Below are 57,671 nucleotides of genomic sequence, written 5' to 3'. Positions count from 1 at the left end.
TTTCAAAGGTGAATACAAATTTGCCGATGCCGAGAATGCTGCCAAAAGTACCATGACCTCTATTATGGGTAGGTACGCTACTTATTCAGGAAAAGTATTGACTTGGGAAGAAGCCTTAAATGGCAAAGTGGACCTTTTCCCTGAAAAATTAGCTTGGGATACTTCGCCTAAAGTATTGCCAAATGAAGATGGCTACTATCCTCATGCGATTCCAGGAAAGACCCAGGTGATTTAATGAAAAAAAATTATCAGGTAGTAAAAGCCCTTGATTGGAAAAACAATTTCATACTTGACATAAAAAATTGATCTACACATGAAATGTCCATGAGGAAAAATCTCACACAACTTGTCCCGTCCGCCGCGGCGGATCGGGAGGGGGATGATTACCCTGGGCATTCCATCTGACCTTTGAAAAACAAATTATAAACAGATGAAAAGACGAGGATTTATAAAAAAGCTGTGTTTAGGAGGAACAGTCATGAGTGTTTCAGGGGCATTAAGCTTTCCAGCTTACTCCGAGAGACTTGAAGAAGAGCCTTTCAAAATGGATTTTGCCCCGCATTTTGGGATGTTTAAGAATTCAGCCCCTGGAGGTTTAGCCGATGAACTGAAGTTTATGGCGGATCAGGGATTTCGCTCCTTGGAAGACAACGGGATGCTAGGTCGATCCATCGATGATCAGAACCTAATTGCCAAGACCATGGAACAATTAAATATGAGAATGGGAGTATTTGTTGTGGATGGTGGAGATAATTGGAAAACATCCCTGACGACTGGCAAGCAAGAGTTTCTGGACAACTTTCTGAATACTTGCAAAAAATCCGTTGAGGTTGCAAAAAGAGTCAATGCCAAGTGGATGACTGTTGTGCCAGGCTTTTATGAAAGACGAATGCCAATCGGAATCCAAACAGCCAACGTGATAGAAGCTTTAAAGCGAGGAGCGGAAATATTCGAACTCCATGGTTTGACTATGGTTTTGGAGCCCCTAAGTGACACCCCAGAGCTTTTCTTAAGAAATGCAGATCAAACTTATATGATATGTAAAGCGGTGGGCAGTCCTTCCTGTAAGATACTTTATGATATCTATCACATGCAGCGAAACGAGGGAAACCTTATTGCCACCATGCAAAATACCTGGGATGAGATTGCCTATATTCAAATCGGAGATAATCCAGGCAGAAAGGAACCAGGAACAGGCGAAATACATTATGGTAATGTTTTTAAATTCATTCATGAAAAAGGATTCGACGGAATTCTAGGAATGGAGCACGGCAATGCCATGCCAGGAAAGGATGGAGAGTTGGCATTGATTGATGCTTATCGAAAAGTAGATGTTCAATAAATAAAAATGATTCAAAAAAAATTGTTGGCGCTTGCCTTAGGGCTAGCGCTTTTTTCCTGTCAAAAAGTAAGTCACGAAGTAGTACCAGAAAAACCTCAAGGTTGGGAGATCTATTCCACACCCAAGGAGAGCTCATTGAGAGGTCTTTCACCCGTTACAGGTGATATTGTATGGGTTAGTGGAAGCCGGGGAACTTGGATGCGCACATTAGATGGTGGCAAAACCTGGGATTCAGGTACCATAGCCGGATTAGATACCGTAGATTTTAGATCTATTTATGGTTTTGATGCAGAAAAAGCAGTAGCAGTATCAGCTGGTCAGCCTGCTGTCATTTATAAAACCCTGGATGGAGGAAAAACTTGGGTGTTAAAGCATCAAGCCTCTGAGAAGGCCTTTTTAGACGGGATAACATTTGCTACTGAAGAGCGAGGCTATGTCTTCGGAGATCCAGAAGACGGGCGATGGACAATTTTGGAAACCGTAGATCAGGGAGAAAGCTGGAGATTGATAGATTCCCTACCCCAAGCAGCTGAGGGAGAGGCAGGATTTGCTGCCAGTGCATCTTCTTTGATCGCTGAAGGTGATCACCTATACTTAGGCAGTGGCGGAAAAGAGGCCAACCTTTACGTCTCAAAAGATCGGGGAAATTCATGGGAAAAATTTAAAAGCCCATTACAACAAGGTGAATCTTCTCAAGGTATTTTTGCTTTGACCTCGACAGGTAAAGGAGAAATTATTGTCACAGGTGGTGATTATCTTCATGAAAATCAAAATGAAGGTAACTTAGGGATTTTTCTACCAGAAGATAAAAAATGGATCAATTCGGAAACTAGTGTTTTTGGATATAGATCGGGAATTTCTTTTTTCCCGAGATTTCAGTGGGTAGTGGCTGTAGGTCCTAATGGTACTGATTTTTCCAAAGATGGAGGTTTAAATTGGGAGAAAATTAGCTCAGAAAATGAGGGCTTTCACGCTGTGAAAATGAGTCAGTCAGAAGGTACCCTATGGGCATCTGGTGCACAAGGAAAAGTAGGAAAATTGACATTTTGAAAACAAACAGGTGAATTTTTTAACCTATTTGGAGAAAATGCACGTATCCTATTAAATATTAGTAAAGAATTAAAGGATATTTATGAGTAAAGACAGACTCTGTATTATCTTTGATTGAAAATTTTTATCTTATCCAACTAATCCCAGTAAATAGAATCAATATGTTTGAAATTATTCCTTCAATATGGCTTATCAATGGCAAGTGCGTTCGTCTAAAAAGAGGCGATTTCGCTACTGAAGAGGTAATTTCCAATAACCCTCTTGCTATAGCGCAGGAGTTTGAGTCTATCGGACTTAAAAGACTTCATCTCGTAGACTTGGATGGAGCCAGAAGAGGCGAGCCTAAAAACTATCACATTCTGGAAGCAATCACAGGCTATACGGACCTGAAAGTTGACTTTACAGGAGGGGTTACCACTGATGGAGACGTGATTAAATGTTTCGAATTTGGAGCAAAATCAGTTACTATTTCCTCAGCAGCCGCGAATTACCCAGAGCGGTTTGCACAATTTATCCTTTCCTATGGCAGGGAAAAAATCAATCTTGCTGCTGATACTAATCCAGTAGATAATAAAATTAAAATCCGTGGTTGGTTGAAAAAGACCAGTATTGATTTATTTGATCATATTGAGTTTTTCTATGATAGAGGACTGAAGTATCTTAAATGCTCTGACGTTTCCAGGGATGGAGTGATGGAAGGGCCAAACTTGGAACTATACCAAAGAATTATTGATCGATTCCCTACAATTCACCTTGCAGCTAGTGGTGGTATTAGAGGAATCGATGATTTTAAAAAAATGAGAGATATCGGAGTCAGGTCCGCTGTTTTTGGAAGAGCCTACTATGAAGGTAAAATCACCTTAAAAGACCTGGAAAACTTTATACAAGAAGCATAAAAAAAGAGGCCAAAAAGCCTCTTTCTTTGCTATTAAGAAAACACAAATTAATCTGCTTTGAATTTGTCCACTACATAAAGAAAAATGTTGAACGATAATGTTGACGGTAGTGGCTCAACTTTTTTACCCTCTGGATTCAAAACAACTTCTCTTCTGATAGGAGTTGAAGGAATTGGAAGAGGGTTTGAATTGGACTTAGATGGACTAAGCACTTTCGGAATTATCACTTCTTGAACATTTTGTTCGTCAAAAAGTGGTTTTTCCAAGATTTTAGCCGATTCTGGTTCAATTTTATCACGATCATTCTGAGCGAAAGATTCTTCTGCCATCAGGCACATTCCCAAAACAGCCCCCGTGAAGAATCCGATTTTTTTAAAAGGAAATGGTGAATAATTGAACATTTGTAGAATTGGATTACCAGTGTTTAACTCTTAGGTTTGTAAAAGGTTTCTAAAAATAATAAAAATTTTTTTATGCAAACGATTGATTACAAAGATTTCGAAAAAATAGATTTTCGGGTTGGGACAATTATCCAAGTCGAAAATTTTGAAAAAGCCCGCAACCCTTCCTATAAAATTTGGATTGACTTTGGAGAAGATATTGGAATAAAAAAGTCATCTGCTCAGGTAACTCACCTGTATTCTCATGAAGATTTGATGGGAAGACAAGTAGTTTGTGTAGTAAATTTCAAGCCTCGCCAAATTGCAGACTTCATGTCAGAAGTCTTGATCACCGGATTTTCAAATTCAGATAACGCAATTGTCTTAACCTCGGTGGAAAGACCTGTTCCCAATGGATCAAAACTTCATTAATAAATCAGCCATGATCAAAAAACTCAGCCTTATCCTACTTTTGCTTCAAAGCACTTTAATTAATGGGTTTTCCCAAGACAGTCTTTCTGTAAATCGAAGCCCTCAGGCTTTTGCAACAATTCACAGCGGTACTTTTAACGGGAAGCAGATTTCTTACAAAGCCTTGGTCAAAGAAACATTTTTAACCAACAAAAAAGGGGAGGTCACCGCATCGATGTGGAGCACCTCTTATTTAAAAGAGAACTCGGATCATAAAAAAAGACCTGTCACCTTTATTTTCAATGGCGGCCCTGGATCTGCCTCTATTTGGTTACACATGGGATTTTTTGGCCCCAAAGTAGTCAAGGTAGACTCGGAAGCGAATCAAGATGATGGAGCTGCTCCTTTTAAATTTGTCGACAATAAACAAGCATTGCTTGATATCACAGATTTGGTATTTATAGATCCAATCGGTACAGGATTCAGTAAAGTGATGGGTAAGGGAAAAAATGAAGATTATTGGGGCTTAGTAGAAGATGCCGAATCAATATCCCAATTCATCAGACTTTGGCTTAAAGAACATAAAAGATGGCAAGCCCCTAAGTTCATAGCAGGTGAAAGCTTTGGCACAACCCGGGCTGCTAAGGTTGCGGAGGTGCTGGAAGAAGGAGGTCAACATGTAGCCCTTAATGGCATTATTCTGATTTCTCAGGCCTTAGATTATCAAGGCTCCTCTTCTTGGCAGGATAATCTGGTTTCAAATTTTACATACCTCCCTTCGATGGCACTCACTGCTCGCTACCATGGAAAAGCAGGAAAGGGTAAATCTATTGAGGAATTTGCACAGGAAGCTAGAACATTTGCTTATGAGCAATATTTACCCTCCTTATTTAAAGGTGAGCTTCAATCTGCATCGGAAAAGGAGGAAATAGCAGAGAGGCTATCCTATTTCACTGGTCTGGAAAAAGATTATATCCTTCGCTCGGATAATCAAATCTTGATGCACCGATTCAAAAAAGAATTATTGAGACGGGAAGGAAAAGCCATCGGAACTTTAGATGGAAGATTTGCGGCAGTAGAGACTGATCAAGTTGCGGAAGGCCCGGTGTTAGGGGATCCCAGCGATTACATGACCGAAGCAGCCTATTCTGCAGTTTTCAACCAGTATCTATTAGACGATTTGCAAGTAAAGCTAGATCAGCCTTATCTGAGTTCAAATAGTACGATTGGCTCATCATGGAGATGGAGGCCAGTACCTGACGGAGCTTACTGGGAGCCAAGCTATGTCAGTACTGCCAGATCACTGAGCGAGGTGATGCACAGAAATACTGCTCTCAAGGTAATGGTCGCAAATGGATATTATGATTTAATTACTCCATTCTTTGATGCAGAATATACTTTTGCTAGACATAATTTCCCCCAGGAGAGAATTCAAATGAAGTATTACGAGGCTGGACACATGATGTATAATCGTCAAGAAGATTTTGATGCCCTCGCAAGGGATATCAGAGCTTTTTTGGAAAAGCTGATTCCTTAACCTCTACTCTTGCTCCTTCAATAAGGGAAGGAGCTCTTCTAGATATTCTCGATTATTTGCTAATCTAGGCACTTTGTTTTGGCCTCCTAATTTCCCTTTTTTTCCCAGCCAGCTTTCAAAAAGGCCTTCTTGGGCAAAATGGATCAATGGCTGGGTTAATGCCAAGTCTTTATACCTTTTGGCATCATAATCAGAGTTAATCTCTCTCAAATGTTGATCTAAAAGCTTTTTAAACTCCTCCCCGTCTTTGGGTGGAGTTTTAAATTCAATGATCCACTCATGTGCACCTTTAGACCCGCTACTTTCAAAATAAACAGGTGCTGCAGTAAAATTTAAAATTGTTGCCTGAGTTTTTTCTGCTGCAAAGGCTATGGCATTTTCTGCATTTTCCACAATCACTTCTTCCCCAAAAGCATTGATAAAATGCTTGGTTCGACCGGATATTTTGAATCGATAAGGATAGGTAGAGGTAAATCGAATGGTATCACCGATTTTATATCTCCATAATCCGCCATTGGTTGTGATGACAACTGCGTAGTTTTTACCAACCTCCACATCGCCTAATGGAATTAAGGTTGGATTTTCGCTACTCCATTCTTCCATCGGAATAAACTCATAGAAAATCCCATAATCCAAAAGCAACAATAACTCGTCTGAATCAGGCCTATCCTGTAATCCAAAAAATCCCTCCGAAGCATTGTAGGTTTCCATGTACCTCATTTTCTCTGAAGGAATCAATTCTTTAAAAAGAGATCGATATGGGCCGAATGCCACCGCACCGTGGAAAAAAACTTCTAAGTTTGGCCAAACTTCTAAAATATTTTTAGCCTTCTTTAGCTCCATAATCCGCTTCAGAAGAACAATAGTCCAAGTAGGAACTCCTGCTATTGAAACCACATTTTCATCCATGGTTTCTCTGGCCATTTTCTCGATTTTTTCCTCCCACTCACTCATGAGTGCTGTTTCAAGGGATGGTGTCCTGACAAACTGAGCCCAAATAGGAAGGTTTTGCATAATGACAGCCGAAATATCTCCAGCTTTAGCGGTTCCATTAGGATTAAGTGGATTTTTCTCGAGCGTTCCTCCAATAGATAAACTTTTGCCTGAAAAGAGTTTGGAGTCAGGAAAATTGTTGACATAGATAGAAACCATGTCTTTTCCCCCCTTATAATGACATTCCTCTAAACTCTCTTCCGAAACAGGGATATATTTGCTTCTACTAGAGGTAGTGCCGGAGGACTTGGAAAACCATTCTATTTCTGAATTCCAGAGCACATACTGCTCCCCTTTCATGATTTTATCGATATAGGGTTTGATCCCATCATAATCGAGTACAGGTACATTTTTCGCAAAATCCTGATAAGTTCGAATGCTTAAAAAATTAAACTCTTTCCCGAATTTGGTTCGCTTACCTGCTTCTATCAGATCTAAAAAAATCTCGTGCTGAACTTCAAGTGGATTTTCTTTAAAATTTTCAATTTGACCTAATCGATTTTTGAAAATCCAGGTCATGAAGCTATTCAGTACTTCCATTATTGGTTAAAAATTTTCCGTTTTAATTCAAATTGACTTCCCAAATATACCTTTCTAACCTGCTCATCGGCAGCCAATTCCTCAGCTGTTCCGGCTTTCAAAAGCCTCCCTTCAAACATCAAATAAGCTCGATCTGTGATAGATAGCGTTTCATTAACATTGTGATCCGTGATCAAAATACCAATATTTTTGGTTTTCAGCTTAGCTACTATGGTTTGAATTTCTTCAACTGCAATAGGGTCCACTCCGGCGAAGGGCTCATCCAACAAAACAAACTTCGGATCCACTGCCAGAGCTCTGGCTATTTCAGTTCTTCTTCGCTCACCACCTGAGAGGACCATTCCCAAGTTTTTTCTGACATGGGTCAAGCTAAATTCTTCCAATAAACTTTCAACTTTTTCCCTTTGCTGCTGCTTGGGCATTTTGGTCATTTCCAAAACCGCCATGATATTTTCCTCTACAGATAGTTTTCTGAAAACTGAAGCCTCCTGAGCCAGATAACCAATCCCCAATTGGGCTCGCTTATACATGGGAAGGCTGGTGATATTGTCATTTTCTAAAAATATCTTTCCCTCGTTGGGCTGAATCAAACCAACAATCATGTAAAAAGAGGTCGTCTTTCCAGCTCCGTTTGGACCTAAAAGCCCAACAATTTCTCCCTGTTCTACTTCTACGGAAATGTCATTCACGACTCTTCTTCCCTTGTAGATTTTCACCAAATGTTCAGCCCTTAGTTTCATCTCTTAATAATTGTCTATAATAATCAAATGGAACCTTCAGATGATGTACTTATCACTCTAATTTTTGAGGTTTTGATCATGCTCGGTTTTATAAGATTACAATTTATTTTTTGAGGAATCTCTTAATTCACACTGCTCTTTTTATTTAGGATATTGTATCAAATTTAAGCTAGCTGAGTTCTCAATCAAATTTGATATCCTTCACATAAAGCTGCAAGCTACTCTTATCTCTGAAAAAATTCTCTCTCAACTCGGCAACTATATCAAACCGCATTCTTCCCCTAAGCATATTTACTGTGGTTAAATCCGGATCTTTTGCTCGGTCAGCCATTCCAAAACCCAAACAAACGGGAGTCGTGAGTTGGCCATCTTGGACAATTTTAAAGCGAAGGTGTTTGTCTTTTAGAACCGCCACATCTTCTGCATATACATTGGATATTCTAAATACTGGCTCGGTGTTTCCGGGGCCAAAAGGAGCCATTTGCTTTAGAATATTATGAAATTTATAATTGATCTGATCGAGTAAAAGCTCATCGTCTACTTCAATTACGGGCTTGCGATGAACCTCTTCAATCCGGCTCTTGACTACCTGCTCGAACTTCGCCTGAAAAGCTGGTACATTATCCACAGAAAGGGTCAATCCCGCCGCATATTTATGTCCCCCAAATTGATCCAATAAATCCGAGCATTCAGCGATAGCTTCATAAATATCAAAATCCACCACCGAACGTGCGCTTCCTGTAGCTTTGGCATTGGATTCGGTCAGGATAATGGTTGGCCGATAATATTTTTCAATGCAACGACTCGCTACAATCCCGATAACTCCTTTGTGCCAATCTTCCTTGAAAAGAACTGTTGAATTCCACTCCGCCTGTTCTTCTCTTTCGGCGATCATTTCAAAGGCTTCCCGAGTAATATTTTCATCAAAATTCCTTCTAGTTGCATTGACCTCATCCACTACTTTAGCTCGCTCAATTGCCTCCTCCAAATCAGTAGAGATTAGCAATTCTACTGAAGCTTTGGCATGTTCTAATCTTCCAGAAGCATTGATTCTTGGTCCGATTTTAAAGACTATATCCGAGATCCCTATTTCCTTTTCGATTTTGCTTCGCAAAATCAAAGCTTTCAGTCCAGCCCTTGGGGTATTATTAATTCTATCTAGGCCGTAATAGGCAAGAATTCTATTTTCTCCCGTAATAGGCACAATGTCCGCTGCTATACTTACTACCAAAAGATCCAAGTAAGCATACAGGTTAGACTCATCCATTCCCCTGCTTTTTGCAATGGCTTGAATCAGTTTAAAGCCAACGCCACAGCCACTGAGCTCTTTATATGGATAATTGCAGTCCTCTCTTTTTGCATCAAGAACAGCAATAGCTTTAGGTAGCTCCTCGCCCGGAGTATGATGATCGCAAATGATAAAGTCCACATCGAGCTGGGAAGCTAAATTGACCTTGTCTATGGCCTTGATCCCGCAATCCAAGGCAATTACCAAAGCAAAGTCATTCTCGGCGGCATAGCGGACTCCTCTTTCACTGATACCATAGCCCTCTTTGTATCTATCCGGAATGTAAAAATCCACCAAAGGATAAAAGCCTTTCAAAAAGCTGTAAACCAAAGCCACTGCCGTAGTCCCGTCCACATCGTAATCCCCATACACCAGAATCTTTTCCTGATTGGCAATCGCTTTTTCAATTCGGGTAACTGCCTGATGCATATCCTGCATCAAAAATGGATCATGCAGCTGGCTCAAGCTGGGGCGGAAGTAATCTTTTGCCTGATCAAAAGACTCCACCCCTCTATTGATCAGCATATTTGATAAAATGGGATTGACATTAATCTCTTTCCCCAGTTTTTCAATTGTGCTTTGTGAGGCTTTGGGTTTTTGTTTCCAGACGTACTCCATGTGACTAAATTACAAAAGTATTTAAGATGAAAATCTCTTCAAATTGAATAGATCGTAGCATTTCAAGCCCTTGAAAACCGAAATAGTTCAGTCCTGAGCTTTTTTTAGTTTTTTGTACTCAAACCAAAAATACGCGGGAAAGATCAGGGATTTCAGTTTCCATTCATTCTTCTCAGTAATCGTCAGACTTTTATCTGAATGCACAGTTCGGTACATTTTTCCTGCAAGCAGACAATGACCAATCAGTGCCAAAAAAATCAACGCATAAATGAGTAATTCTTGCATATCAACTATTCCTCAATACTAAAGCTGCCCATTGATTTCGCTCGGACTGCTTTTCCAGTTTTAACCCCAAGGGACTTGCTATCTCCATCAGGTCATCCACATCCGGAGTGTAAAATCCACTCAAAAACAAAAAGCCATCGGGCTTTAATAAGCCGGCATATATAGGAATCTCATTCAGCAACACGTTCTTATTGATATTGGCCAATACGATATCAAATAGACCTGAAGGATTTACATCTCTGATAGTTCCCAAACCCATTTGAATATCCATCCCGTTCAGGGCGAAATTCTCATTGCCATTGTCCAAACACCAATCATCGATATCAAATGCCTGAACTTCCTTTGCTCCCAACAAATGCGCCATGATGGCTAATATGCCTGTTCCGGAACCCACGTCCAAGACTCTTTTCCCCTGATGATCTACCTCGCCCTGAAGTTTCAGCATTTGGTAAGTAGTGGCATGATGACCTGTACCAAAAGACATTTTGGGATTGATCACTATCTCATGTTGAAATCCTGCTTGGGATGGGTGAAAAGAGGCCCTGACATAAACTAGGTCTCCTACCGATATGGGATCATAGTTTTTTTCCCATTCTTCGTTCCAGTTGACTTTTGCAACTTTCCCTTCTTTCACCGAAATGCTCGCCGCATCTTGGTATTGGGACAATACACCTTCAAAACTTTCCCTGTCAAAAGAATCCGATGGGGCATATACATCAATTCCTTCCTCTGTCTCGAGGAAGGAATCAAAACCTATTTCGGATAATTCAGCTATGAGGATTTCCCGGAATTCTTCCCGGCAACTGATTTTAAACTCCAGGTAATCCATAGAATCAATAAGATTTTACGATTTCGATAAAGTCTCTTGACTTCAATGAAGCCCCGCCAATCAAGCCTCCGTCCACATCTGGCTTGGAAAGTAAATCAGCGGCATTTCCGGCATTCATACTACCTCCATAAAGGATTGAGATTTCTGCAGCTACATCTTTGCCATATTTGGAACCTAAATGTCTTCTCAAAGCAAAATGCATTTCCTGAGCTTGGTCAGAGGTTGCGGTTTTACCTGTTCCGATCGCCCAAATTGGCTCATAAGCAATTACTACTTTTTTGATCTCATCTGCGCTCAAATCAAAAAGAGAGTCTGTCAGCTGAAACTTAACATTAGGCTCGTGAGTACCGGCTTCTCTGATTTCTAAAGATTCGCCACAGCAGAAAATTGGAGTCAGTCCATGCTCTAAAGCCTGTTTTACTTTTACAGAGAGCAGCTCATTGTTTTCTTTAAAATATTCTCTTCGCTCCGAATGTCCAATAATGACATATTGCGCGCCGAAGGAAGCCAAAATTTTTGCAGAAACTTCACCAGTAAATGCACCTGATTCTTTGTCCGAACAGTTTTGTGCTCCCAAATAAACTCCCGGGGTATCCCCAATCAGTTTTTTTACTGGAAAAAGGTGAGGAAAGGGTGGATTCAGCACTATGTGTACATCCTGGATATTTTCGTCCTTGAACATGTTTATGATCTCAGAGGTCAATTTTTGGCCTTCATCAAAAGTCATATTCATTTTCCAGTTACCGGCTATTATCTTTTTGCGCATGATAGAATTAAAATTTTATTAGGTTTGGGATATTCAAATCGTCATAATCTCGAATAAAATTAAGGAAAATGTCCGGTTGGGGAAAAAATAACCTGAATCAGTCTGGAAAAAAGTCCTGGACTTTTACTGAAGCCCAGGAAAAGCTTTCCACCTACTGTGCATATCAGGAGCGCTGTTCTTGGGAAGTTCGAAGGAAATTGTTTGAGAAAGGAATCACAGACGAAAGGGCAGAAGAGCTTATTAGCTATTTGGTCAAGGAAAATTTTTTAGACGAGGAGCGTTTTGCTAGAGCCTTTTGCAGAGGGAAGTTCAGATTGAAGCGATGGGGAAAGAACAGGATCAAAATGGAATTGAAAATGCGTCAGATTCCTGAAGAATTAATCAGAAAAGGCCTTTTGGAAATTGACCCGGAAGAATATTACGATACTTTATTGACAGAAACAGAAAAAAAATGGGCCAAAACGAATGAGTCCGATCCATATAAAAAGCGGTACAAGGTCATTGGTTATCTGATGCAAAAAGGATTTGAGCAAGATCTGATTCAAGAAGCCTTGGAAAGTCTTAAGTGAGAAATCTCAATCAGTTCAAAATCTTTTCTGCCTAATTGAATTTTGATCAATCACAGTCAAAGCAACTTCAAATGAAATATTTTTAGAGTTCACCACTTTTTCCAATAGCCTTCCAGTAAATTCAGGATTTTCTGGTTTCTGACGTATAAAGATCACACCAACCTTAGGCCTAAAGCCATATTTAAAGATCAATTCTCCATAATCACTATCATGGGTAAGAATTGTCCGGTATTGTTCATTTGAGATTTTTATTACTTCTTCATCACTTATCCCTGAAAAATCCAAGCCAACAGAAATTATATCCCAGCCCTTACTTAGAAGGTATTTCACACTGGCTTGAGGAATAATTTCATTAGCTAAAAACTTCATTTACCACTTTCAGCAGCTTCTGAGAAAAGAAACCCATCCTTCATCATTTCCTGAATGTAGGCAAAAACTGCACGAATTGAATTGGGCGTTAATCTTGGGTAATTCTCCAATAAGTCCTTCTCAGACCATCCAGAAGCCAAAAGATCTAAAATATGCTCAATAGAAATCCTGGTTCCTTTGATGGTAGGTTTTCCTAACAAAACACGATTATCAAATGTGATGTGTTCTCTCCAGTTCATACTTCAATTTACGATAAATTTAAATTATTGGCTATTTTATAAAACCAATCATAATTTTCGCTGAAAGAAGGGATAAAGGAATTCCTCCTCCAGGATGAACAGAGCCTCCACAGAAATACAAATTTTTGATAAAGGATGAATAATTTGCATGCCGGAGAAAAGCAGCAAACTTATTATTGGAGCTGTTTCCATAAAGTGCTCCTTGGGCACTGGAAGTTTTGGATTCAATGGTTCTTGGATCCAAAATCTCTTCTACCTCAATCAATGATTCTATATCAGTTTGAAGCACCCTATTCACTTTGGAAATGATATTTTTCTTGGCCACTTGAATCAATTGATCCCAATCTTGCCCTTGATTATTCGGCACATTGATCATGGTAAACCAGTTCATACTACCTTCAGGGGCATCATCGGGTTTACAGACTGAGGTAATGTTGATATAGACAGTCGGATCCTGGTATATACTGCCCTTTTCAAAAATATGCTCGAACTCAGCTTTATAGTTTTCAGAAAATAAGATATTGTGTAGCCCTAGTTGCTTAAACTGCTTCTTGATTCCCCAATAAAAAATCAAGGCAGAGCTGGACTTGGGCTGATTCAATAGCTTTTTGGGTTGCTTTTGCTTTTTCAAAAGGCTCTTATAGGCATTTACCATGTCCATATTATTGATCACTAGATCAGCCTTTTTTTCCTTCCCAGAAACGATTATTCCCACTGCCTTGCCTTTATCAACCAGGATCTCATCCACTTTTGAATTGAAGTGAAATTGTACACCCATAGACTTCGCGAGTTTGAAAATACTCTGGGTGATGTCGTGCATCCCTTTTTTTGGAAAATATGCTCCCCGATTGAATTCTAAGTGTGGAATAATATTTAAGGTCGCAGGAGTCTGATAAGGATCTGAACCATTGTAAGTAGCGTATCGATTGAAAAGCTGAACCATTTTTGGGTTTTCGAATAAGGCCTCATTGGCCTGATTCATAGTTGAAAAAATACCCAGCTGACCCATTTTTAAATAAGATTTGAGCGCTTGAGCATTGGTCCAGGTACTGAATTGATGCAAAGACCTATGCATAAAAAGAGGAGACAAATTCTCATAGATGAAGGCTGAGTTTTTTAAAGCCTTTCTCACATGAGAAGCAGGTTCTCCTAATTTCGTCTCCACTTCCTCCGCAAATTGATTGATATCCGCGAATGCTTTGATTTGCTTGCCATCTTCCCAGAAATAATGGCAGGCTATATCCAGCTTTTGGTATTCAAAGTGGTCCTTGGGGTCCTTTCCCGCAAGCCTAAACAGTTCTTCAACTTGCTCAGGAAGAGTAAAAAGAGATGGCCCTGCATCAAAACGGTAAGCGCCTAATTGAATTTCTGAAAGTTTTCCTCCAGGGTATGAGTTCGCCTCAAAGACTTCCACTTCGAAGCCTTTCGCTGCCAAACGCACAGATGAAGCCAGTCCCGCTATTCCAGAACCTATGATGATTGCTTTTTTAGACATAACCTTAATCAAAAAGCAAACTACAAAAATCAACTTGGAGTTATAATCATTTCAAAAACTCTTTCAAAAAAGCACTTTCATGAGCTTAAAAATTGAGTATGATTTCAGAAAAATATAAACTACAAATAACTGATAATCATAAACTTTTTTAATGATTTAAAATACAATCAATTCATTTTTTATGTATTTTTATTCATACTCCTTCCTGTTATGAAAAGCTTTAAAACGTTTCCCAATAGAAGCTGCATCTTCATAGATAATATTGAAATCGTATTTCAATAAATCCACGATTTCTTGTGCTTTTTCAGGTAACCATCCAATTCGCCTTACTTTGATCATCCAGAAGCTATTTTCTAGGAAATAAAAGATTTTATATCACAAGCTGGCAAAAATCTCTTTTTCGAGTCAAGTCTTGACGGAACTTACCTGTGCGTGGGTATTCTCACTGAAGAATTAAAAAAATTAGAAAGCAGTAAAGTTTCTACAAAACGGAATTCAAATCCTGCCTCCCAACACTTGCCATAATTTCTACTGTCCCGTTTTCAATTCGAAAATAAATGCTATCGGACCCACAAACACAACGTCGGTATCCTTCTTTAATAAAATCTACAGGTTCTAACGAATAAGGCCTTTGGCAATAATTTCGAAATACTGAAAAAACGAATTAAAATACTTGTCTGCCTGAGCCATTCCAAATCGCTGAACTCCGAAATGGTGTATTCGAATCAAGTCCATCTTAGCTGCTTGACTCAAGCGATATTCAGCCATTTAACAAATTCTTTGATTGAGCTAAAATTTCTTCCTTGCTTTCAGAAGTAAATCCGCTGGATTCAGCTTTTTCAAGTTTTTCTCGGATCCAGTCGACTTCTATTTGCTTCTTTCTCGCCTGTCTTATCAAATCATTCACCAATTCACTTTTGCTAGAATACTCCTCTTTATCCACTTGGGACTTGAGCCATTCATCATTTGGTTTGGTTAGTGTAATACTTTGTCTGGTCATTTTAATTTCATTTGATGTAAATATACACCAAAAATGAATCACAAGGTATTCTGGATTGAGAATACTTTAAATGGGTTTTAGAAAAAAGGCAGCAGAAAAGATAAAACTGCGTTAGGCTTAGTACTTATTTATTAAGCATAAAAAAGCCTTGAAAAATTTAATCTCAAGGCTTTTTTCATCAATCATCGGGCATCAAGCACCCAATATTATATCTTCTCAAATATCCTCCTGAAGCTAGTTGCCTCGGCGATTCTTCCATGAAGTTCTGAGATCGTTAAACGCTCGTTTAGAATTATATCCAGATGGCCACATTATAAAAAAACTTAAAACGTGTTGGTTTCCTTTAACTTGTCACGCCACTCGCAATTTATTCAAACCGCCTATGTAAAATGAAGTATTGCTAAAAACTAATATTTGGACTTAGACTATTTTTTTTTTTTTTCTTGTTTAAAAATAAATAGTTATGAGAAATTCAAACTTTCACTCAGTTGTTTTCAAGAGAGGCTTCACTATTTTGATGATTTTATTTTCTGCATGTTTGGTAGGACTTTTAGGTTCATCATCATTTCAAATTGGCGCCCAGACGTTAGGTGGTGTTGAGGCATGTCCTGGAGGATCATGTAACTACACTTATTATGCTCAAGGTAAACCCTACAATTCATGTGAAGCTTGTTGTCCTGCAGGTAAATCTCCAAACTGTTCCTCATTCGGATGTGTTTGCAACTCAGATTAAAAAGAATATGAACAAACTAAAAAATCAACTAAAAATTTTAAGCCTAGTTATAACTGCAATTATTTTAAGCATTCTTCCAATAGGAAAAGCTTCAAGTCAAGGATTTGCAGGTGAAGCATCATGCGATGGAAATTATTGTTCGTATTATGAATATACTTATGGCAATAACATATCTATGGTTTGCGAGGCATGCTGCCCCAAATGGAAAACAGCAAGATGTAATGGTTTAGGAGGTTGCGGATGTTATTCAAATTAAATGAAGAACTATGAAATTTTTAAGCCATTTTCTTTTTATCTTAGTTTGTTTAGGTTTGTCATCTTGCACTCAAAGTGAAAAACAAGTTGAGGTAGAAAAATTAAAAACTATTCAAGTAAGCCCTACTGAGGCTAAAAACGAAATCAATCTTTCGCAGTTTGTAGATTCCATTTCATATGTTAAGCTAGAAACAAATGAGAAGTCATTTCTTGGGCAAATCACTGAAATAAAAATTAAAGACAACTTTATTTATGTTGCAGACCGTTCACAACAGTCTATTTTTATTTTCAATTTAAAAGGTGAATTCTTTAAAAAGTTATCCAATCAGGGAGATGGGCCAGACAGGTATAGACAATTAGGTCCTTTTTTCGTTGATGAATCAGAAAAAAGTCTTGAGATAATTGATTTTGCTTCCGATAATACAAGAATTATTTCTTACTCTCTCCCTGACCTTGAGTTCATAAAATCGGAACCTATCAAAATAGCATTGGCTAATTCAGTCAGAAGGAAGAACGGAATATATTACTTCGCCACACAGCAAATAGAAAATACTGTAAATGACTCCCCAACTAACGGGGATATTATTGCAGTGGACAAAAAAGGAACGAAGAAAGTTTTGTTTGATAAAAATATACCTCCTGGAAATTCAGGCTTTTCTCCCTTTACAGAAAGTTTTGCATACACAGGAAATGATACTTTGTTGATTTCATTGATGTATCAGGATACCATTTATCGATTGCAAAATAAAGAGGCTTTTCCTTATTTGAGATTGGATTTTGGAGATTTTAAATTAGATCCTAATATCAGAAATTTAAGTATTCAAGAACAATTGCAAATTCTTCAAAATGAATCAGAAGGGAAAGTAACATTTCCAGTTTTGAATGCTAGCACTCCTAATTTACTCGCTTTCTCATATTATTTTAAAGAGAAAAATTTCAACCACACTATTCAATACCTTGATTTTAAGAAGGAGAAAACTACAATCCACACTAGGAAAATCATAAATGATTTAACTGATTTTCCAAAAGAAATTTTTATCAGTTCATACTACTCTGGGATTAGACATGAAGTGGTATACAAAGACCATTTAGTCGACATTATTCTTCCTGCATTTTCATTGGACGATGAAAAAGAAATCAAAACAAAAAGCTTGGGAAAAATAAAAATTGAGGATAACCCCATCATTGTTTTGATGAGAATTAAAGATCGATAGAAGACACTTCTTATAACAATTTAATTATTTGAAAAAATTCATTCTATCAATAATATCTAGTTACAGGTTTAGCTTCAATTTTATAGGTTTTATCCTCTTAAAAATCTAGTCAGATTGTTAGTATAAAATTTGACTAAACATAAAAGCCTTGAAAAATTTAATCTCAAGGCTTTTTTCATCAATCATCGGGCATCAAGCACTCAACATTATATCTTCTCAAATATTCTTCTAAAACTCGTAGCTTCGGCGATTCTACCATGAAGTTCTGAGATCGTTACACGCTCCTGTTCAGTGGTATCTCGATGACGGATAGTAACTGTATTATCCTCTAAAGTCTGATGATCAACTGCAATACAGAAAGGTGTACCAATTAAGTCCTGCCTTGCATAACGTTTCCCGATGGAAGCAGCGTCTTCATAGATAATATTGAAATCGTATTTCAATAAATCCACGATTTCTTGTGCTTTTTCAGGCAAGCCATCCTTTTTGGTCAAAGGTAAAATCGCTGCTTTCACAGGAGCAATGGCAGGATGGAACTTCAAATAGGTTCTGCTTTTCTCCTCAGACTTCTCTTCTGTATACGCATTGCACAAAGTCAACAAGAATAAGCGATCTGCCCCAATCGAAGTTTCTATGACATAAGGAATGTAATTTTGATTGACTTCAGGATCAAAATATTGCTGCTTCTTCTTGGAGAATTCTTGATGGGATTTCAAATCAAAATCAGTTCTGGAATGTATCCCTTCCACTTCTTTGAACCCAAAAGGGAATTCATATTCTATATCCATGGCCGCATTAGCATAATGCGCCAATTTCTCATGGTCATGCTTTCTGAGCTTTTCCGCAGGAGTACCCAAGGCCAGGTGCCAGTTCATTCGAGTTTCTGACCACTGCTTATACCAATCCAATTCGGTACCAGGGCGAACGAAAAATTGCATTTCCATCTGCTCAAACTCACGCATTCGGAAAATAAACTGACGTGCTACAATCTCATTTCGGAAAGCCTTTCCTATCTGTGCAATCCCGAAAGGAACCTTCATCCTTGCAGTCTTCTGAACATTCAAGAAATTCACGAAAATCCCCTGAGCTGTTTCCGGACGCAGGTAAATGGTAGAAGCATCTTCAGCCACAGAACCCACTTGCGTAGAAAACATTAAGTTGAACTGACGTACATCCGTCCAGTTGGTAGTACCACTAATAGGACAAGTTATACCCGTATTCACGATCAAGTCACGCACACCGGCCAAGTCCTCTGCTTCCAGCAAGCGAGCTAGAGCAGCTGTGAGTTGCCTCGCTTCTTCAACTTTTCCCTCATTCTCCATTTTAGCAGCATGCTCCTCTACCAAGACATCCGCACGGTATCTTTTTTTGCTGTCCTTATTATCAATCATGGGATCATTGAAGGAATCCACGTGACCGGAGGCTTTCCAAGTGGTAGGATGCATAAAAATGGCCGCATCAATACCCACTATATTCTCATGCACTCGCGTCATAGTTTCCCACCAGAGGCGCTTGAGATTATTCTTCAATTCCACTCCGTAAGCCCCGTAATCATAGACAGCTTGCAAGCCATCGTAGATTTCAGAACTAGGGTATACAAAACCATACTCTTTAGCATGGGAAATAATATCTTTCAATTGGGCGTTTTCCGCCGGTGTCGCTGTCTTTGCCATAGGGCGCAAAATTAAGGAAACAAATTAATTTCAGCTATTAAATGAGTAATATGAATCTCTTTCAGCATGAAGAACCGTGATCTCTTTCAGGTTAGAAGAGAATACTTCGGTAGTTTAGTTTTAAGTAAAAGAATTGAAGATGGGAGACCGAAGACCCAGCCTCGGCTGGCAAGCGAAGCCTCCGGATTTCAATCCTTCATGCTACAATTAAGGCGTGTTTTTAATTTCTAGAATAAACAAATCCATCTTAACCAAAAAAGGCTATAACCTCTGAGATTATAGCCTAATTTTCTTTTTCAAATTCTACCTGATGGTATACTTGAACCCTACTCCGCCACGAAGGTAGCTTCCGTACTCTCCGTAGAAAACAGGGGCGGCTTCAATCACGAAACCAAACTTTTTATCATTGAATGGTTTCAAAAACACCCCAAAAGGAATAGCTAGATAAGTGTCATCATAATATCTGTCTCTTCTGGGGTGGTAGTGGTCAAAAAGCCCCAAAGCGGCGCCAACGTACACATTGACATCTGATTTTCTGACAAAATTATACCCTCCCATCAATTCCAAACCGGTTCTTCTCCCCAAACCGAGGCGAGCTTCCCCAAATAACTCCTTGTCTGTGTCCGTGCCAACTGTGATAAAATTTCGTGAGTTTTGGATATTTATCCCGACACTTACCTGTGCTTTAGCCATGGATATCATGCCAAAAAAGAATAGGCATAGTACTGTTATTTTTTTCATAGTAAATAAATGTTGGTATATACTGAACCTTGGGCAAACTCCAAGCCAATTACAAAGTTTGAAGCTTGCCGTAAAAATTTCAATCGACAACTGAAAGCATCAAATTGGAATATTTACTTTTTACAACTGGTTTTCATATGGCTACCTAGGTCCATAGTAGTTTTTTAGTTGAAATACAACCAGAGTTTTTCATAATACGTTTTTTCACCCAAGAATTTAACTCTATCCTATCATGAAAAAACTATTTCTATTCTTTTCCTTATTTTTCAGCTACTTCAATACAATTGCCCAAACAGAAAAAGGTTCTGTTTTTTTAAGCGGGCAACTCAATATCTCTAGTCAGACAATAGAAAATAACAATGCTACATTAAAATCAAATAATTTCTCTTTTAGACCTTCTACAGGTCTCTTTATTTCCGATAACTGGCTACTAGGAGTTCAAACAAACCTGAGTTCCTCCAGGATCAAGGATTCTTTTAACTCAGGTAGAGAAATACAAAGCCAATCTAATCGAGTTCTGATCGGACCATTTGTCAGAAGATATTTTCCAATTGAAGAAAAATTGGCATTCTTCGGAGGGCTGAATGCAGCTTATGGAAACTCAAGGTCAAAGAGAGATCAAAATACAGCAGGTGTCTTAGAGTTATTTTCTAAAGGCAGAAATTTCTTTACTCATATCGATGTTGGTCTTACTTATTTTCCAAAAAAATGGTTGGGAATTGAATTATCTGCTCAACCCTTATCCTATGTCTATCAAATAGAAGAGAGCGTACAGAATAATTCCTCTACTAACTCTAATATCTTTAGCTTCGATTTAAATACAAGTTCTATTTTCTTGGGAATTAACTTTTTTTTAAATAAAAAATAAAGAAGAATTAAGGCTTTAATCCAGCTCTAAATCAATCTTGGATACCAATCAACTCATTATGAAAAAAGTTCTTTTTCTTTTCATTATTAGCTTATTTACCTTTCAAACTTTAAGCTTTGCTCAATTTGATAAAGGTAAATTTTTGGTAATTGGATCTCTTGATTTGACAAATGAAAAATTGAGGTATGATAACAATCAGATTGCAGGTTCAAACTCGACTATAATTTATCCAATTTTCGTAAGAGAAACTTCATTTGAAATAAATCCAACGCTAGGGTATTTTGTGTCGGATCTTTGGGCCATTGGACTTTCTGGAGGAATAGGTTTTGGCAAGGGATTGATCAAATACTCTCCGTCTTCAGTAGTCGAAGAATCAGTTGGGAAAACAAATACAGCTAGTCTCGGAGTCTTCATGAGAAAATACTGGGTTTGGACTGATAAATTTTCCTTGTTTGCCGAATTAAGTGCAAAACATAATTGGGGTTCTACCAGGCAAAAAATTAATAATAGTAGTTCGCAAGAAGCTAACATTTTACCCCATACTTATACTGCTCAGACTGGCCTTGGAGTTAACTATCAAATATTTCCTAAGCTAGGAGTAGAGCTTAATATTCCAATATTATCCTTTTCTAGTGTTCTCAATGGTTATAATTATGGGATGGACCCCAAGTCCAAATCATGGAATTTTGCTTTCGCAGATAACATAAGGCTTGGGTTCAACCTTCTATTTTGAAACAAAAATCCCAAGCCTAACGACTTGGGATTTTCAGATTTCTCACTTTAGCTTTCTGACTTATTTCTTACTTTCAGCCACAGCATGATGCGCTGCTCTCGCCGCAAAGGCCATGTAAGTCAATGATGGATTTTGTGTGGATGTTGAAGTCATAGAGGCTCCATCTGTCACATAGACATTGGGAACTGCATGCAGCTGATGATGGGCATTGAGAAGGGAGGTTTTGGGGTCTTTACCCATTCTTACACCACCCATTTCATGGATGTCCAAGCCTGGAGCCCTATGGTCATCCCTAGTGCGGATATTAGTTACCCCGGCTTTCTCAAACATCTCCGTCATTTGCTCCAGATAATCTTTGACCATTTTTTCATCGTTATCATCGTATTCCACTGAGATTTTCAACTGGGGCATGCCCCACTCATCCTTCAGATTCGGGTCCAAAGCCACATAGTTGCTTTCTTTAGGAATGGTCTCACCCATCATATGGGATCCTACATACCATGGGCCATATTGGTCTGGATTGAGAAGACTGTTTTTCAAATCCATTCCCAAACCTTCTGTATTGGGGCGTACTCCACGTCCGGCAGAAAAGCCTGCTGCATATCCCCGCAAAAAGTCTGTTTCCTGCTTATAGACATTCCTAAACCTTGGAAAATAGCCACTAGTAGGTCTTCCTCCTGTGGTAGTATACTCCTCCAAGCCTTCGAATTCCCCAGACACTCCTGCTCTATAGTTGTGGAAAGCTACATATTTGCCCAAGAGTCCATTGTCATTACCCAAACCATTTGGGAATCGGCTGGAAGTGGAATTCATCAGGATCAAATTGGAATTCAGTGCTGCGGCATTTAGGAAAATCACATCCGCGTAGAATTCTTCCATTTCTTTGGTCAGTCGGTCAATAATTCGAACCCCACTTGCTTTCCCCTTTTCTTCATCATAAATGATAGAATGAACCACAGCGTCTGGTCTTAAAGTCAGGTTTCCTGTTTTCAAAGCCCAAGGAATCGTGGATGAATTGGAGCTGAAATACCCTCCAAATGGGCAGCCACGTTGACAGAGATTCCTGTTTTGACACAGAGCTCTTCCCTGCTGCGCAAAGAAATCTGCATTTCCATGAATATGCGCACAACGGGCGGAAATCATATGTCGATCTCCTCCATAATGCTTTTTGAGTTGCTCCTGAAAATATTTCTCCATCACATTCAACTCATAGCCTGGCAAAAATTCCCCATCAGGCAAGGTATCCAGTCCATCTCTATTTCCAGAAACCCCGGCAAACTTTTCCACATGGCTATACCATGGCGCTAGATCCTTATAGCGAATTGGCCAGTCCACCGCAAAACCATCCCTTGCAGGACCTTCAAAATCAAAATCTGACCAGCGCTGCACTTGCCTAGCCCAAAGCAATGATTTCCCTCCCACCTGATAGCCACGAATCCAATCAAAAGGCTTTTCCTGTACATAAGGGTGCTCCGTGTCCTTTACGAAAAAATGCATGGCGTCTTCCCGGAATGCATAACATCTGCTGACCACGGGATTTTCTTTTTTGATATCCTCAGGAACCTGCCCCCTATGCTCAAATTCATATGGAAGCATGTTGGTAGTGGGGTAATCCTTGATATGCTCCACATTTCTACCACGCTCCAGCATCAAAGTCTTCACGCCTAAATCACATAGTTCCTTAGCAGCCCAGCCTCCACTGATACCCGAGCCGATTACAATGGCTTGATAGGTTCTTTCCTGCTTGCTTTTAATATTCAGATTAGCCATTGATTCTTGGTTTTTGAAAATCAGAAATTAGCACGGCTCCATTGTACTCTCCGGGAATCAGAGAATAAGGGATGATTTCTGTTTGAATGTATTCGGATGCCATGTACCCTTGTATGGTCAGGCGCTTGGTTGTATTGAGAAAATACTGAATATCTTGTTTCACTTTTCCTTCCTCGGTGTCGTCGCCCTCTAGCATCAAGCCTTCTTTGACCTTGGCTTCTTTTTCTTTGGGAGAAAGTTGATCAAATTCCTTTCCTGTAAATTCAGGAAACGCTCTTAATCCTTTCATAAATCTGGACTGAGACTCTTCCTCCATACAATCATTGACCATGACTAAAATGAAATCGGGAACAGCCAATTCAAGTGCTCCTTTGATTTCACCTGCCGGAATTATAGTATTGGAAATGGCACCTAGAAGTTCTTTTTCAGAACTCTTCACTTTCAGTTTTTGATAGGCGGCCAAGATATCGTCACTACTGAAATCACAGGAAGGGATCAAAGCCAGCCCGCCTGAAATCAGCGCAATATGCCGCAAAGCATGACGTCTATTCATAGGTTTAAATTTTGGGTTTTATGCTAATCGAAGCAGAAAGTAGGGAATTTTCATCCAATATCCCAGATAAGATAGGATACTGGAATTCCTTTTTGATCAGCGGGTTAAAATGCCCAACTCCGCAAGAGTCGCAGCCTTACCATCTGCCGTTTTCAAGGCTTTTAGTTGAATATACCTGGCGTTAACTGGATTGAACCTTTTGAGCTGTTCAACTGGACTATTGACGACATTGGAAAATTCTCCGGAGCTGACTTCTTTCCAATTTTTCCCATCAGCACTGATTGAAAAAGAAAAGTTGGTAATATGACCGCTGGGATATCTGGCCTGCATTGGCAAATAACTGAAGCCTTTAATTGCTTTTACCTCTCCCAAATCCACGCTGAATACATTTTGATCCAAGGTCACAAATGTTGAAGCCTTTTCATCAATTCCTTCTTCCTGATCCGCCTTCCACAAAGCCTTTGAGGGGCCCAGATTTTCTGTTAACACTTCGCTTGATTCTTCTGTTGTCGGATCATAAGACCGAACTGTTAGCGTAATTGCATTTTCTACCAGAAAAGGTTGATTATAGGTAGTACTCGGTTCCGAACCATCCACAGAATACAATAAATCGAGCCCTTGATCTGGTGAAATCAGGGTGACCATTCCTGACTTTTCTCGTTGGATTTTGGGAGCTTCCAACAATTTGGGAGCATGATAAATCTTAACTTCGGATATCACCGGGATATCTTTTCCATCAGTAAATCGCACTCGGATTTTCTCGGCTGTTTGGTCTTCAAAACGAAGTATGCGCTTATAGCCCACTGTAGTTCCATCCGCTATAATTTCCCAAACTCCATTCACTTCCTTTTCTAACACAAAAGATTTTACGCGCTGTCCCAATGGCGTATATTCCTGAATCAGGAGACGGTTGAATGTAGTTTCATCATTAAATTCCAGCTCTAAATCTGCCTGAATCTGCCCATCTGGAACAGTCCAATAGGTGGAATAATCTCCATCAGCAGCCAAACTAGCTTCGAAGCCATCTCCCCGTTCTGCACTTCCAGTGACGCTAGCCCCTAAAGCCAAATTTCTTTTAAAATCTTCCCGGATTTTTTCAGCAAATCGCAAAATAGCCTCCTCGTCATTTTCGTGTATCAAACCCCTTCTATCCACAGGAAAATTGATTAATAGAGAAGAGTTTCGGCCAATGCTTTTGTAATAAATCTCCATCAGTTCCGGCAAGGTTTTGACCTTATGATCCTCATAGGCATGATAGTACCAACCCGGCCGAATGCTGACATCTGATTCTGCAGGAACCCATTGCGTTCCATTTTCTTGTCCAGCTGCCCATTTTTCGGAATACTCCGGCATCCCTGCATATACCGAATCACGGTAGAGATTTGACCAAGTAGTTTCGTAAGCAAAGCCATGCTCATTTCCAACCCATCGAATATCAGGACCGGCATCACTAAAAAGCACCGCATTGGGTTGAAGTTTTCTAACCAACTCATGTGTATTTTCCCAGTCATAATAGGTCAATTTATCTACCTTCCGGGTTTCATTGGCGCCTCCATACCAACCATCCCCACCATTGGCACCATCAAACCACACCTCAAAAATATCCCCATAATTCCTCAATAGTTCGGTGAGCTGATTGCGCATATAGGTGATGTACTCAGGTTTTCCATAATCTGGGTGATTTCTATCCCAAGGGGAATAATAAATCCCTACTTCCAAACCATATTCCCGACAGGCATCCACAAATTCCTGAATCAAATCTCCTTTCCCTTCACGCCAGGGACTATTTTTAACTGAATGCTCTGTGTAAGCGGATGGCCAAAGGCAAAATCCATCGTGATGTTTAGCCGTAATAATAAGGCCCTTCATCCCTGCCTTTTTTGCTATTCTTGCCCATTGTCGGGCGTCCAACTCGGTCGGATTAAACTGCTCAGGAGACTCGTCACCAAACCCCCATTCCCTGTCCGAAAAAGTATTCATATTGAAATGAATAAATCCATAATACCCCATTTCTTGCCAGACGATTTGCCGTTCATCGGGAATAGGATAGACGGGTTCCGGAGGGGATACTTTTTGCTGGCAAAAGCTAAAAATCAGCAAGAAAGCAATAGGAAGTAGATTTCTCATAAAGGCTATTTAATATGGAATACTACATATTTTTTAAAGAAAAGGAAAGAAGGAACTTAAAGGCTGCCCTTTCGTAAATCTTTCTCTATCAATGTCACGGGTAAAATCATCAACCCACTGATGCACAGTAAAAGTTACAAAATGAACTGCCCCCTGATCCAGAATTTGATATGAAATGCCCATGAGGAAAAATCTCACACAACTTGTCCCGTCCGCCGCGGCGGATCGGGAGGGTATGATTATCCTGGGCATTCCATCTGACCACTGAAAAACAAATTATAAACAGATGAAAAAGCCATAACAAAAATTAAATCTTTCGGATTGAAAATTCTTTTCACCATGTTCCTCGGAATTTGCAATTCCGAGGCAGTTTTGTAGGATTTATAATCCGCTTTTTTACTATCCAAACACCTCTAATTCTAGTTTACCTTTTCTAATACCGTAAAAATCTGCGGCACTACTCCAAAGGTATTCCTCCTCTTTTTCTACAAACCCAGCTCTTACAGGATTTAAATGGATATAATTTGATTTTTGAGCAAAAAATTCTCTAGAATAAATTTCCTCACCATGATATCCTTCCTCCCAAAACCAAATTCTATTCTCTATACTAAGCATTTTACTGAGCCATTCCCGCCTGCTTTCAAGGGGATTTTCTTTGATTAGAGAAAAAAGACTTTTAGCAGTAAACTTTTTAAAATCCCTTATGATATCACTTAGATTTTCTTCTTTGGCTCTTAAAATCAAGTGGCAATGATTTGTCATCAAAACCCAGCTAAAAATTTCTAATCCTTTATAAATTTGACAATACCTTAAACTCTCCACGATTTTTTCTCTATAGATATCACGGGTAAATACATCAACCCACTGATGCACAGTAAAAGTTACAAAATGAACTGCCCCCTGATCCTGAATTTGATATGAAAAAGCCATAACAAAAATTAAATCTTTCGGATTAAAAATCCTACGATAGGACTTCGGAATTACAAATTCCGAAGAACCGAAGAGCCGAAGATTTTTGAGAGCATTGAAAAACAAAATCTGATTACTTGGCTTATTCTCAGTGGACTTTATACAAAACCCTGAACCAATCTGTCTTAATACTTGTATTTTCGAATATGAAAATTCTTTTCACCCTACTTATCGCCCTTAGCGCCAGTTTCTCGATAGCCCAAACTCAATTTACTATTCAGGATGCAGATACTCAGAAACCCTTAGAGAAGGTACTCATTAGAGTAAACGATAAGAGCTTTTTTTCTGATCAAGAAGGAAAAGTCCAGATTCCTTTCTCTGAGCCAATATCCGCCATATTTTTCTTAGAAGGCTATGAAACCATCCAAGGAAATTTTGAGCCTGGATCTTATATTCTACGCCTCAAATCTTTGTCCTATTCTTTGTCGGATTTTACTGTTACGGCTTTTGAAACAGAAAGACCGCTTTTGAAACAGTCAGCTGCAATCAGTTTGGTAGGGGAACAGGACTTTAGCCGCTTTAATGAGACCTCCATTGTCAATTCCTTTAATACCAAACCGGGAGTCCGAATTGAAGAACGTGCACTTGCTTCATACAGGGTGTCGATTCGGGGAAGTTCTCTCAGAGCTCCTTTTGGTGTTCGAAATGTTAAAATCTATTGGAATGACGTTCCTTTCACGGCCCCTGACGGAACTACCGCTTTGAATTTGTTAGACCTCAGTAATATCCGAACCGCAGAAGTGATCAAAGGTCCTTCCGGAAGTATTTACGGTGCGGGAAACGGAGGAGTAATCAACCTTAAAAGCCCTGCTGATCCCAAAGGAGGATTGGTTTCAGCAGAATATGGCGGAGGATCTTTTGGATTAAATAGAAGCAGGATTGCGATTTCTCAACAAGTGGGAAAGGGAGGCTTTGAAGCTTCCTTGGTGAAGCAAAAACTAGATGGGTATAGAGAACACTCTGCTATGGACCGAACCGTTTTTCAGCTGGGAGGATTTATGCCTGTTTCCCAAAAGCAGGAGCTAAGAACTCAATTATTGGTTTCTGATTTGGATTATCAAATCCCCGGGGCATTAAATGCACAGCAACTAGCCGAGGACCCTAGACAAGCAAGACCGGGTTCTGTCAACCAAAATAGCTCTATTGCCCAGAAGTCAGTGTTTGCCTCATTGGGTCATTTATATAGATTTTCTGAAAAGGCCCAGAATAATACTACCCTTTATCTCACTACTAACGATTTTGAAAATCCCTTTATTCTGGATTATAAAAAAGAGCTGGGCTTCGGATATGGAGGTAGGTCGAGGTTTACCTTTGACTGGAACTTGGCAGGAAAGCCATTCAGAATAATAGCTGGTGGAGAATATCAAACAGCTTTGACAGATGCCCAGAATTTTGGAAACAGAAATGGCCTAGCTGATACAGTGCGCTTTGCGGACAAACTCAAGGCCACCCAAGGCTTTCTATTCCAGCAAGCCGAGTGGGAGCCTACAGAAAAAATCTTGCTGACTCTCGGTCTTAGCCAAAATTTTTCCTCTTTCGAAATAGACAGACAAATCAATGCTTCCGGTGGACCGACGGGCTTACAAACCCGGACTTTTGACCCTATTTTGATACCCAGAATAGCAGCCAACTATTCTCTCAACACCTATTCCTCCATTTTTGGTAGTATCAGCAGTGGATTTTCTCCTCCAACTATAGACGAGGTAAGGACTAATGAAGGCAGCTTGAATTTAGATTTGGAAGCTGAAAGAGGAGTCAATTATGAGTTGGGATATAGAATGGGCAAAAATCGCCTGAATGTAGATGTGACAGCCTTTTATTTCAGGCTCAATGAAACTATCACAACTTTCACCAATGAACAGGGTGTAGTACTTTTCAGAAATTCCGGCTCGACTGACCAAAAAGGAATTGAAGCAGCTATCGATTATGTATTTATTCAACAAGCAGTGGGCTTTATTAGAAACTTTAAAGCAGGAACAGCCTTCACTGGTCATTACTTTCAGTTCAAAGATTATGAGCAAAGAGGAAATGACTTTTCAGGAAATGACCTGACAGGAGTTGCACCAAATAATCTGGTCAGCAAATTGGATTTTCGGTTTGCAGGAGGCTTTTACTTGAATTTTACCCATCAGTTTACTGACGAAATCCCACTCAATGACGCTAATACCGTTTATCAAGATGCCTACAACTTGGTCAATACAAGGTTGGGAATTATTCAAAATTTGGGAAAAAGAACCGTGATTGAATTGTATGCCGGGGTAGATAATCTTTTGAATGAAAGTTACTCTTTGGGAAATGACCTCAATCCTTTTGGAGGAAGATTCTACCAACCCGCTCCCACAAGAAATTATTACGGTGGACTTAAAGCCTCTTTCCGTTATTAGGAGTCAGGAACTGTAATTTTCAAGCCACCTTCGGTCAATATTGCAGGGAATACTTCCAAATCTCGGCAGTATCCTGCTTTTACCTGTCCGGTCTTCAAATCAAATCTGTATTGGTGTAAGGGGCAGATAATCTCACCCTGACCATTAATATTCGCCTGAAGCAGGGAGGCTCCTCTATGAGGACAAGAGTTTTCAAAAGCATAAAACTCTTGGCCTAGGCGCATAACACCAAGAATTTTTTCACCCAAAGCAACCCTCTTTATGACTCGCTCCGGAAAAAGTGACAGCACCTGATCTTGAGAGTTTCCTACTGTATAGTCCTTCATAGAAATTGTTTATGCCTAAAATGGCTCCTTTTTACCAATCAAAAAGTAAAGATTGGTTTTTATTGAATTGTTTTGGAATTTAAGTGAAAGAACTAATCAAATTTAGAAGTATAACGTATGTTTTAAAGCTGAAATACAGCTCTAAACAGTTTGGCTAAAATTATAAACCCTATGAAAAAGTTTCTCTTTTTACCCCTGCTTATGCTTTTCGGAATGGGCTATGCTCAATCTATTGAAGGAGCTTGGAAAATGACCCATCAAAATGGTCAGCCTGTTGAAGATGTAGAATACATCAAAATTTATCAGGACGATTACTTTGCCTTTGGTGCCAAGAAAATTTCAGATAATCATTTTCTAGGTGCCGGGGGAGGGCCTTTTGAGCTAAATGGCGGCAGTTATGTAGAAATTCTGGATTTTTTTACACTAGATCCATTTCAAGTCGGAACAGTCAATAAGTATAAACTGGATTGGGTGGATGGAAAAATTGTGATCAGTTCAGAAATCAATGGAAACATGTTGGTTGAAATCTGGGAACGAGTGTCCGATTCGGAAGATGATCTCACCGGAAACTGGGTAATCACAGGAAGAAAAAGAGGAGAAGAAATCTCCAGAAATACTCCTGGAGCTAGAAGAACCATCAAAATACTCTCTGGCGGCAGATTTCAGTGGGTCGCATTTAATTCAGAAACAAAGGAATTCTCTGGTTCCGGAGGCGGAACATATACAGCCAAAGACGGGAAATACACTGAAAATATTACGTTTTTTTCCAGAGATGACTCCAGGGTTGGAGCAAGCCTAAGCTTCGATTATGAAATGATCGATGGAGAGTGGCATCACAGTGGACTTAGTTCTACCGGCAGTCCAATCTATGAAATTTGGACTCCCTATGCGATCGGATATCCAGGACCAAAGATGTAAAGTCTGAAATATTAATTCTGAAAGCTGAAAATCCATCAACCTGAAATAAATACCTTTTTTCAGGTTATTCAGCTTTGGTTTCCCTTAATTGTTAAGCCAAAGGAATTAGTTTTTTGATTAGCTAATTTTTAATCTTATGCATGAAAATGAGATAACTTTTATCGTCAGGGGTGCGATTTTTAAACCCGCATTATGCATTAGAATCTGTAGTGAGAGATCAAACAGCAATAAAATCAAGCATTTGGCGAATGAAGCATAGCAACGCTACGGTGATTGAGCTAAATGCAGCAAAGCGATTGATTTTGAAGCGGTTTGGACTCGTAATAAGAAGTCTAATGCATATTTCGGGTTAAAGTCTACAATACTCTGGGACCAGGTCTACTAGAATCCAGCTATGAGGCTGCTTTGGGGTATGAGTTGGTGAAGTCCGGATTAAATGTGGAGCATCAAGTGGGGCTTCCGATGGTATATGAAGAACTCAAGCTGGAAGTTGGATACCGAATTGATTTACTAGTCGAAAAAAAAGTAATTGTAGAAATAAAACCCCTGGAAAACCTTCATGAAGTTCACCATAAACAAATCCTTACTTACTTGAGGCTCTCAGGTATTAAAGTGGGCCTATTGGTTAATTTTAATACACTTCAAATTGATAAAGAGATTCATAGGAAAATCAATGGCAATCTTTAATTATTTCCCACAGATTTTCTCAGATTTCTGACACAGATGCCCACTGATCCTATTCTTAAACTTTGTTTTAATCTGCGTGAATCTGTGATTTTTTCTGTGGTAATCTGTGGGAAAAAAATCAAAGTTGAAAACTAGTCTTGGTATAATATAGGAGGCTAATCATGATTCAAATAGGAATTTAAGTAGTTAAGCCTGAAGCCGATTTCAATGGTCCGTAATTCGCCCTTCGTAAATCAAAAATAAAAAAGGAGCCTTTCAGCTCCTTTTTCTATTATACTTCTACAGGGTAAAGCTCTTTAAGTTTGCCAATTGTGTAATCTACTTCTTCTATATTATTAAATCTGCTGAAAGAAAATCTCACAGAATCTCTTTCCGGATTATGATTCAAAGCTCTTAGCACGTGGGATCCAACAGTTGCTCCAGAACTGCAAGCAGAACCTCCCGAAGCAGAGATTCCTTCCAAATCCAAATTGAACAACAACATCCCCGCATTTGCCTCTGAAGGAGGAAGACTTACATTCAAAACTGTATACAAGGAGTTTTCCAAATCAGCAGACATTCCATTGAATTCTACTCCCGGAATTTCGGCTTTGAGCTTTTCTACAAAATGCTTCTTCAGCGCTTTGATATGAGACTCATGCCCTGCCATATCTTCATATGCAATTTCAAGCGCCTTAGCTATCCCGATGATTCCGATGACATTTTCAGTTCCCCCTCTCATATTCCGCTCCTGAGCTCCACCATGAATAAAAGGGTGGATTTTTTTATCCTTCCTTACATATAAAAACCCGGAACCTTTAGGTCCATGAAATTTATGCCCGCCAGCTACTAAGGCATCGATTGGCAGACTCTTCAAATCGTGCACATAATGACCCATGGTCTGTACGGTATCAGAATGGAAAAATGCACCGTACTCTCTCGCCAAAGAGCCAATTTTATTCAAATCATTCAAATTGCCAATTTCATTATTGGCATGCATCAATGAAATTAGACTATTTGGATTGGCTTTGAGCAAGGCTTCCAACTGATCCAAATCAAGCTCACCTCGCTCATTGACATCCAATTTGCTGAGTTGTATATGCCCTTTTTGCTCACAAACTTCCAAAGTATGAAGTACCGCATGGTGCTCTACAGGAGAAGTGATAGCATGCTTGATCCCATGAGTTTCGATCCCACAAACCAAAGCCGTATTGTCCGCCTCGGTGCCCCCAGAGGTAAAGAATATTTCTGCTGGTGTGGTATTTAGCAATTCCGCTACCTTCTTTCTTGATTTCTCAATTGCGGAACGAACTTCCCTTCCATGGCTATGAACCGAGGAGGGGTTTCCGTAATGGTTTTTCATAAAAGGAAGCATGGCTTCGATCACGCGATCGTCCATTGCTGTGGTGGCGGCATTGTCGAAATAAACCTTCATCTCTTTAGGGTTGGGTGGGTATTATCAAATCAAAGAAGCACTTACTACCTCTTTTATATCTTGCATAATTTTCTTGGCTAAATGCTCAGCAGTAGCCTCAGAGTCAGATTCAGAGTAGATTCTAATGATGGGCTCCGTGTTGGATTTTCTCAAGTGAACCCATTCTTTATCAAACTCGATTTTTACTCCGTCTATATCATTGATCGGCTGCTTTTTGTACTTGTCCTTGATTTCTGTGAGGATTTTATCCACATCGATTTCAGGAGTCAGCTCAATCTTATTTTTCGAAATATAATAATTCGGGTAAGATGCTCTTAATCTGGAAATTGTTTTTCCGAATTTGGCCAAGTGAGTAAGGAACAAACCTATACCTACTAAAGCATCTCTTCCATAGTGAGAAGTTGGATAAATTATGCCTCCATTTCCCTCTCCACCAATGACCGCTTCAGACTCTTTCATCTGATTTACCACGTTGACTTCTCCTACCGCAGCAGCAGTATAAGTACCGCCTCTTTTTTCAGTCACATCCCGCAAAGCACGGGTAGAGGAAAGATTAGAAACAGTATTACCCGGTGTTTTGGAAAGAACATAATCAGCCACTGCCACTAAGGTGTATTCTTCTCCAAATGGCGATCCGTCCTCATTGATGAAAGCAAGTCTATCCACGTCTGGATCGACTACAATTCCCAAATCAAAACTTCCTTTTTCGAGTTTTTGGGAGATATCCCGAAGGTTTTCTGGCAAAGGTTCTGGATTATGTGGGAAATGGCCGTCAGGAGTGCAATACATTTCTTCGATGGTCTCAACACCTAAAGCACGTAATAATTTTGGAACTGCGATCCCACCAGTGGAATTAACTGCATCCACCACGATCTTGAAATTTCTGGCTTTAATCGCCTCCACATCCACTAATTCCAAGTCCAAAACATGCTGGATATGTCGATCAATGTAATCATCGATTTGGGTGTAAGCTCCTAATTTTTTGACTTCAGCAAATGAAAAATCCTCATTTTCTGCTTTTTCAAGGATATCTATCCCTTCAGCATCTGAAATAAACTCTCCTTTCGAGTTCAACAGTTTCAATGCATTCCACTGAATTGGATTATGACTAGCTGTCAGGATAATCCCTCCACCTGCTTTTTCCAAAGGAACAGCAAACTCTACTGTGGGAGTTGTGCTCAAGCCCAGATCTATGACATGGATTCCCAATCCTTGTAGGGTTGCAGATACCAATCTGGAAATCATATCTCCAGAAAGTCTTGCATCTCGGCCAATGACTACCTTGGCATTTCCGGTTTTTTCCAAAACCCAAGCACCATAGGCTGAAGTAAACTTGACCACATCAATGGGAGTAAGACCCTCTCCTGCTTTTCCTCCGATAGTACCTCTGATACCAGAGATTGATTTAATTAATGACACGTACAGAAATTGGTTTAGTACAACTTAAAAAAGCCCTGCGTTGGCAGGGGCAATAATTTATTTGAATTTAGCGAGAACTTTATCTACTTCATTGTCAGGATTTCCGCAACTGCTGTTGGCGTCTACGGTTTTTCCGCAATAAGAACAGGTTTCTCCATCCTTGTTCAGATAGGGGTTTTGAGAGGCACAAGTGCCTTTAAATTCTCCGTTTTTAAGGAATATGAGCCTTACAGACATCAAAACGAAGAATAATGCCACGAAGCCCAGTGTTATTAATACAGTTGTCATAACGGATAAATTTGCGCAAATTTAAAGCTTTACTTCGAAAACGACCACAAATCAAACTTAGTTTCCCAAATCATGTCGAATTTGAGTACTCGGGCTGAGCAACTTGCAGCCTTCGACCGACTATTAACCATCATGGATGAGCTTAGGGATCAGTGTCCATGGGATAAAAAACAGACCACAGAAAGCCTGAGGCATTTGACTATTGAGGAGACTTTCGAGCTTTCCGATGCGATATTAGAAGGTAATTCTGAAGAAATCAAAAAAGAATTAGGTGACTTACTGTTACATATTGTTTTTTATGCCAAGATCGGTTCTGAGGAAGGGAACTTCGATATCGCTTCTTTGACTCATTCGCTTTGCGAAAAATTGATTAGGAGGCATCCTCACATCTATGGAGATACCCAAGCAAATGATGCGGATACAGTCAGTCAGAACTGGGAAAAAATCAAACTTCAGGAAAAAGGAAATAAATCTGTCCTAGGGGGAGTTCCTAAATCATTACCTGCACTGATCAAAGCTATGAGAATCCAGGAAAAAGCAAGAGGCGTGGGCTTTGACTGGGAAGAAAAACATCAGGTTTGGGAAAAGGTGGAGGAGGAAATGCAGGAATTTAAGGAGGAATTCAATGCAGCGGCTGAAGAAGAAATAGACAAGGAAAAAGCTACTGCTGAGTTTGGAGATTTGTTGTTTTCATTAATCAATTATGCGCGCTTCATTGACATCAATCCTGAAGAGGCACTGGAACGAACTAATTTAAAATTTATCAAGCGCTTTCAGTATTTGGAAAATGCGGCTAAAGAATCTGGTAAAAACCTTTCTGAAATGACCTTGGCAGAAATGGATGTGTATTGGAATGAAGCTAAGGGGAAAGGGTAGGTTAGAAAGCTAAAATCAGAAAGCTGAAAAAGGCAAGGTTTGATCTATCGTAAAAGAAAAATAAAAAGTTTGGTCGTCACTGCGAGCGAAGCTTGCGGAGCGCGGCAGTCTCATAATCTCTCGCCGAGACGCAACGACGCAGCGGTTTAGGTCTCCCGCGAAGAAAAGAAGTTGCAAAGTTCTTTATAAGCTATGCTTTCTATCATTCCTCTGTGGTTTAAAAAAATAGTTTCTTGAGACGTAAAGGCGAAGCAATTTTTTATTTTCCCTCAATAGTCTTTGAGTTTTTCTGTGAAGCCTCTACGTCCCTCGAAAATCAAAATTGAAAAATCTCAGATCTTAAAATTACTTCCGCGCCAACTCCCGAAAAACCTCCAAGTACTGCTCCGTCACATAATCCCAATTATATTTTTGAATAAGGCCATCCTTTGCTGTTTTTCGAAGAGATTCCATTTTTTCTGACTCTGATTCTGCCTTGGCTACTATTCGTCTAACTGATTCAGCATTCTTTTCAAAATACCAACCATGCTTGCCATTCTGAAGCATTTCCTGATTGAAAGGAGTATTGAGAGCTAGAATCGCACAACCATATCCCAAAGCTTTTAGCATAGCAGGATTAGTGCCGCCAAACTCATGCCCATGAAAGTATCCAAAGCAATGAGAGTACAAAGCCGCTAATTCATTGGGGTCGGTCACATAGCCTGTAAATAGCAAGCGAGGATCCTGAATGTTTTTCAGTTGAGTGGCCCATTCATCCGAAAAGGGCACATCTCCTACAATCACCAATTTTTTGGAGGAATCGGATTTCAAAAAACCTTCGATAATCAAATCAGCATTATTGTCAGGTACCAACCTCCCTACAATCAAGAAATAGGTCCTTGATTCCAGTTTCCATTTTTCCAAATAGCTTTGAGAAACACTTTCTTTTGGATTGGCTCCATAGGCAATGACTTTGGAGTCTTTATTGAAAAGCTCCAGATACACCCTTCTCATTTCATCTGAGTCATTGATGATTTGATCATAAAATCGTGTGGCCATTTTTGAAGCCCAATAAAAATACTTGGAGCCAAAGCCTTTCCATTTGGGTCTCAACCATTCCAGTCCATCCACATTAATCGCAGTGGGTTTCCTGAAAACCTTGGAAATTATTCCAAAAGGACCGTTTCCGGAGTTTACTACCAAGATCACATCCACGTCCGAAAAACAGGCGTGAAGCATGGAAAAAAAAGTATGAGTCAACTGAGTAAGACTTTTGGACTCAATGGCAGGGGTGTAAATGCATTCTATACCATTCACAAACCGGGGCCTTTTTGGAAATAGTGCACGGTGATTATACACCCGCACATGCACTCCTTTTTTTACCAAGCGCTCTCCGAGTTCCTTAATCATGGTATCATACCCACCGTATACATAGGGGTATCCTTTGGCACCCATGATGGCAACTTTCAATTTCTGTTCAGATGCTGCCATATGTGCTTTTTAATTTTCTCTTCGAATGATTCCAAGCTGAACTCTTCTAAAACCCGAACTCGGCCTGCTTTACCCATTTCTAGCCTTAAATCCTCACTTTCTATCAACTGACTGATAGCTTCTACTCCTTTTTTCACATCTCCTATGGGGATCAAAAATCCACTCTTGCCATCTTCCAACATCTCTGAGGCTCCGCCTGACAGAGTTGCTACAACAGGCTTTCCCGCTGCCATCGCTTCTAAAATCACCGTAGGAAAAGAATCAGGTAAAATGGAAGGTAAAACAAAAATATCCATAGCTGCCATTAGCTCCGGAATATCCTTCCGAAAGCCCAGATAGCTCACTTTAGACTCCAAATGATTACTTCTTATCTCTTCGTGAATTTCTTCCAATATTGGTTCATAACCGGGATAAGGATCTCCAACTAACAAAAAATGGGTTTCCGGATATTGCTGAGAAAGCTGCTTCGCCATTTCAAGAAAAAACAATTGCCCTTTACCAGGATTAATGCGACCCACCATTCCTATGCAGACTTTCTTTTCCGCTACTCCTATTCTCTTTTTAGCCTGATCTACATTTTCCAAAAATGCCTGGTAAGGAATACCGTTATGAATTACCTGCACTTTTGATTTTCGAAGTAATTTTTGCCAATGGGCTGCAACGGCTTCTGAAACAGCTATAGGCTGAGGAGTACCTTTGTCCAAAAGGCTGCTCAGCAATTTGACCAAGGGTTTGGGGCCTGGTATAATCTCGTGGATGTGCCAGGTATGTGGAATGTTTTTTCTTCGGGAAAAAATTGAGCCTATAATTACCGCCAACGTATTGGAATAAACCAATTCAAATTGAAATTTCTCATGGAGACTTGAAAGGAAGCGATAAGCCTTAAGATTTTTATTAGCTCTATTAATTAAGCCTAGTGGGCTGACGTATTTTCTTCTCAGAATTCCGAGATTGAAAATATAAACAGGAATCCCCAATTCGCTCAAATAGATTTCAAGAGGCCCTTGATGGGGTATAACGACAACAGGATTAATACCGGATTTTTGAAGTGCCTTGATAGCTTCTAGAAAAATTCTGGAAGAACCGTATAAATCCGCTGAACTTGTTAGAAAAAGGATATTCAAAACCTTGCTGATTCCTGAACTTTGAGGAGAAAATGATTCTTCAAAACAATGGTGTGATGATTAAACCATAGAAGAATTGGGACTAAAAGTACGATAAAACTGATTTATTTTGAACCTATGTAAACATTTTGGATGATTAAGGAGAAAAGGAGTCTTTCTACTCAACCAAACTCGGTTCTAGAATTTTCCTTTGGAAGGCTTCAATAAATTTTTGAGCTGAAAATTCCTGAGATCTTATTTTCCCTTTAGCCTTCATGCTTTCACAAAGTTCCTTTTCCTGATCCAGATGAATCATTTTTTCCAGCAAGTCCTCCTGATTTCCGGTTTGAAAAGAAAGGCCTGCACCTCCTGCCACTTCCAACAAGGCTTCCTGATCTGAGTGAATCACCGGTAGGCCAAAGCCCATGGCTTCAGGGATTGGAATACCAAAGCCTTCATTTTCTGATGGAAAAACATAGGCAAAGGCATTTTCATACAAAGCCTTAATTTCCCCATCAGTCAGGTATCCCGGAAGAAGAATTTTTTCCTTCATTCCCAATTCTTCAATCAGGCGCTCCACTAATGGTAAATCATTCATTTGGGCACTTTGTCCCGGGCCTCCTACCAAAACCATCTTTTTGTCCGAACCGGTAATTCGTACGAAATCCGCAAAAGCTTTCACCAACAGAGGCAGTTGCTTTCGTTTATCAAAGGTGCCTATATGTAAAAAATAGGAGCTTTTCGTCAGCAGTAATTTTTTGATAATTGATTGGTCACTAGCCGCCTTCAGACTCTTGGGGGTTTGATAGATCACTGATATTGGCCAGTTTTTACCTAAATGCTTTTCAATTGAGGCTCTGGAATATTCAGTAGTTGTGATGATTTCAGTTTTTTCTCTCAGTCCTTTTTTTATCAAGCTCAAAAAGTACTTTCTCCACCATCTCGGGTAATTCTGTGGCATTTGCCAAAAAAACGCATCATGGATGACTGTTAACCTTCTACAAGGAAGAGATGCAGCCGGCGAGACAAAATCAGGGCAAATCAGAACATCCGGCTGGTGCTTTTTGACCAAATCAGGGAGCTGAAACTCCTTCCATCTCAGGTAATCCAGGTGATAGTTGAGTCTTTGAATTTTGGTTTGCGGACCCTTGAAACTTTGATCCTTCACCTGTTCATCCGGCTCATGGGTAAAGATCCATTCTATCTCCTTATGGGGATATTTTCGGGCCGCTTTTGCCAATTCCATCATGTATGTTTTAATACCTGTGGTGGCTACGTTGAGATATTGAAGGTCAAGTAAAACTTTCAAACTAATGCGTTTTTCTCAAAGTTAATGGATTCTTCCATACTCCCTCACGGAATATCCAATCATCCACCAGCTGAGCCAAGCGACATAGGTATACATTTCTGCATTTGCCACAAATAGGGGTAAAAGCTATCCAACCTTTGTAGCCGCACCGACGAAGGCGATCCGAGCCTTGGGTGTAGAATCTGTTTCGTAAAAAACCCGTAAAGTCAAGATCACCATTAACCTGTTAAATCTAGCGAATCACCTTTTCCTACCCTATTCGACTCAAATTCTTTTTCCCTTATCATGACCTTGTAAAGTGGTAGGGCCAGAACTGATTTACATGGATAATTTCCCTATTGAACAAATCCATTTTAAACTTTTAGATGGGTTTTCGATGAAAAATACCCTGTACTGGGTATTTTTTCCTCCATGAAATTCCTTTTCTTTGAGCAGGAATTTTAATGGAGAAAATTGTAGGTTTTGACTTTTTCAAAGCATTAGTTAAAGTCAATGCACAATTGGACTCCTTACTAAGTCCTCACTACTTGGAAATGTTGGAAATTATAAACCCTCGCCCATGAGCTGGTTTAAGAACAATTTTAGATCGAAAGACAAGATTTCAATTACTGTAGAAGGAGTAAATCCTCAAACCGAAAATGAATTTCGATTTCTCAACTTTTTAGAACGTGAGCAGGTCTTTTTTCTGGAGAAATGGTTTGAGCAGTCCAAAAAGTTAGGCCATCAGTTTAAGCCACAGTATTCAGATGCAATAGTGCAGAAAATCAGAACAGGCAAATTTAGCAACCCACACAGTTTCCCTGAATATTTCAACTCTGAATTTGATTTTATAGCCATTGATTTCGAAACTGCCAATAATAATAGAGTGAGTGCATGCGCTTTGGGTTTGGCATTTGTTAAAAACAACACCTTCGTGCACGAAGAGAAACACTATATTCTCCCTCCTGCTGGTGAAAAAATTCTAAGTTCTCATGAGCGATTTCATGGAATTCAAGAACAGGACCTAGAATTTGCACTTGATTTTAAAGAGCTATGGGATTTAGAGTTTTCTAAATACTTTAATAATAATCTGATCGTTTTTCACAATTCTAGTATGGACTTGAGTGTTTTGAAAAGTCTATTCTCCTACTACAAAATAGAGGATTTCAGCATTGATTACATAGATACCATGAGGCTTGCCGAAATATCGGGTAAGCCAAAGAAATTAACTGAACTTGCAAATCTGTTTGAAGTTCCCATCATTAAGCATCACGACCTAAAGAAGATGCAAAGGCATGCGCGAATATTTTTAAGGAGCTGAAAGAACTTGCTCCTAATTATAGAGAGCTAATCCAAAATGTTAATGTCGATAATTTAAGGGATAAAGTATCCTCAAATGCGGTAACCTTGAAGATTCAAAATTACAACCTTGATATTATCTCGGAATATTATATTTCAAAAAAAGAGCTTGAGGATCTCCAAATCGAAGGTTCAGCATTCCTTTTCACAGGGGAGCTTACGGAGGACAGAGAGGACTGTAAGGATTTTATTGTGGGGTACGGTGGTCTAATTAAATCAACCATAACGAGTAAAGTAGATTATGTGGTTGTTGGAGCTGAATACGGCTGGTCGAAAATTCAAAAAATTCACCTCCTGAATTCCGAAAGAAACCTCCGAATTAGGCTTCTTTCGAATGCTGACTTTCTACGATTGAAAGAAAGATACGAGAAGTTAAATTTCTAGTATGAAATCAAGATCAAGCAAACGGGAGATAGCCCTCTCAATTATAGCCTATTGATCTTATATTTCAATTAATTGTCTTTTCATTTTTAACCTTTCCGGTATGCCAGACTTTCCACACCTATTTTACTCCAAAAGCCCAGCGAAAATCAAGGGTTTTAAAAGAACCAGAGGGCGAGATACTAAAAATGAAGAACAGAAGCCAGAACCATTACCTCCCATATCCGAGGAGAAAAAACGTTTTCTGGTAGCGAAACTTGATGCATATAGCTCAGCATCACGAAATAGAATCAAAAGTAAAACGCTTGAAGTCCCAACCAATATCGATTTAATTCAAATCAATTTTATAGTCACTTTTGACCGAGAACTGGAAAACCACTTTTTTGGAAGATATAATTTTTCCGCAATTGAAAGATCCAACTTCAATAGAAATGTCCTCTTTAGTATAGGAAAGGAGGATGATTTTCAAACTTTTAGTACGGATATTACTGCTATTAGTAGCCTCAGTGAAGGTGAGGATCATCGAAATCAACCTTATTCCCGATTGGCCTTGATCAGTGATTTTTATCTTTTGGATTCCAAAGGAAGGAAAGGGGTTTTATCAGGTCAGGAAAGCTTTAACTTGACTATCTGCGATATATTGGAAAATCCAGAAGCTAGGGTCCAGCTTAATTTTATGACCGATTATTTAAAGTCTAAAGGAGTTGAAATAATTGGCAATCGGGTGGCTCTGAATCTTCTTTTTCTCAAAAACGGCTTTCCGGGGCTGGACCAGATTCTTGTTGAGAACTTTGACATCATAAGACTGATCACTTCTGCCAGGGTACCCTTGATAAAACCTGGATCTGTAGCCACCCCGATCCGTAGTTATGGGTTTAAAGTAGTGATTGACGAGGACTTGCCAATAGTATGTGTAGTAGATACAGGAATTCAGATTTCGGTAGAGCCGATCAAAGATCTATTAACGCCAATCTTCATTGACCACACTGGCAAAGCTCCCTATTGGGATGATTCAGGGCATGGTACGGCAGTGGCAGGTCTTATTGCATTCGGTACTGATTTTTTTAATACATCTTTGAGGGAAATTCCCGCAAAGGCAAGATTGGCGGTGATAAAGGCCATCCATCAAGAAAACGATGATTTGAACATTGTTGCCTTAATCAATGACATTCGGGAACTCCATCTTAGTTACGGGATCAGGATTTTCAATATCTCCTTAAATCTTCCCGGTTCAAAACCTTACAACGGACCCGTAGGTAAGTTTGCGTACGAATTGGACAAGCTCGCTTATGAATTGGACATCCTTATTGTCAATTCAGTTGGCAACTATAGTTTGGATGACATGGATTATTGGGTGTTTGATGGCTCTTTAGATCCTGTTGCTCAATACCCCTCATTTTATTACCAAACGAATCCGGAAATTCCTGGTCATTCCTGTGAATTTACTAATCTGCAAGAGCCTGCGGAATCCATGAACAACATTTCTGTTGGAGCCTTGGCAGGAAATTTCGAAAATGGAGTCACAGATGGGATTACCCCTGCCAGAGAATATCCAGCATATTATTCCCGAAAGTTTCATTGGGATATCTCCATCACGATAAATGGTTCAAAGCTTAAGAAAAGCCAAAAGAATAAGCACTTGGTAAAGCCAGACTTGGTATTTGAAGGTGGAGATTATCTGAGTCAGGAAGCTGCCATGGAAGTGCTCACCAGTCCCCAAGATAATTCGCCCTACTATGGAAGACTGGCCGGGACCAGTCTGGCCACTCCTTTGGTCACCTCCCTGATAGCCCAATTGGTAAAGGAGTATCCAACGCTTCAGATGACTTCCATTAAAGCATTGCTGATTAATGCTGCTCAGTCTCCCGCTGGGATAAATCCACCACACTTTGATTCAGCAGATGGTAAAAAATTGTATCGTAATCTTATTGGCTTTGGACGGCCAAACCCTGAAAGGCTAATAGAAGGCAATTCGGATTCCATCACTTTCGTAATTGAGGACCTCATTACTTTCGGTGATTTCTATTCCTTTGATTTGAGATTTCCGGATTGGGTGCTGTCGACATCCAACAAAATTGAACTCACAGCTACATTGGTTTACAAATTCCTTCCCGTCCCAAACAATCATTTAGCCTACCTTCCCCTGCACATCTCTTTTGGAATATTCAGGCCGGTGGATATTTCTATTCTTTCTCAGAAGGATTTAGAAAATTTCCAATTACGATCAGGAGCCTCTTGGGCAGAAGATCACTTTGGAGTAGAAGACAGGATATTTTCCAATGTTCAGAAGCTCGCTTTTCTTATTTCCAGTCAGCACTTTGATCCTGATAACCCTTCAGTTTCTATTGCCATTCGTTGTTATGGCAAGTCAACTATTCCGGAATTGGCTTTAAGGCATTTGCAAAATGAAAATCATCCTTTCTCATTAGTGATTAGTCTAAAGGAAATCCCAAAAACGAAGAAGTCCAAGCTTTCAGGTTCGCTTTATAATGATGTCATGCTTTTGAATGACCTTCAGGCAATTGCAGATTTGGAGGCAGAAAATTAGACTTTACCGGAATTACTGATTGCGGTTTTTTCTTCCTCAATCAATTTTTCCCAGATTGCTTTATCAATCTCAACTTTAGCTGGTACCAAATCAGTCTCCAACTTATAAAGACTCCGCTTCATAGCCGCGATAAGTGTCTTTTGGATGCTATAGAAGGACAGCCCTTTTGCCTTCTGGATCAATCTTTTGATTCCTGATTTGCTATCCAAGGTAAATACCCCACGCTTGAGGGTTAATTGGATTAACTCCTCAATTTCATGATCGGTGGGAAGCTCAAATTCAATCTGGGTATCAAACCTTCTAATTAAAGCATCATCCAGCATGCCAACCTGATTGGTGGCAGCGATCACAATTGTGGACTGAGGTAGGTAGTCAAACAATTGAAGGATGGTATTCACCACCCGCTTCATTTCGCCATGATCTTGGCTGTAATCCCTCACCTTGCCCAAGGAGTCAAACTCATCCAAAAACAGAATATAATCACCTGAGGCAGCCATTTTAAATATCTTCGCAAGGTTTTTACTGGTTTCCCCAAGTTTGGAGGAGACGATTGCTCCGAGATTTACCACCAGTAGGATTTTTTCTAGTTCCCCAGCAATGACATAGGACGCCAAAGTCTTCCCGCAACCCGATGGACCATAAAATAGGATTTTATGAGCTATGGGTAGATCCAATGCTTGAAGCAGGTTTTTTTTCCGATGCTCCAGAATAAAATGATCCAGCGATTCTTTGATTTGAGGAGCGCAGATTAGGTCAGATAGTCGGTAGTCCGAGGTGACTTGGTCAAGAATCAACTCATCTACCCCTTTACTGTTTGGAGCTTCAAATCGGATTCCCGAACTGGTCTTTAGGGATCCTCCCGAGGAGTGATGGCGGATAGCTTCTTTCAGAATAGACTGTAGCTGTATGGCCAGATTGGTTTTTTTGCTTTTTCGGGCATGCTCGATCATCTCCTGGAGGGAGTCCTTTAGCTTTTCTTGGTCATTTTCAAGACCAAACCGGGCAATATCTTTGATGTAATCGAACTGTGTCACTTGCGGGCGCGCATTAAATGATTTTGATTTGCGAAAATCACTCCAATTATTCTGCGATATTCACTAAAATTCGCGAAAATCACCAAAAGTATACTTACAAAGTAAGCATTTTGTTGACAAAGTCTCTTGCCATCTATTAAAAACTAATCAAGATTGTTGAATTTGAATAATGAATTTTGGAAACGGTGAGAAAGCAATTTGATCTTTAGAAAAAAAATTGAATTCAAGGACTGAATTTTTTTGACCTTAAGCCAAAAATATCCACTAGTCGAAGACTAAGCTTTAAGAAACAATCCGATAGGACTGAGCGTCAAGAATTAATTCAGAGGATTAATCTAGCGAGTAGCCTGTCCTGAAAACGAAGTGTGTCGGGAAGCCAGGGTGCATGGAGGCCATTTACCCTTGGGCCAGGATGCAGGGCGGGCAAATTCCACCCAGTCCAAGCGATAATTTGACTACAGAGAAGAGGGGTGTCATATTTTGTTTGACTATAAAAAGAACTAGACTAGACTGTATGTTCCCTAAGCACGTGATGACCGGTAAATAAGAAATGTGACCATTTTGGGGAAAAAACATTCAAATTTTCTAAGTTATTTCCCATTCAAGAATTTAAATTCTTCATGCCGGTTTGCTTCTTTAGCCAGTTCGATTTTCTCTTTGGATTCTATTTCCAATCGTTTGGTTCTTTCCTTCTCTCTAGTTAATAAGAATTTAAAGAGGCCAAAAATTCCAGGACATAAGATTAGAAGTATAATTGTCCATCTGTTCCTAACCGCTTAAATAACTGTACCAGTTTTGTTGCCTAGACTTAGGAACTAACTGAAGTAACCTTGATAATTTTATTGACAGAAATCTGGACAAATTTGGAAAACAAAGTCCTAGATCTGGAAACCAACAGATGAGGGAATGAAAAGGAGTTTAGGTGTAATAAAATATTTCCTTTGAAAATTTATCATTGGTCTAAATTGAATAGGAACCCTTCAAATTACCAAATAGTACTTTATAACTTCAGAGTTCGAATGACAATGAGAAAGTGATAAAGTGTAAAAAACTAAGATATTATTTTTGATAATATTGACAAAAAATTTTTTAATTATTCATGAGCTAATTCAGGTTTTTAGAATTTAAATCATTTGGTTCTTAAATTTATCGTTTCTTCAGGGATAGTGGGCTTAGTTAGAAAGATTCCTTCTTTTTCAAGAAGTCCATTGATGTCTATGTCATAAATATCTCTAATTTTAGACAATAGGAGGATATTTGGAATCGTTTTACCACTTTCCATATTGGATAAGGATTTTTGAGAGATTCCAATTAGGTCTGCAACTTCCTGTTGTGACATTTTTTTTTCTTCACGAATTTTCTTCAAATGACTTCCTAAACACATAAAAGATTAATAAGTAAAAAGTTACTGAAAATTAGAAATATCTTACTAGGAGTATACCTAAGGATGTCTCAAATTAGTATTCAACAATTAAAATCAAAAAGAAATTTAGATTTTTTAGTTTTTTGCTTATGGAAAATAGTCTGATTTGCCTCAAAAATTTATTTGAATTAGTTAATCTACCTTTTACTAGAGGATATTTAAAGGAAAAATTGCTCACTCATCCTGAGCCGGATTCCTTACTGGCTATATCCGATACTTTGGCCGAATACAAAGTAGAAAGCCTTGCTCTCCAAATGGGAGAAGATAATTTGGATCAACTTCCCCTGCCCTGTGTGGTTCAGGTCAACAAAAATCCGTATCCTTATTTCACTTGTTTGACTCAAGTCACTGAAGATTGGGTGGAATATTTGGATGAAAGGGGAAAACTGATCAAGCAAGCCCGAAAAGAATTTGTGACCCTATGGACTGGGATAACTCTGGTGGTAGAAAAAGGAGAGCATTCCGGAGAGCCTAGATATTCCCAGCGAAGGAAGGAGCAGATGATCTATCAATTCCTTCATTATTTCCTTGGTGCAGTCGGACTAGCTTGTATCCTTGGATGGGATAATAGCACTTCCTATTCACTTGAAGCGATAGCACTTTTCATAATAAAGCTAACAGGCCTGGGTATATCGGCCATTTTGCTCTGGTCAGAGGTAGATAAGAAGAATACTGCAATTACCCAATTTTGTGGAGGTGGAGATCAATCATATTGCAATTCAGTCATTGACTCCTTTTCAGTAGCTGGACTCATTAGCTTGGGTAATCTGGCCTTTGCTTACTTTTTGGCAGGCACTTCCCTACTCTTGATTAGTTCATTTTCTGGATCGGCTCTAGCGTTGTTGGGTTTCCTTAGTATTTCCAGTTTGGCGATTATCCCATTTTCGCTGTACTATCAGGGCGTCAAGCTAAAAAAATGGTGCCGCCTCTGTCTTTGGATATCCGGGATTTTAGTAGTGGAATTGGCAGTCAGTCAATTTCTCTTGCCTGATTTAGCCTGGCTTGCACTCAGAGAATTGGGACTGTTTTCATTTGTTTTCTTGACTTCTGCCCTGGTCTGGATCAGCCTTAAGCCTTACTTGATGGCTCAAAAAGAGCTATACACTACCAAAAGCAAGTTGGCCAAGATTCTGTCTAATAAGGAGCTATTCGATCAATTCCTGAGCAAGTCCAGACAGATCACTTCTAATCCCGAAGGGTTGGGGATATTCCTAAAAGGGGTAAATCCGAAATACAATATCTTAAAAGTCTGCAATCCCTACTGTGGTCCCTGTGCCCGTACGCATCCCCTTTTGGAGAAGCTCTATGAAGCCGGGAATATTGATTTACAGATCGTATTTGTACCCGGAGGAGGAGATGAGATAAGACTAAAGACTATCCGGCATCTTTTGGGGATTGCTTCTCAAGGAAATTTAGAAATAACCCGCCAAGCTTTGGATGAGTGGTATAGTCAGGAAAAGAAAGATTATGAAGTCTTTTCGGCAAAGTATCCACTCTACGGAGAACTGGCAAGGCAGGAATCCAACCTCAAATCCATGCTGGACTGGGCAGAGAAGGAGCAGATTACCCATACGCCTACGATTTTCATCAATGGCTATGAATTGCCATCGACCTATGCAGTGGAGGATTTGAAATATATCTTAAACTAAAAAAAAGCTGCTAATGCAGAAAATAAATATTCAATCGCGATGAATAGTCACAGTCTTCGGTGACTCAAATGGTCGGAGGGTTAGCTTATCAAATAAAATCAATTAGTAACAATTTAAATCCATAAAAACTATGAAAAAATTAAGCTTAGAAATGCTCAGACTCAGCACCAATGAGGTTTTGGAAAGAAGTCAGATGAAGAAAATTACTGGTGGGTATGGGGGTTGCACTGTGTGCTATCGTTATGACTCCAACTTAAATCAAAATGGTACATATACTACCTCTGGTTCTTGTAATGCTGGGACGACGTGCTATAATGACCCAGATTGTTTTACGTGGTCTTGTCATTGATTCTGTAAGCTATGTATCAGATTACACTATACTAATTTAACATAATAAGTTACTTAATAATACGTTGACTGATATTTTGTTTATCAATTAAAGAACTACTCCATAAAGTTTTATTTGGAGTAGTTCAATTTTACTATTATTATGTTTTTAAATATAGTAAACTTGAAAAATTCTTTAATATTTCAAAGTTACGAAAAACCATAAAGGAATAGTTAATATTTATAGAGAATATTGTAATGGCCAAGATATCAGTATCGATCATGAAATATATTATTAGGATATTGTTTTTCATAATAATTTTCCAATTTCAGAATTGTGGAAATAAAGATCATCCAAACTATTCTAAATCAACTAAAGACATTGACATAAAAATAGATTTTTTGAAGGAAAGTTCGCTTGAATTTGATTTTGAATTCCTAGACTCTATAAACCTTGAGGTTCCCGGAAACCCTCCCCTTACTTCAATCCAAGACTTGGTTTTTTCGCAAAACTTCTTCCTTCTTTTAGATAGAAAACAAGGGTTATTAAAATTTGACAACAATGGTATGTTTCTCTTTAAAATTGGAGAGTTTGGTCAAGGGCCAGATGAATATGCTATGCCCTATGCACTTCACTTAGATGAAAAGAAAAACATTGTCTATGTGGCAGATTGGCAGAAAATGGTTATTCTCACTTACAGCCTCGAAGGAAAATTTGAATCAACAAGCAGTAAACTTCTGGGGCATCCTATATCTTTTTATAAAGAAGATGATACGCTTCTGGTAGTACAGGAAACAATAAATGGAACAAAAGAGCATCCTAGAGAGGTGATGATAAACTCATTTAAACCCAATAGTCTTGAAATTGTGAATAATGAAAGCCCCGCCTACAGTTTTTATTCTAATTTCAACATTATCCATCCCATTCCCAGGATATTAAGCCGAGTAGGTAATTTAAGCTTATTTTACATGCCAATTATTCGGGGAGAGATTTCTTCTCATACCGATAGAGATACAATTTTCAGACATCAAGACGGTAAATTGACCCCAGAGTATTTAATTCATTTAATTGGTTTTGATAGTTCAATGCAATTGAGTATAAGCCAAATAGTGATATCTGATAAATATGCTTTTTTACGCGTGATTTATGACAACTATCCTTATCTTTTTGTGATTGATTTAGAAAGTAATAGTCCCTTAGGTCATTTAAAGAAATTATTCAATCAGGAGATGACAGATGAAATGATTCCAAGGCCTATTAAAGAAGATAGGTATTTTTCCATTCTTAGGGATAAGGAGAATGGCTTAGAGAAAAATCCACAAATTTTATTTTACCGCATACTGTAGTAAAGAGACTAAATTATTGTTTTGAAAAATTCCTTCCCCCATTACAACCAACCCGATTCCAAAGACTGTGGGCCTACTTGCTTGAGAATAATCGCAAAGCACTATGGAAAGCTGATCTCCCTCAAGGAAATCCGGGAAATATCGGAGACGACTCGGGAAGGAAGCAGCCTGTTGAAGCTCAGTGATGCAGCTGAGGCAATGGGGTTTAAGACCATCGGTGCTAAGTTAAGCTTTGATAAGCTGATGCAGGCTCCTTTTCCCTTAATCGTACATTGGGACAAGCAGCACTTTGTTGTGGTGTATAAAATCAGAAAAGATACCGTCTATATCTCTGATCCTGCCTATGGTTTGATTTCGTATTCCAAGGGAGAGTTTATCTCCCAATGGATCGGAAATAATGCTGATGAGCATACCAAGGAAGGAGTCACTCTCCTACTGGAACCTACCCCTGTCTTCAGAAAAATGAAATGGGAGGATACTAAAAAACGATCGCTTACCTTCCTATTCAACTACCTTTTCCAGTATAAGAACCTGATCGCGCAGTTAGCCATAGGGCTGCTGGTGGGTAGTTTGTTGCAGCTAATTTTTCCTTTCCTGACGCAGAGCATTGTGGATGTGGGAATCCAAAATCAGGACATCAATTTTATTTACTTGGTTCTCTTTGCACAAATTATGTTGTTTTTTGGCAGAATGAGTGTGGAAGTGCTTCGAAGCTGGATTTTGCTGCACTTGACGACTAGGATCAATATTTCTTTGGTCTCGGATTTTTTCATCAAACTGATGAACCTGCCCATATCCTATTTTGATACCAGGATGACAGGGGATATCATGCAGCGGATTGGGGATCATCGCAGAATTGAGAACCTTTTGACAGGTACAACACTCAACACCCTATTTTCTTTCTTTAATCTGATCGTTTTTGGGGCTGTATTGGTCTATTACAGCAATACTATTTTTTTGATCTTTCTTGGAGGAAGTGGGCTGTACCTCGTTTGGGTCTTGTTTTTTATGAAGCGACGCAGAGAACTCGATTACAAGCGATTTGCCCGGTTGAGCCAGGAACAAAGCACTGTGATCGAGCTCATCAATGGCATGCAGGAAATCAAAATGCACAATGCCGAAACCCAAAAGCGTTGGAGTTGGGAATTTGTACAAGCCAGATTGTTTCAGGTATCCATTCAATCTTTAACCCTAGAGCAGGCACAGCAGGTGGGTTCATCCGTGATCAACGAACTCAAAAATATCTTGATCACCTTTACTTCTGCTATGCTCGTTATCGAAGGAAATCTGACCTTGGGCATGATGCTGGCCCTGCAATACATCATTGGACAGTTGAATGGCCCCATCAATGAATTGGTAGGATTTGTTAGATCTTATCAAGACGCTACAATCAGTCTGGAACGACTTAATGAAATCCATGACAAGGAAGATGAAGAAAATTCTGAAAAACTGGCGGTCAGAACAGTTGAACCTGGCGAGGCCATGGAAGCCAAGAATCTCTCCTTTCGCTATGTCGGTGCTGAAGAAACCGTATTGGTAGGGATCAACCTTCAAATTCAGCCTAAAAAAGTCACGGCAATAGTGGGTGCAAGCGGTAGCGGTAAGACCACCCTGATGAAGCTGCTGCTAAAATTCTATGAACCCAGTTCCGGGGAAATCCGCTATGGTAAGCATGATCTCAAAACAGTCAGTGCTAAAAGTTGGCGGGAACAGTGCGGGGTGGTCATGCAGGAAGGCTATGTGTTCAACGACACCATAGCGGCCAATATAGCAGTGGGTCAGGACAGCATAGATCAGCAAAGATTGCTTGAAGCTGCCCGAATCGCCAATATTCTGGACTTTATTCAGTCTCTACCCCTTGGATTCAATACAAAAATTGGAAATGAAGGAGTAGGAATGAGTACTGGTCAGAAGCAACGCCTCTTTATTGCCCGAGCTATTTACAAAAACCCAGCAATGCTCTTTTTTGATGAAGCTACTTCGGCTTTGGATGCCAAAAATGAACGCGAGGTCATGGAAAACCTCCGGAAGTTTATGCAAGGCAAAACGGTGTTTATCATTGCCCACCGATTGAGTACGGTCCGTAATGCGGATCAGATCATTGTAATCGATCGGGGTAAAATCGTTGAACAAGGGCCCCATTTGGAATTGGTTCATGCCAAAGGTATCTATTATGAACTGGTGAAAAATCAATTGGAACTGGAAAAGATTAACTCAAACTGATCATGCCTGTAATTAGCCAAAACGACAATCTTCACCTTCGCTCTGAAGAAGTTCAGGAGATTATTTCCCGGCCCCCGGCGTGGTTGGTACGATGGGGAATTACTTTGATATTTATTCTGCTTTCTCTTTTGATAGGATTATCCTTTTTGATCCGATATCCTGATTTTGTGGAAGCGAAAGTATTGATTACTACTGCTGAGCCAACAGAACGAATAGCAGCCCGGTTTACAGGTCAAATTGATAGCATATTTGTCACCAATGGAGATCAGGTAAAAAGTGGGCAGCTTTTGGCAGGTATCAAGAGTACAGCTAGGTTGGAAGATGTATTCTTTTTGAAGACTACCCTAGAAAAAGAACCCTTTGAGAAGGAAAATGACTATTTATTTCCTGTTGATTCTCTTTCAGAATTGGTTTTAGGGGAAGTTGGATTACCGTTTTTGGAATTTGAAAGGAATTATTTGGCGTATCGATTGATCAGGGAGTTACAGCCTTTTGCGGGCCAGTTGGAAGGTACCAAAGCATCCATAGAGGAAATCAAAAAACGGATTAGTAGTCAACAATCCCAAAAAGAATTACTTAGCAGAAGACTTTCTTTAGCCAAAATCGACTATGAGCGTAACAGAAACCTCCATCAGCAAGGGGTCATTGCAGATAAGGATTTTGAATCCCGTGAAATGGAGTATTTGCAGATGGAAGAACAGGTCAATCAGATGGCCATATCCATCTCTCAATTGCAGGAAACACTGAATACGGCATATCAGACCATTAAAAACACCAACATCAATCGGGAAGAAGAGGAAGCGAGGTCATTGAAAGCCCTAATCCAATCCTATCAAGGACTTAAGCGGAGTTTGCGGGATTGGGAATATTTGTATCTGATGAAATCTTCCATTATTGGTATAGTCAGCTTCCAAAAAGTATGGGGAGCCAATCAGCAAGTCAATTCAGGGGAACTAGTGTTTACCGTATTGCCTGATAATAAATCCGAGCTAATGGGCGCCATGAAAATAGCGGCTCAAAATGCCGGAAAAGTGAGCATTGACCAAAAAGTCCTGATCAAATTGGACAATTATCCATTTCAGGAATATGGGGCATTAATCGGGAAGATTTCCAGCATTTCGGTGTCTCCTGACGAAGAATTCAACTATTTGGTATATGCCACTCTACCCGAAGGTAGTAAGACCTCATTCAATCGAGAAATTCCATTTACCCAGGAACTGTTGGGAAATGCTGAAATCATAACCGAGGAACTGAGTGTGGCAGAGCGCTTGTTTTTCAAATTTGGGTCCATAATGATTTACTAGATGAAAATTGTTCACACATTTTGGATTGACGAAGGGAAAGATCCCTTGAAGGATAGTTTTGGATGGTGTAGTGCTCCGTATCATTTGATGAGTTGGGCGATTAGTTGCCTACAACTTCATCAATTTTACGAAGACCTGGAATTAATTACCGATAGGAAGGGAAAAGAGTTGCTAATTGATCAATTGAAATTACCTTATAAAAAGGTGAGAATTGAACTGGATGATTTAGATATAGTTAAAATTCCCGGCCTATGGGTAATGAAAAAAATATATTCCTATACACTACATGAAGAACCTTTCCTCAATGTGGACGGGGATGTATATGTTTATAGCCCATTTCCTGATGAAATTCTTTCCAGCCAACTAATTGCCCAGAACATTGAGCAAGATTTTGATTATTACAAAGAGTTGGTCGGGCGAGTCGATGATACTTTTCCATTTGTTCCAAAGCCGATTAAAGATCAGATCGAGAAGGGTATGGAAATCCAAGCAAGTAACGCTGGGATTTTAGGAGGGAAGAATTATGCATTTTTCAAAGATTATTTTCAGGTGGTCGAGCAATTTATAGCAGCTAATCAAAAACAGATTAAATCTTTAAGTCCTTTTCAAATGGTAAATTTCAATGCGGTAGTTGAACAGTATATTTTCCATTGCCTGAGTACTGATCAAAGTATTGAGGTGAAGTATCTTTTAGATACCGTTTATGATCCTTCTTTTTTTGAATCCTTTGCCAATTTCCACCACTTGCCCAATGATATCTCTTTTATGCATGCCTTAGGAGATTACAAGAAAAATGGTTGGGTTTGTGACCAGCTAGCGCATCGATTACGACTGGATTATCCAAAATACTTTGCTAGGGTATTAGATCTCTTTGAAAACTATGGAACAGCGTCATATGAAAAAACAGTTCAAGACGCACCAAGGGATCTGCCAATCAGCCCTATAAAATTTGCTTCTAAGTATCTATCAAAACCTGAAACTGAGCAATTTTATAGAACAGATCAAATCCTTTCTGCCATTTGTGAAAAAGAAGGCATTTCCTTGGAAAGAGATAAATTCACCATTTCTGAATTGAAGAATAATTTGGGCAGAAAATTGACAGATTCACCTACCCTCAGGGTTTTGGATGATGTGTATGAGTTTGAACAAGAAAAGCGTAGATTAATCGAATTACTGCATAAGGGCAATTCAGGGCTTGACGCTGGGTTTTCAGCCATACAATCTGCCAATGAAGTGTTAAAGAATAACCGATGGCAAGAAATGGCCGAGCTTAATTTGGCTCCCAATTGTAAATTAATCATTTCTGAATGGGATTGGTCTCAAAATTCTGTTTTGTTTACTCGGGTCAAAATCAATCCGATTGAAAACAATCTCTCACTTCCTCCTCATTATTATCAAACGGTACTGCTTTGGGACAGACATCATGAAGCAATTATTGAATATTTGCTTGGCACGGTTGGAGCATACCTTATTTCAATTCTTTCTAAGGAACCCTACGTTTCTATGTGTAATGTATCGAAAAAAATTCACGCTTTTTTTGAAGTATCAGGTGAACCTCAACTCAATAGGCTATTTGAAGAAGAGATTCGCTTTTTAGCCTACAGCGGGGTGATTCATCTAAGGGAAATCAGGAATACTTAATTTAGTAAATATTTACTGAAATTTAGTAAATAAGGTATAGGTAAACAGGAAATATGCTTGTAATTTACATTAATAAATCACGGTAGAAAAGTCTTTTCAATGATAACTCCACATAACAATTGGTTTTTTTATTAATTAAAGGGAATAACTATCAAGAGTAAATTAATAATTACAAATAAACTTTCAAAAATCTATTCTAATTAGAACAGATTTGGTAGATCGATATGTAAATAAGCCATCTTTAAGGGGAAGCTATTTGCTCATTGGATTATCTCTCCAATACAATTGTCGAACGTCTAAAGGCAAAGATTCAAGAACTTAAAACAAAATAAATTGAATATATAACATTCACTAATTTTAGAAACGCCCTTCTATTCTTTAAGAGAGGCTTAAACTTATTTTTTTACTAATCTAAAAATATTACAATATAACAAATGGAACAAATGGTCTTTCAATTTTTAAAACGCTTGAAAATCCCGATTTCAAGTCAGTATGTAGAAACTTTTCTGCTAACTCATCCCGAGTTTCCATCCCTTCTCAGTGTTTCAGACCTGTTAGAAAATTTGAAATTGGTGCATTCAATCAAGAGGATTAATCGCGAAGAAATTGAAAGTTTAGAAAGTCCTTGCCTTATACTACCAGAGCGTTCAGCTAAAGGACTTATCTCAGTTCTGACTAGTTCTAACCTTAGAAAATTAAAATCAGAAATAGCTTCTCAAAGCTTGATAGTTATTTCAGTGAATCCTTCATTAATAAATTCAACTGATCAACAAAAATCAGACTTCTTTCAGGAAAAAATTAAAAATGGGGCTGAAGGATTATTGAAAATTACGCTCATTGTATTATTAGGATTATTCCTCTTTTCTATTGATTCCATTTTCGATTTTTTTTGGGTAATGACTTCAATTTTCGGGGCTGTAGTTAGTTATTTGATTTTTTCAAAAGATTTAGGTTTCAAATTTGACGTGATAGATAAGTTCTGTAATTCAGGTAAAAAAGCCAGTTGTGATGAAATATTACAGTCAGAAAAATCAATAGTATTTGGCTTTTTGAAATTTTCAGATTTGATAATATCTCTTTTTGTATTCCAGTTAGTGATTTTAGGATTATTTGTACTATCAGACCGATCCATAAATGAAGTATGGCCTTTATTTATGGGTATAGCTTTACTATCGATTCCCGCTGTTCTTTATTCTGTATATCTACAATATGCCGTACTAAAAACTTGGTGCAAATTGTGCCTCATAGTATCAGCAATTCTAATTCTCCAATTCGGAATGTTGATTGGCAATTTTTTCGTCGAAACAATTTATTGGGGAGTGGAAGACCTATTGGGAACAATACTATTAGCCATTTCTTATCCCATTATTTTGTCATTAACGTTCTTAGTCAGAAGTAGAACTCAAGAATTCAATACTTTTTACCAACGAGCGGTCCATTCAGAAAGAATCAAAAATTCCCCTAAGGTTTTTTATGATTTGTTAAAACAGCAAAATAAAGCCCACTATTCTCCGCTTTATCATGAATTAGTTATTGGTAACCCAAACGCTCCAATCAAATTAATCATAGTTAGCAACTTATACTGTGCGCCATGTAAAGTTCAGCATGAGGAGGTATCTAGATTGGTAGAGTCTAATAAAGAATACCTGTCCGTTTCTATGCGATTTGTTAAAATAAATAAGCAATTCAATAAGGATATATCTTCCACACAATACCTTTTGCAATATTGGTGGGATAACATTCATAACACTGAAAAAGAATCCTCATTGACTGAACAATTGATTCATTCTTGGTTTAGCGAAATGAATGTGGAAAGTTTCGCAAGCTCTCACCCACTAAAAGAACTAAAACTATCCAATGAAGTAAAAGCCATGGCGGAATTGCAGGAAAAATGGATTGAAGAAATTGGGGTATCCAAAACGCCAACCATTTTTATCAATGATTACGAACTGCCTTCACTCTATACAATAGCAGACTTGCATAGAATACTCCCTGATTTAGCAGAATATTATTTTCTTGAAAACCAGCACAGTAATTTAAAATCCTAAAAATATTGCTTTACTAAGCAGGGGTCTGGTTGCTTGTACCCTATCCTCAGATGAAACAAGCTTTTTTCTTAATTACAATTATCTTACTAATTATGAGTAAACTAACCAAAATGAGTCTTAGCAACATCCAAGGGGTGTTAAGCCGAGAAGAAATGAGTAAAATTATGGCTGGTTCTGGAGGAACTCACTGTGGATTTTGCAAAACTTTTGGAGGTTCCACAAATGCCTGTTTTACAGACCCCACGCTAGGTGGAGCGTGTATGGGTTGTGAAGGATTGTGTTACTAAAAAACATTATTCTTCTCAATATTCTTCCTTACCTCCCTGGGTAAGGAAGTTTAATATACTATAATGAAATCAATTTGCCTAATTTCCGTTTTTTTTGGTCCATTCCCGTGGTACTTGAACTACTTTTTACACACCTGCAAAAACAATCCAAGTATCCAATTTCTTATATTCTCAGATAAGAGTAAGAATGATTTGGAGTTTCCGGAAAATGTTAGCCTAATAAATATTTCCCCTGACCAATTTAATGAACTGGCTAGCAATAAATTAGATTTTTTGATTAAAATTACAAATCCATATAAAATTTGTGATTTGAAGCCTGCTTTTGGGTTATTTTTTGAAGATTATTTAAAAGAGTTTGACTTTTGGGGTCACATTGATTTGGATATTATATGGGGAGATATTCGTTTTTTTATTACAGAAGACATATTGAATAACAATGAATTAGTATGCGTTAGACATGATTTTTTAACGGGATACTTTCTGTTATTTAAGAATTCCAAAAAAATGAAATATCTATTTATGGAAAGTAAAGATTTTAAAAAGGTCTTTTTATCTTCTGAACATTATTGCTTTGATGAAACAAACTTTCATTTTGCTTCTTTTTCGAATCATGTTCCCTTGGAGGAAATGAATTCTGAAATAGAGAGTATGATGCATGTTGTTAAAAAAATGGAAATTCAAAATACCATTAAGGCTTACTTTGATTTCATGGTGATCGAAGGTCTTCCCGGGAAAATTCGATGGAAAAACGGAAAACTATACTATAAAAACAAGTTTGAAGTATTACTATATCATATGATCTTATTTAAGAAAGTTTATAAACCAAAAAATCGAATTATCAATATTCCAAATGAATTTAGAATTAGCCCAACTCGTATTTATCATTCTTAGAATTAGAAATAGGGCATATAAAGTAAACCTATAAATCATCTTTTCCGTTAAAT

The 57,671-nt window shown here is 38.9% G+C and carries 53 protein-coding genes (1 of these 53 cut by a window edge); 26 read left to right on the top strand and 27 right to left on the bottom strand.

Going from position 1 to position 57,671, the window contains the following annotated elements:
• The 4 genes from GYM62_RS18130 to GYM62_RS18115 form a co-directional block, all read left to right on the top strand.
• Nucleotides 1–235: the final stretch of a Gfo/Idh/MocA family protein gene (locus tag GYM62_RS18130; protein WP_370627642.1), read on the top strand. 1,049 nt of this gene lie to the left of the window's left edge; the window shows 235 of its 1,284 coding nt (coding positions 1,050–1,284); its start codon lies beyond the left edge, outside the window; it ends in the stop codon at nucleotides 233–235.
• Nucleotides 236–430: 195 nt separating this feature from the next.
• On the top strand, nucleotides 431–1,342 hold the full coding sequence (locus GYM62_RS18125; RefSeq protein ID WP_219957431.1) for a hydroxypyruvate isomerase family protein: 912 nt from the start codon (nucleotides 431–433) through the stop codon (nucleotides 1,340–1,342).
• Between the two features lie 6 nt (nucleotides 1,343–1,348).
• Nucleotides 1,349–2,392, top strand: a complete 1,044-nt coding sequence (locus tag GYM62_RS18120; protein WP_219957430.1) for a YCF48-related protein — start codon at nucleotides 1,349–1,351, stop codon at nucleotides 2,390–2,392.
• A 161-nt stretch (nucleotides 2,393–2,553) separates the two neighbouring features.
• On the top strand, nucleotides 2,554–3,288 hold the full coding sequence (locus GYM62_RS18115; RefSeq protein ID WP_144607545.1) for a HisA/HisF-related TIM barrel protein: 735 nt from the start codon (nucleotides 2,554–2,556) through the stop codon (nucleotides 3,286–3,288).
• Between the two features lie 47 nt (nucleotides 3,289–3,335).
• Here the strand turns inward: GYM62_RS18115 and GYM62_RS18110 are convergent, their stop codons facing one another.
• A complete protein-coding gene (locus tag GYM62_RS18110; RefSeq protein WP_144607544.1) occupies nucleotides 3,336–3,689 on the bottom strand; it encodes a hypothetical protein in 354 nt (117 codons plus the stop codon).
• Between the two features lie 72 nt (nucleotides 3,690–3,761).
• On the opposite strand from GYM62_RS18110, the gene GYM62_RS18105 reads away from it, so the two are divergent.
• Both GYM62_RS18105 and GYM62_RS18100 read left to right on the top strand, forming a co-directional pair.
• Entirely contained in the window at nucleotides 3,762–4,100 is a 339-nt protein-coding gene (locus GYM62_RS18105) for a tRNA-binding protein (protein ID WP_091653249.1), read from the top strand.
• A 10-nt stretch (nucleotides 4,101–4,110) separates the two neighbouring features.
• Nucleotides 4,111–5,616, top strand: a complete 1,506-nt coding sequence (locus GYM62_RS18100) for a S10 family peptidase (RefSeq protein WP_144607543.1) — start codon at nucleotides 4,111–4,113, stop codon at nucleotides 5,614–5,616.
• Nucleotides 5,617–5,619: 3 nt separating this feature from the next.
• Here the strand turns inward: GYM62_RS18100 and GYM62_RS18095 are convergent, their stop codons facing one another.
• From GYM62_RS18095 to tpiA, 5 genes are all read right to left on the bottom strand, one after another.
• Nucleotides 5,620–7,149, bottom strand: coding sequence for a GH3 auxin-responsive promoter family protein (locus tag GYM62_RS18095; protein WP_144607542.1), 1,530 nt, complete (start codon nucleotides 7,147–7,149; stop codon nucleotides 5,620–5,622).
• The gene (gene lptB, locus GYM62_RS18090) at nucleotides 7,149–7,889 is read right to left on the bottom strand and encodes an LPS export ABC transporter ATP-binding protein (protein WP_144607541.1); all 741 of its coding nucleotides are present in this window, start codon (nucleotides 7,887–7,889) and stop codon (nucleotides 7,149–7,151) included. The genes GYM62_RS18095 and lptB overlap by 1 nt, the downstream gene beginning before the upstream one ends.
• Nucleotides 7,890–8,070: 181 nt before the next feature.
• Nucleotides 8,071–9,795 carry a single-stranded-DNA-specific exonuclease RecJ gene (recJ, locus tag GYM62_RS18085; protein ID WP_091653257.1) on the bottom strand — a complete coding sequence of 575 codons (1,725 nt, stop codon included), beginning with the start codon at nucleotides 9,793–9,795 and terminating at the stop codon, nucleotides 8,071–8,073.
• 286 nt (nucleotides 9,796–10,081) lie between these two features.
• Nucleotides 10,082–10,909: a 50S ribosomal protein L11 methyltransferase gene (gene prmA, locus GYM62_RS18080; RefSeq protein WP_144607539.1), complete on the bottom strand. Its 828-nt coding sequence runs from the start codon at nucleotides 10,907–10,909 to the stop codon at nucleotides 10,082–10,084.
• Between the two features lie 4 nt (nucleotides 10,910–10,913).
• Nucleotides 10,914–11,675 (bottom strand): triose-phosphate isomerase, encoded by a 762-nt coding sequence (gene tpiA, locus GYM62_RS18075; RefSeq protein ID WP_144607538.1) that lies wholly within the window; start codon nucleotides 11,673–11,675, stop codon nucleotides 10,914–10,916.
• 68 nt (nucleotides 11,676–11,743) lie between these two features.
• Here tpiA and GYM62_RS18070 point away from each other — a divergent pair, with 68 nt between their 5' ends.
• Nucleotides 11,744–12,244, top strand: a complete 501-nt coding sequence (locus tag GYM62_RS18070; protein ID WP_144607537.1) for a regulatory protein RecX — start codon at nucleotides 11,744–11,746, stop codon at nucleotides 12,242–12,244.
• Between the two features lie 15 nt (nucleotides 12,245–12,259).
• On the opposite strand, the gene GYM62_RS18065 is transcribed toward GYM62_RS18070, so the two are convergent.
• From GYM62_RS18065 to GYM62_RS18040, 6 genes are all read right to left on the bottom strand, one after another.
• Nucleotides 12,260–12,613 carry a DUF5615 family PIN-like protein gene (locus GYM62_RS18065; protein ID WP_144607536.1) on the bottom strand — a complete coding sequence of 118 codons (354 nt, stop codon included), beginning with the start codon at nucleotides 12,611–12,613 and terminating at the stop codon, nucleotides 12,260–12,262.
• Nucleotides 12,610–12,852 carry a DUF433 domain-containing protein gene (locus tag GYM62_RS18060; RefSeq protein WP_144607535.1) on the bottom strand — a complete coding sequence of 81 codons (243 nt, stop codon included), beginning with the start codon at nucleotides 12,850–12,852 and terminating at the stop codon, nucleotides 12,610–12,612. Before GYM62_RS18060 ends, GYM62_RS18065 begins: the two co-directional genes overlap by 4 nt.
• 31 nt (nucleotides 12,853–12,883) lie before the next feature.
• On the bottom strand, nucleotides 12,884–14,347 hold the full coding sequence (crtD, locus tag GYM62_RS18055) for a 1-hydroxycarotenoid 3,4-desaturase CrtD (protein ID WP_219957429.1): 1,464 nt from the start codon (nucleotides 14,345–14,347) through the stop codon (nucleotides 12,884–12,886).
• Between the two features lie 189 nt (nucleotides 14,348–14,536).
• Complete coding sequence (locus tag GYM62_RS18050; RefSeq protein WP_219957428.1) at nucleotides 14,537–14,686, bottom strand: hypothetical protein; 150 nt, start codon at nucleotides 14,684–14,686, stop codon at nucleotides 14,537–14,539.
• A 276-nt stretch (nucleotides 14,687–14,962) separates the two neighbouring features.
• The gene (locus tag GYM62_RS18045; protein ID WP_219957427.1) at nucleotides 14,963–15,115 is read right to left on the bottom strand and encodes a type II toxin-antitoxin system RelE/ParE family toxin; all 153 of its coding nucleotides are present in this window, start codon (nucleotides 15,113–15,115) and stop codon (nucleotides 14,963–14,965) included.
• Nucleotides 15,108–15,347 (bottom strand): type II toxin-antitoxin system ParD family antitoxin, encoded by a 240-nt coding sequence (locus tag GYM62_RS18040; RefSeq protein ID WP_219957426.1) that lies wholly within the window; start codon nucleotides 15,345–15,347, stop codon nucleotides 15,108–15,110. Before GYM62_RS18040 ends, GYM62_RS18045 begins: the two co-directional genes overlap by 8 nt.
• Nucleotides 15,348–15,982: 635 nt before the next feature.
• Here GYM62_RS18040 and GYM62_RS18035 point away from each other — a divergent pair.
• Nucleotides 15,983–16,336 (top strand): hypothetical protein, encoded by a 354-nt coding sequence (locus GYM62_RS18035; protein ID WP_219957425.1) that lies wholly within the window; start codon nucleotides 15,983–15,985, stop codon nucleotides 16,334–16,336.
• 10 nt (nucleotides 16,337–16,346) lie between these two features.
• Nucleotides 16,347–17,549: a 6-bladed beta-propeller gene (locus GYM62_RS18030; RefSeq protein ID WP_219957424.1), complete on the top strand. Its 1,203-nt coding sequence runs from the start codon at nucleotides 16,347–16,349 to the stop codon at nucleotides 17,547–17,549.
• A gap of 206 nt (nucleotides 17,550–17,755) precedes the next feature.
• On the opposite strand, the gene GYM62_RS18025 is transcribed toward GYM62_RS18030, so the two are convergent.
• Both GYM62_RS18025 and GYM62_RS18020 read right to left on the bottom strand, forming a co-directional pair.
• Complete coding sequence (locus GYM62_RS18025) at nucleotides 17,756–19,222, bottom strand: glycine--tRNA ligase (RefSeq protein WP_219957423.1); 1,467 nt, start codon at nucleotides 19,220–19,222, stop codon at nucleotides 17,756–17,758.
• Between the two features lie 303 nt (nucleotides 19,223–19,525).
• A complete protein-coding gene (locus GYM62_RS18020) occupies nucleotides 19,526–19,963 on the bottom strand; it encodes an outer membrane insertion C- signal (protein WP_219957422.1) in 438 nt (145 codons plus the stop codon).
• Between the two features lie 232 nt (nucleotides 19,964–20,195).
• Between GYM62_RS18020 and GYM62_RS18015 the strand changes: the two genes are divergently transcribed.
• Entirely contained in the window at nucleotides 20,196–20,831 is a 636-nt protein-coding gene (locus GYM62_RS18015) for a hypothetical protein (RefSeq protein ID WP_219957421.1), read from the top strand.
• A gap of 58 nt (nucleotides 20,832–20,889) precedes the next feature.
• A complete protein-coding gene (locus GYM62_RS18010; protein ID WP_219957420.1) occupies nucleotides 20,890–21,564 on the top strand; it encodes a hypothetical protein in 675 nt (224 codons plus the stop codon).
• A gap of 60 nt (nucleotides 21,565–21,624) precedes the next feature.
• On the opposite strand, the gene GYM62_RS18005 is transcribed toward GYM62_RS18010, so the two are convergent.
• The 4 genes from GYM62_RS18005 to GYM62_RS17990 all read right to left on the bottom strand — a co-directional run bounded on the left by GYM62_RS18005 (nucleotide 21,625) and on the right by GYM62_RS17990 (nucleotide 26,944).
• Nucleotides 21,625–23,334 (bottom strand): GMC oxidoreductase, encoded by a 1,710-nt coding sequence (locus tag GYM62_RS18005; RefSeq protein WP_219957419.1) that lies wholly within the window; start codon nucleotides 23,332–23,334, stop codon nucleotides 21,625–21,627.
• Nucleotides 23,327–23,887, bottom strand: a complete 561-nt coding sequence (locus tag GYM62_RS18000) for a gluconate 2-dehydrogenase subunit 3 family protein (protein ID WP_219957418.1) — start codon at nucleotides 23,885–23,887, stop codon at nucleotides 23,327–23,329. Before GYM62_RS18000 ends, GYM62_RS18005 begins: the two co-directional genes overlap by 8 nt.
• Before the next feature lie 96 nt (nucleotides 23,888–23,983).
• Entirely contained in the window at nucleotides 23,984–26,014 is a 2,031-nt protein-coding gene (locus GYM62_RS17995) for an alpha-L-fucosidase (RefSeq protein ID WP_219957417.1), read from the bottom strand.
• Nucleotides 26,015–26,413: 399 nt separating this feature from the next.
• Nucleotides 26,414–26,944 carry a transposase gene (locus tag GYM62_RS17990; protein WP_219957416.1) on the bottom strand — a complete coding sequence of 177 codons (531 nt, stop codon included), beginning with the start codon at nucleotides 26,942–26,944 and terminating at the stop codon, nucleotides 26,414–26,416.
• Between the two features lie 185 nt (nucleotides 26,945–27,129).
• On the opposite strand from GYM62_RS17990, the gene GYM62_RS17985 reads away from it, so the two are divergent.
• On the top strand, nucleotides 27,130–29,367 hold the full coding sequence (locus tag GYM62_RS17985) for a TonB-dependent receptor domain-containing protein (RefSeq protein WP_144604291.1): 2,238 nt from the start codon (nucleotides 27,130–27,132) through the stop codon (nucleotides 29,365–29,367).
• Here the strand turns inward: GYM62_RS17985 and GYM62_RS17980 are convergent.
• Nucleotides 29,364–29,693, bottom strand: a complete 330-nt coding sequence (locus GYM62_RS17980; RefSeq protein WP_144604292.1) for a Rieske (2Fe-2S) protein — start codon at nucleotides 29,691–29,693, stop codon at nucleotides 29,364–29,366. The two genes, GYM62_RS17985 and GYM62_RS17980, sit on opposite strands and share 4 nt — an antisense overlap.
• A 171-nt stretch (nucleotides 29,694–29,864) precedes the next feature.
• On the opposite strand from GYM62_RS17980, the gene GYM62_RS17975 reads away from it, so the two are divergent.
• Nucleotides 29,865–30,611, top strand: coding sequence for a hypothetical protein (locus GYM62_RS17975; RefSeq protein WP_219957415.1), 747 nt, complete (start codon nucleotides 29,865–29,867; stop codon nucleotides 30,609–30,611).
• Nucleotides 30,612–30,950: 339 nt separating this feature from the next.
• Nucleotides 30,951–31,298 (top strand): GxxExxY protein, encoded by a 348-nt coding sequence (locus GYM62_RS17970; protein WP_219959488.1) that lies wholly within the window; start codon nucleotides 30,951–30,953, stop codon nucleotides 31,296–31,298.
• Nucleotides 31,299–31,569: 271 nt separating this feature from the next.
• Here GYM62_RS17970 and GYM62_RS17965 read toward each other — a convergent pair whose 3' ends face one another.
• The 3 genes from GYM62_RS17965 to GYM62_RS17955 are packed head-to-tail and all read right to left on the bottom strand — an operon-like array spanning nucleotide 31,570 to nucleotide 34,419.
• A complete protein-coding gene (locus tag GYM62_RS17965) occupies nucleotides 31,570–32,712 on the bottom strand; it encodes a cysteine desulfurase family protein (protein ID WP_219957414.1) in 1,143 nt (380 codons plus the stop codon).
• Between the two features lie 24 nt (nucleotides 32,713–32,736).
• A complete protein-coding gene (gene glmM, locus GYM62_RS17960; protein ID WP_144604295.1) occupies nucleotides 32,737–34,131 on the bottom strand; it encodes a phosphoglucosamine mutase in 1,395 nt (464 codons plus the stop codon).
• Between the two features lie 57 nt (nucleotides 34,132–34,188).
• Nucleotides 34,189–34,419, bottom strand: a complete 231-nt coding sequence (locus tag GYM62_RS17955; protein WP_091653308.1) for a hypothetical protein — start codon at nucleotides 34,417–34,419, stop codon at nucleotides 34,189–34,191.
• Nucleotides 34,420–34,491: 72 nt separating this feature from the next.
• Between GYM62_RS17955 and mazG the strand changes: the two genes are divergently transcribed.
• Entirely contained in the window at nucleotides 34,492–35,295 is an 804-nt protein-coding gene (gene mazG, locus GYM62_RS17950; RefSeq protein ID WP_144604296.1) for a nucleoside triphosphate pyrophosphohydrolase, read from the top strand.
• A 345-nt stretch (nucleotides 35,296–35,640) separates the two neighbouring features.
• Here the strand turns inward: mazG and GYM62_RS17945 are convergent, their stop codons facing one another.
• The 3 genes from GYM62_RS17945 to GYM62_RS17935 all read right to left on the bottom strand — a co-directional run bounded on the left by GYM62_RS17945 (nucleotide 35,641) and on the right by GYM62_RS17935 (nucleotide 39,177).
• Nucleotides 35,641–36,765, bottom strand: a complete 1,125-nt coding sequence (locus GYM62_RS17945) for a glycosyltransferase (protein ID WP_219957413.1) — start codon at nucleotides 36,763–36,765, stop codon at nucleotides 35,641–35,643.
• Entirely contained in the window at nucleotides 36,741–37,889 is a 1,149-nt protein-coding gene (locus GYM62_RS17940) for a glycosyltransferase (RefSeq protein ID WP_255590423.1), read from the bottom strand. Before GYM62_RS17940 ends, GYM62_RS17945 begins: the two co-directional genes overlap by 25 nt.
• Before the next feature lie 157 nt (nucleotides 37,890–38,046).
• On the bottom strand, nucleotides 38,047–39,177 hold the full coding sequence (locus GYM62_RS17935) for a glycosyltransferase family 1 protein (protein ID WP_219957412.1): 1,131 nt from the start codon (nucleotides 39,175–39,177) through the stop codon (nucleotides 38,047–38,049).
• Between the two features lie 559 nt (nucleotides 39,178–39,736).
• On the opposite strand from GYM62_RS17935, the gene GYM62_RS17930 reads away from it, so the two are divergent.
• From GYM62_RS17930 to GYM62_RS17920, 3 genes are all read left to right on the top strand, one after another.
• On the top strand, nucleotides 39,737–40,477 hold the full coding sequence (locus GYM62_RS17930) for an exonuclease domain-containing protein (RefSeq protein WP_144604299.1): 741 nt from the start codon (nucleotides 39,737–39,739) through the stop codon (nucleotides 40,475–40,477).
• Between the two features lie 86 nt (nucleotides 40,478–40,563).
• Nucleotides 40,564–40,899 (top strand): BRCT domain-containing protein, encoded by a 336-nt coding sequence (locus tag GYM62_RS17925; protein WP_144604300.1) that lies wholly within the window; start codon nucleotides 40,564–40,566, stop codon nucleotides 40,897–40,899.
• 100 nt (nucleotides 40,900–40,999) lie between these two features.
• Nucleotides 41,000–43,444, top strand: coding sequence for a S8 family peptidase (locus GYM62_RS17920; RefSeq protein ID WP_144604301.1), 2,445 nt, complete (start codon nucleotides 41,000–41,002; stop codon nucleotides 43,442–43,444).
• On the opposite strand, the gene GYM62_RS17915 is transcribed toward GYM62_RS17920, so the two are convergent.
• The gene (locus GYM62_RS17915) at nucleotides 43,441–44,478 is read right to left on the bottom strand and encodes an AAA family ATPase (protein ID WP_219957411.1); all 1,038 of its coding nucleotides are present in this window, start codon (nucleotides 44,476–44,478) and stop codon (nucleotides 43,441–43,443) included. The two genes, GYM62_RS17920 and GYM62_RS17915, sit on opposite strands and share 4 nt — an antisense overlap.
• 1,129 nt (nucleotides 44,479–45,607) lie before the next feature.
• Nucleotides 45,608–45,862 (bottom strand): helix-turn-helix domain-containing protein, encoded by a 255-nt coding sequence (locus tag GYM62_RS17910; protein WP_144604303.1) that lies wholly within the window; start codon nucleotides 45,860–45,862, stop codon nucleotides 45,608–45,610.
• Nucleotides 45,863–45,990: 128 nt separating this feature from the next.
• Here GYM62_RS17910 and GYM62_RS17905 point away from each other — a divergent pair, with 128 nt between their 5' ends.
• The 8 genes from GYM62_RS17905 (at nucleotide 45,991) to GYM62_RS17870 (ending at nucleotide 57,618) form a co-directional block, all read left to right on the top strand.
• Nucleotides 45,991–47,550, top strand: a complete 1,560-nt coding sequence (locus GYM62_RS17905; RefSeq protein ID WP_144604304.1) for a cysteine peptidase family C39 domain-containing protein — start codon at nucleotides 45,991–45,993, stop codon at nucleotides 47,548–47,550.
• 609 nt (nucleotides 47,551–48,159) lie between these two features.
• Nucleotides 48,160–49,224: a 6-bladed beta-propeller gene (locus tag GYM62_RS17900; RefSeq protein ID WP_250161305.1), complete on the top strand. Its 1,065-nt coding sequence runs from the start codon at nucleotides 48,160–48,162 to the stop codon at nucleotides 49,222–49,224.
• A 15-nt stretch (nucleotides 49,225–49,239) separates the two neighbouring features.
• Entirely contained in the window at nucleotides 49,240–51,447 is a 2,208-nt protein-coding gene (locus GYM62_RS17895; protein WP_219959486.1) for a peptidase domain-containing ABC transporter, read from the top strand.
• A 2-nt stretch (nucleotides 51,448–51,449) separates the two neighbouring features.
• Nucleotides 51,450–52,751: an HlyD family secretion protein gene (locus GYM62_RS17890; RefSeq protein ID WP_144604308.1), complete on the top strand. Its 1,302-nt coding sequence runs from the start codon at nucleotides 51,450–51,452 to the stop codon at nucleotides 52,749–52,751.
• The gene (locus tag GYM62_RS17885; protein ID WP_219957410.1) at nucleotides 52,752–54,392 is read left to right on the top strand and encodes a DUF6734 family protein; all 1,641 of its coding nucleotides are present in this window, start codon (nucleotides 52,752–52,754) and stop codon (nucleotides 54,390–54,392) included.
• 572 nt (nucleotides 54,393–54,964) lie between these two features.
• Nucleotides 54,965–56,440 carry a vitamin K epoxide reductase family protein gene (locus tag GYM62_RS17880; protein ID WP_255590700.1) on the top strand — a complete coding sequence of 492 codons (1,476 nt, stop codon included), beginning with the start codon at nucleotides 54,965–54,967 and terminating at the stop codon, nucleotides 56,438–56,440.
• Nucleotides 56,441–56,532: 92 nt separating this feature from the next.
• On the top strand, nucleotides 56,533–56,727 hold the full coding sequence (locus GYM62_RS17875) for a hypothetical protein (RefSeq protein ID WP_144604311.1): 195 nt from the start codon (nucleotides 56,533–56,535) through the stop codon (nucleotides 56,725–56,727).
• Between the two features lie 63 nt (nucleotides 56,728–56,790).
• Nucleotides 56,791–57,618, top strand: coding sequence for a DUF6625 family protein (locus GYM62_RS17870; protein WP_370627641.1), 828 nt, complete (start codon nucleotides 56,791–56,793; stop codon nucleotides 57,616–57,618).
• Nucleotides 57,619–57,671 lie beyond the last annotated feature (53 nt).

This window comes from Algoriphagus sp. NBT04N3, from assembly GCF_019443765.1.
In the GTDB taxonomy this organism is placed as follows: Bacteria; Bacteroidota; Bacteroidia; order Cytophagales; family Cyclobacteriaceae; genus Algoriphagus; species Algoriphagus ornithinivorans.
The sequence above is the reverse complement of the archived record's forward strand: the minus strand, read 5'-3'. Positions and strand labels throughout refer to the sequence as shown.

What these genes read in the sequence shown, in the direction of transcription:
- GYM62_RS18125 (WP_219957431.1), top strand. Translation starts at nt 431, where the DNA reads ATGAAAAGACGAGGATTTATAAAAAAGCTGTGTTTAGGAGGAACAGTC.
- GYM62_RS18120 (WP_219957430.1), top strand. Translation starts at nt 1,349, where the DNA reads ATGATTCAAAAAAAATTGTTGGCGCTTGCCTTAGGGCTAGCGCTTTTT.
- GYM62_RS18115 (WP_144607545.1), top strand. Translation starts at nt 2,554, where the DNA reads ATGTTTGAAATTATTCCTTCAATATGGCTTATCAATGGCAAGTGCGTT.
- GYM62_RS18110 (WP_144607544.1), bottom strand. Translation starts at nt 3,689, where the DNA reads ATGTTCAATTATTCACCATTTCCTTTTAAAAAAATCGGATTCTTCACG.
- GYM62_RS18105 (WP_091653249.1), top strand. Translation starts at nt 3,762, where the DNA reads ATGCAAACGATTGATTACAAAGATTTCGAAAAAATAGATTTTCGGGTT.
- GYM62_RS18100 (WP_144607543.1), top strand. Translation starts at nt 4,111, where the DNA reads ATGATCAAAAAACTCAGCCTTATCCTACTTTTGCTTCAAAGCACTTTA.
- GYM62_RS18095 (WP_144607542.1), bottom strand. Translation starts at nt 7,149, where the DNA reads ATGGAAGTACTGAATAGCTTCATGACCTGGATTTTCAAAAATCGATTA.
- lptB (WP_144607541.1), bottom strand. Translation starts at nt 7,889, where the DNA reads ATGAAACTAAGGGCTGAACATTTGGTGAAAATCTACAAGGGAAGAAGA.
- recJ (WP_091653257.1), bottom strand. Translation starts at nt 9,795, where the DNA reads ATGGAGTACGTCTGGAAACAAAAACCCAAAGCCTCACAAAGCACAATT.
- prmA (WP_144607539.1), bottom strand. Translation starts at nt 10,909, where the DNA reads ATGGATTACCTGGAGTTTAAAATCAGTTGCCGGGAAGAATTCCGGGAA.
- tpiA (WP_144607538.1), bottom strand. Translation starts at nt 11,675, where the DNA reads ATGCGCAAAAAGATAATAGCCGGTAACTGGAAAATGAATATGACTTTT.
- GYM62_RS18070 (WP_144607537.1), top strand. Translation starts at nt 11,744, where the DNA reads ATGTCCGGTTGGGGAAAAAATAACCTGAATCAGTCTGGAAAAAAGTCC.
- GYM62_RS18065 (WP_144607536.1), bottom strand. Translation starts at nt 12,613, where the DNA reads ATGAAGTTTTTAGCTAATGAAATTATTCCTCAAGCCAGTGTGAAATAC.
- GYM62_RS18060 (WP_144607535.1), bottom strand. Translation starts at nt 12,852, where the DNA reads ATGAACTGGAGAGAACACATCACATTTGATAATCGTGTTTTGTTAGGA.
- crtD (WP_219957429.1), bottom strand. Translation starts at nt 14,347, where the DNA reads ATGTCTAAAAAAGCAATCATCATAGGTTCTGGAATAGCGGGACTGGCT.
- GYM62_RS18050 (WP_219957428.1), bottom strand. Translation starts at nt 14,686, where the DNA reads ATGATCAAAGTAAGGCGAATTGGATGGTTACCTGAAAAAGCACAAGAA.
- GYM62_RS18045 (WP_219957427.1), bottom strand. Translation starts at nt 15,115, where the DNA reads ATGGCTGAATATCGCTTGAGTCAAGCAGCTAAGATGGACTTGATTCGA.
- GYM62_RS18040 (WP_219957426.1), bottom strand. Translation starts at nt 15,347, where the DNA reads ATGACCAGACAAAGTATTACACTAACCAAACCAAATGATGAATGGCTC.
- GYM62_RS18035 (WP_219957425.1), top strand. Translation starts at nt 15,983, where the DNA reads ATGCTCAAGGTAAACCCTACAATTCATGTGAAGCTTGTTGTCCTGCAG.
- GYM62_RS18030 (WP_219957424.1), top strand. Translation starts at nt 16,347, where the DNA reads ATGAAATTTTTAAGCCATTTTCTTTTTATCTTAGTTTGTTTAGGTTTG.
- GYM62_RS18025 (WP_219957423.1), bottom strand. Translation starts at nt 19,222, where the DNA reads ATGGCAAAGACAGCGACACCGGCGGAAAACGCCCAATTGAAAGATATT.
- GYM62_RS18020 (WP_219957422.1), bottom strand. Translation starts at nt 19,963, where the DNA reads ATGAAAAAAATAACAGTACTATGCCTATTCTTTTTTGGCATGATATCC.
- GYM62_RS18015 (WP_219957421.1), top strand. Translation starts at nt 20,196, where the DNA reads ATGAAAAAACTATTTCTATTCTTTTCCTTATTTTTCAGCTACTTCAAT.
- GYM62_RS18010 (WP_219957420.1), top strand. Translation starts at nt 20,890, where the DNA reads ATGAAAAAAGTTCTTTTTCTTTTCATTATTAGCTTATTTACCTTTCAA.
- GYM62_RS18005 (WP_219957419.1), bottom strand. Translation starts at nt 23,334, where the DNA reads ATGGCTAATCTGAATATTAAAAGCAAGCAGGAAAGAACCTATCAAGCC.
- GYM62_RS18000 (WP_219957418.1), bottom strand. Translation starts at nt 23,887, where the DNA reads ATGAATAGACGTCATGCTTTGCGGCATATTGCGCTGATTTCAGGCGGG.
- GYM62_RS17995 (WP_219957417.1), bottom strand. Translation starts at nt 26,014, where the DNA reads ATGAGAAATCTACTTCCTATTGCTTTCTTGCTGATTTTTAGCTTTTGC.
- GYM62_RS17990 (WP_219957416.1), bottom strand. Translation starts at nt 26,944, where the DNA reads ATGGCTTTTTCATATCAAATTCAGGATCAGGGGGCAGTTCATTTTGTA.
- GYM62_RS17985 (WP_144604291.1), top strand. Translation starts at nt 27,130, where the DNA reads ATGAAAATTCTTTTCACCCTACTTATCGCCCTTAGCGCCAGTTTCTCG.
- GYM62_RS17980 (WP_144604292.1), bottom strand. Translation starts at nt 29,693, where the DNA reads ATGAAGGACTATACAGTAGGAAACTCTCAAGATCAGGTGCTGTCACTT.
- GYM62_RS17975 (WP_219957415.1), top strand. Translation starts at nt 29,865, where the DNA reads ATGAAAAAGTTTCTCTTTTTACCCCTGCTTATGCTTTTCGGAATGGGC.
- GYM62_RS17965 (WP_219957414.1), bottom strand. Translation starts at nt 32,712, where the DNA reads ATGAAGGTTTATTTCGACAATGCCGCCACCACAGCAATGGACGATCGC.
- GYM62_RS17955 (WP_091653308.1), bottom strand. Translation starts at nt 34,419, where the DNA reads ATGACAACTGTATTAATAACACTGGGCTTCGTGGCATTATTCTTCGTT.
- mazG (WP_144604296.1), top strand. Translation starts at nt 34,492, where the DNA reads ATGTCGAATTTGAGTACTCGGGCTGAGCAACTTGCAGCCTTCGACCGA.
- GYM62_RS17945 (WP_219957413.1), bottom strand. Translation starts at nt 36,765, where the DNA reads ATGGCAGCATCTGAACAGAAATTGAAAGTTGCCATCATGGGTGCCAAA.
- GYM62_RS17930 (WP_144604299.1), top strand. Translation starts at nt 39,737, where the DNA reads ATGAGCTGGTTTAAGAACAATTTTAGATCGAAAGACAAGATTTCAATT.
- GYM62_RS17920 (WP_144604301.1), top strand. Translation starts at nt 41,000, where the DNA reads ATGCCAGACTTTCCACACCTATTTTACTCCAAAAGCCCAGCGAAAATC.
- GYM62_RS17910 (WP_144604303.1), bottom strand. Translation starts at nt 45,862, where the DNA reads ATGTGTTTAGGAAGTCATTTGAAGAAAATTCGTGAAGAAAAAAAAATG.
- GYM62_RS17905 (WP_144604304.1), top strand. Translation starts at nt 45,991, where the DNA reads ATGGAAAATAGTCTGATTTGCCTCAAAAATTTATTTGAATTAGTTAAT.
- GYM62_RS17900 (WP_250161305.1), top strand. Translation starts at nt 48,160, where the DNA reads ATGAAATATATTATTAGGATATTGTTTTTCATAATAATTTTCCAATTT.
- GYM62_RS17890 (WP_144604308.1), top strand. Translation starts at nt 51,450, where the DNA reads ATGCCTGTAATTAGCCAAAACGACAATCTTCACCTTCGCTCTGAAGAA.
- GYM62_RS17885 (WP_219957410.1), top strand. Translation starts at nt 52,752, where the DNA reads ATGAAAATTGTTCACACATTTTGGATTGACGAAGGGAAAGATCCCTTG.
- GYM62_RS17875 (WP_144604311.1), top strand. Translation starts at nt 56,533, where the DNA reads ATGAGTAAACTAACCAAAATGAGTCTTAGCAACATCCAAGGGGTGTTA.
- GYM62_RS17870 (WP_370627641.1), top strand. Translation starts at nt 56,791, where the DNA reads ATGAAATCAATTTGCCTAATTTCCGTTTTTTTTGGTCCATTCCCGTGG.